This is a genomic window from Pseudomonas yamanorum, assembly GCF_900105735.1.
In the GTDB taxonomy this organism is placed as follows: domain Bacteria; phylum Pseudomonadota; class Gammaproteobacteria; order Pseudomonadales; family Pseudomonadaceae; genus Aquipseudomonas; species Aquipseudomonas yamanorum.
In genome coordinates this window covers 7007761-7065431 of record NZ_LT629793.1, presented here as the reverse complement: position 1 = coordinate 7065431, position 57671 = coordinate 7007761, and the positions used below count along the sequence as shown (strand labels likewise).

At 56.2% G+C, this 57671-nt stretch carries 42 protein-coding genes and 7 pseudogenes (2 of these 49 only partly in view); 15 read left to right on the top strand and 34 right to left on the bottom strand.

The genetic code is table 11. From position 1 onward, the window contains the following. The 3 genes and pseudogenes from BLU46_RS32600 to BLU46_RS32590 all read right to left on the bottom strand — a co-directional run. Window positions 1–261: the 5' portion of a LysE family translocator gene (locus BLU46_RS32600; RefSeq protein ID WP_093209998.1), read on the bottom strand. Its footprint begins 369 nt before the window's first position; the window shows 261 of its 630 coding nt (coding positions 1–261); the start codon lies at window positions 259–261; its stop codon lies beyond the left edge, outside the window. Between the two features lie 266 nt (window positions 262–527). Next, a pseudogene (locus BLU46_RS32595) lies at window positions 528–1111 on the bottom strand (isochorismatase family protein). 168 nt (window positions 1112–1279) lie between these two features. Further along, window positions 1280–2212, bottom strand: a complete 933-nt coding sequence (locus tag BLU46_RS32590) for an IS5 family transposase (protein WP_093209995.1) — start codon at window positions 2210–2212, stop codon at window positions 1280–1282. A 518-nt stretch (window positions 2213–2730) separates the two neighbouring features. Between BLU46_RS32590 and BLU46_RS33415 the strand changes: the two genes are divergently transcribed. Both BLU46_RS33415 and BLU46_RS32580 read left to right on the top strand, forming a co-directional pair. Next, on the top strand, window positions 2731–3081 hold the full coding sequence (locus BLU46_RS33415) for a YceK/YidQ family lipoprotein (RefSeq protein WP_331717198.1): 351 nt from the start codon (window positions 2731–2733) through the stop codon (window positions 3079–3081). 536 nt (window positions 3082–3617) lie between these two features. After that, a pseudogene (locus tag BLU46_RS32580) lies at window positions 3618–3884 on the top strand (transposase); the annotation flags it as partial. Window positions 3885–4013: 129 nt separating this feature from the next. Here the strand turns inward: BLU46_RS32580 and BLU46_RS32575 are convergent. Together BLU46_RS32575 and BLU46_RS32570 are read right to left on the bottom strand one after the other, a co-directional pair. Then, on the bottom strand, window positions 4014–4226 hold the full coding sequence (locus tag BLU46_RS32575; protein ID WP_093209992.1) for a hypothetical protein: 213 nt from the start codon (window positions 4224–4226) through the stop codon (window positions 4014–4016). Window positions 4227–4283: 57 nt separating this feature from the next. Then, window positions 4284–4652, bottom strand: a complete 369-nt coding sequence (locus tag BLU46_RS32570; protein ID WP_093210232.1) for a histone-like nucleoid-structuring protein, MvaT/MvaU family — start codon at window positions 4650–4652, stop codon at window positions 4284–4286. A 693-nt stretch (window positions 4653–5345) separates the two neighbouring features. Between BLU46_RS32570 and BLU46_RS33695 the strand changes: the two genes are divergently transcribed. Continuing rightward, the gene (locus tag BLU46_RS33695) at window positions 5346–5594 is read left to right on the top strand and encodes a DUF7693 family protein (protein WP_456291199.1); all 249 of its coding nucleotides are present in this window, start codon (window positions 5346–5348) and stop codon (window positions 5592–5594) included. 267 nt (window positions 5595–5861) lie between these two features. Here the strand turns inward: BLU46_RS33695 and BLU46_RS32555 are convergent, their stop codons facing one another. The 5 genes from BLU46_RS32555 to BLU46_RS32540 all read right to left on the bottom strand — a co-directional run bounded on the left by BLU46_RS32555 (window position 5862) and on the right by BLU46_RS32540 (window position 11604). Beyond that, entirely contained in the window at window positions 5862–6284 is a 423-nt protein-coding gene (locus BLU46_RS32555) for a hypothetical protein (RefSeq protein ID WP_093209989.1), read from the bottom strand. Between the two features lie 160 nt (window positions 6285–6444). Further along, window positions 6445–9000 (bottom strand): fimbria/pilus outer membrane usher protein, encoded by a 2556-nt coding sequence (locus tag BLU46_RS32550; RefSeq protein WP_093209987.1) that lies wholly within the window; start codon window positions 8998–9000, stop codon window positions 6445–6447. Window positions 9001–9093: 93 nt separating this feature from the next. Then, window positions 9094–9786 carry a fimbrial biogenesis chaperone gene (locus tag BLU46_RS32545; RefSeq protein WP_231988850.1) on the bottom strand — a complete coding sequence of 231 codons (693 nt, stop codon included), beginning with the start codon at window positions 9784–9786 and terminating at the stop codon, window positions 9094–9096. A gap of 100 nt (window positions 9787–9886) precedes the next feature. Next, window positions 9887–10876: a fimbrial protein gene (locus BLU46_RS32970; RefSeq protein WP_157721325.1), complete on the bottom strand. Its 990-nt coding sequence runs from the start codon at window positions 10874–10876 to the stop codon at window positions 9887–9889. A 149-nt stretch (window positions 10877–11025) separates the two neighbouring features. Beyond that, the gene (locus tag BLU46_RS32540) at window positions 11026–11604 is read right to left on the bottom strand and encodes a fimbrial protein (RefSeq protein WP_093209983.1); all 579 of its coding nucleotides are present in this window, start codon (window positions 11602–11604) and stop codon (window positions 11026–11028) included. Between the two features lie 484 nt (window positions 11605–12088). Between BLU46_RS32540 and BLU46_RS32535 the strand changes: the two genes are divergently transcribed. From BLU46_RS32535 to BLU46_RS32520, 4 genes and pseudogenes are all read left to right on the top strand, one after another. Further along, window positions 12089–15790, top strand: a complete 3702-nt coding sequence (locus BLU46_RS32535; RefSeq protein WP_172834567.1) for an ATP-binding protein — start codon at window positions 12089–12091, stop codon at window positions 15788–15790. Then, window positions 15787–16410, top strand: a complete 624-nt coding sequence (locus tag BLU46_RS32530) for a response regulator transcription factor (RefSeq protein WP_093209978.1) — start codon at window positions 15787–15789, stop codon at window positions 16408–16410. Before BLU46_RS32535 ends, BLU46_RS32530 begins: the two co-directional genes overlap by 4 nt. A 672-nt stretch (window positions 16411–17082) precedes the next feature. Beyond that, window positions 17083–17346 (top strand): LysR substrate-binding domain-containing protein, encoded by a 264-nt coding sequence (locus BLU46_RS32525; protein WP_093209976.1) that lies wholly within the window; start codon window positions 17083–17085, stop codon window positions 17344–17346. A 113-nt stretch (window positions 17347–17459) separates the two neighbouring features. Beyond that, a pseudogene (locus BLU46_RS32520) lies at window positions 17460–17748 on the top strand (transposase); the annotation flags it as partial. Window positions 17749–18252: 504 nt separating this feature from the next. Here BLU46_RS32520 and BLU46_RS32515 read toward each other — a convergent pair. Further along, window positions 18253–19200 (bottom strand): site-specific integrase, encoded by a 948-nt coding sequence (locus BLU46_RS32515; RefSeq protein ID WP_093209974.1) that lies wholly within the window; start codon window positions 19198–19200, stop codon window positions 18253–18255. A gap of 182 nt (window positions 19201–19382) precedes the next feature. On the opposite strand from BLU46_RS32515, the pseudogene BLU46_RS32510 reads away from it, so the two are divergent. Together BLU46_RS32510 and BLU46_RS32505 are read left to right on the top strand one after the other, a co-directional pair. Continuing rightward, window positions 19383–20378: pseudogene (locus BLU46_RS32510) on the top strand (DNA-binding protein). 122 nt (window positions 20379–20500) lie between these two features. Beyond that, a pseudogene (locus BLU46_RS32505) lies at window positions 20501–20926 on the top strand (helix-turn-helix transcriptional regulator); the annotation flags it as partial. Here the strand turns inward: BLU46_RS32505 and BLU46_RS32500 are convergent. The 4 genes and pseudogenes from BLU46_RS32500 to BLU46_RS32485 all read right to left on the bottom strand — a co-directional run. Then, window positions 20923–21672, bottom strand: a complete 750-nt coding sequence (locus BLU46_RS32500) for an SDR family NAD(P)-dependent oxidoreductase (RefSeq protein WP_063030157.1) — start codon at window positions 21670–21672, stop codon at window positions 20923–20925. The pseudogene BLU46_RS32505 and the gene BLU46_RS32500 overlap by 4 nt on opposite strands. 224 nt (window positions 21673–21896) lie before the next feature. Further along, window positions 21897–23264 (bottom strand): glutamine synthetase family protein, encoded by a 1368-nt coding sequence (locus tag BLU46_RS32495; RefSeq protein ID WP_093209972.1) that lies wholly within the window; start codon window positions 23262–23264, stop codon window positions 21897–21899. A gap of 70 nt (window positions 23265–23334) precedes the next feature. Next, a complete protein-coding gene (locus BLU46_RS32490; protein ID WP_093209969.1) occupies window positions 23335–24735 on the bottom strand; it encodes an aspartate aminotransferase family protein in 1401 nt (466 codons plus the stop codon). 169 nt (window positions 24736–24904) lie between these two features. Beyond that, window positions 24905–25110 (bottom strand): annotated as a pseudogene (locus BLU46_RS32485) (SDR family oxidoreductase); the annotation flags it as partial. Between the two features lie 189 nt (window positions 25111–25299). Between BLU46_RS32485 and BLU46_RS32480 the strand changes: the two are divergent. Beyond that, window positions 25300–26205, top strand: a complete 906-nt coding sequence (locus BLU46_RS32480; protein ID WP_063030165.1) for a LysR family transcriptional regulator — start codon at window positions 25300–25302, stop codon at window positions 26203–26205. 86 nt (window positions 26206–26291) lie between these two features. On the opposite strand, the gene BLU46_RS32475 is transcribed toward BLU46_RS32480, so the two are convergent. From BLU46_RS32475 to BLU46_RS32460, 4 genes are read right to left on the bottom strand one after another with little or no spacing between them, the layout of a single operon-like run. Next, window positions 26292–27518: a phosphopentomutase gene (locus BLU46_RS32475; protein ID WP_093209967.1), complete on the bottom strand. Its 1227-nt coding sequence runs from the start codon at window positions 27516–27518 to the stop codon at window positions 26292–26294. Next, window positions 27515–28822 carry a thymidine phosphorylase gene (gene deoA, locus BLU46_RS32470; protein ID WP_093209965.1) on the bottom strand — a complete coding sequence of 436 codons (1308 nt, stop codon included), beginning with the start codon at window positions 28820–28822 and terminating at the stop codon, window positions 27515–27517. Before deoA ends, BLU46_RS32475 begins: the two co-directional genes overlap by 4 nt. A 10-nt stretch (window positions 28823–28832) precedes the next feature. Continuing rightward, on the bottom strand, window positions 28833–30098 hold the full coding sequence (locus BLU46_RS32465; protein WP_017480294.1) for a NupC/NupG family nucleoside CNT transporter: 1266 nt from the start codon (window positions 30096–30098) through the stop codon (window positions 28833–28835). A 54-nt stretch (window positions 30099–30152) separates the two neighbouring features. Continuing rightward, window positions 30153–30551 (bottom strand): cytidine deaminase, encoded by a 399-nt coding sequence (locus tag BLU46_RS32460; protein ID WP_231988848.1) that lies wholly within the window; start codon window positions 30549–30551, stop codon window positions 30153–30155. 283 nt (window positions 30552–30834) lie between these two features. Here BLU46_RS32460 and BLU46_RS32455 point away from each other — a divergent pair, with 283 nt between their 5' ends. Beyond that, on the top strand, window positions 30835–32037 hold the full coding sequence (locus BLU46_RS32455) for a M48 family metalloprotease (RefSeq protein ID WP_093209963.1): 1203 nt from the start codon (window positions 30835–30837) through the stop codon (window positions 32035–32037). Beyond that, window positions 32025–37481 (top strand): WGR domain-containing protein, encoded by a 5457-nt coding sequence (locus tag BLU46_RS32450; RefSeq protein ID WP_093209960.1) that lies wholly within the window; start codon window positions 32025–32027, stop codon window positions 37479–37481. The genes BLU46_RS32455 and BLU46_RS32450 overlap by 13 nt, the downstream gene beginning before the upstream one ends. Here the strand turns inward: BLU46_RS32450 and BLU46_RS32445 are convergent. The 5 genes from BLU46_RS32445 to BLU46_RS32425 form a co-directional block, all read right to left on the bottom strand. Beyond that, window positions 37464–38066 carry a dTMP kinase gene (locus BLU46_RS32445; protein ID WP_093209958.1) on the bottom strand — a complete coding sequence of 201 codons (603 nt, stop codon included), beginning with the start codon at window positions 38064–38066 and terminating at the stop codon, window positions 37464–37466. The genes BLU46_RS32450 and BLU46_RS32445 overlap by 18 nt on opposite strands. A gap of 32 nt (window positions 38067–38098) precedes the next feature. Beyond that, window positions 38099–40045, bottom strand: coding sequence for a hybrid sensor histidine kinase/response regulator (locus tag BLU46_RS32440; protein WP_093209956.1), 1947 nt, complete (start codon window positions 40043–40045; stop codon window positions 38099–38101). Between the two features lie 96 nt (window positions 40046–40141). Continuing rightward, complete coding sequence (locus BLU46_RS32435; RefSeq protein WP_093209954.1) at window positions 40142–41476, bottom strand: LLM class flavin-dependent oxidoreductase; 1335 nt, start codon at window positions 41474–41476, stop codon at window positions 40142–40144. A 23-nt stretch (window positions 41477–41499) separates the two neighbouring features. Continuing rightward, window positions 41500–42456, bottom strand: a complete 957-nt coding sequence (locus BLU46_RS32430; protein WP_063030181.1) for an ABC transporter substrate-binding protein — start codon at window positions 42454–42456, stop codon at window positions 41500–41502. Window positions 42457–42640: 184 nt separating this feature from the next. Continuing rightward, window positions 42641–43276: a hypothetical protein gene (locus BLU46_RS32425; RefSeq protein WP_093209952.1), complete on the bottom strand. Its 636-nt coding sequence runs from the start codon at window positions 43274–43276 to the stop codon at window positions 42641–42643. A gap of 384 nt (window positions 43277–43660) precedes the next feature. Here BLU46_RS32425 and BLU46_RS32420 point away from each other — a divergent pair, with 384 nt between their 5' ends. From BLU46_RS32420 to BLU46_RS32410, 3 genes are read left to right on the top strand one after another with little or no spacing between them, the layout of a single operon-like run. Next, window positions 43661–45205 carry an efflux transporter outer membrane subunit gene (locus tag BLU46_RS32420; protein WP_157721324.1) on the top strand — a complete coding sequence of 515 codons (1545 nt, stop codon included), beginning with the start codon at window positions 43661–43663 and terminating at the stop codon, window positions 45203–45205. 28 nt (window positions 45206–45233) lie between these two features. Further along, window positions 45234–46421, top strand: a complete 1188-nt coding sequence (locus tag BLU46_RS32415) for an efflux RND transporter periplasmic adaptor subunit (RefSeq protein WP_093209950.1) — start codon at window positions 45234–45236, stop codon at window positions 46419–46421. 9 nt (window positions 46422–46430) lie between these two features. Next, window positions 46431–49511 carry an efflux RND transporter permease subunit gene (locus BLU46_RS32410; protein ID WP_093209948.1) on the top strand — a complete coding sequence of 1027 codons (3081 nt, stop codon included), beginning with the start codon at window positions 46431–46433 and terminating at the stop codon, window positions 49509–49511. Here BLU46_RS32410 and BLU46_RS32405 read toward each other — a convergent pair. The 10 genes and pseudogenes from BLU46_RS32405 to BLU46_RS32370 all read right to left on the bottom strand — a co-directional run. After that, window positions 49498–50607, bottom strand: a complete 1110-nt coding sequence (locus tag BLU46_RS32405; protein ID WP_093209946.1) for a fimbrial protein — start codon at window positions 50605–50607, stop codon at window positions 49498–49500. The genes BLU46_RS32410 and BLU46_RS32405 overlap by 14 nt on opposite strands. Before the next feature lie 59 nt (window positions 50608–50666). Beyond that, window positions 50667–50864: a FimD/PapC C-terminal domain-containing protein gene (locus tag BLU46_RS33340; protein WP_231988911.1), complete on the bottom strand. Its 198-nt coding sequence runs from the start codon at window positions 50862–50864 to the stop codon at window positions 50667–50669. Between the two features lie 138 nt (window positions 50865–51002). Further along, a pseudogene (locus BLU46_RS32400) lies at window positions 51003–52657 on the bottom strand (fimbria/pilus outer membrane usher protein); the annotation flags it as partial. A gap of 8 nt (window positions 52658–52665) precedes the next feature. Next, window positions 52666–53223, bottom strand: a complete 558-nt coding sequence (locus tag BLU46_RS33335; RefSeq protein ID WP_231988847.1) for a FimD/PapC N-terminal domain-containing protein — start codon at window positions 53221–53223, stop codon at window positions 52666–52668. A gap of 48 nt (window positions 53224–53271) precedes the next feature. Beyond that, the gene (locus tag BLU46_RS32395; RefSeq protein WP_063030190.1) at window positions 53272–54009 is read right to left on the bottom strand and encodes a fimbrial biogenesis chaperone; all 738 of its coding nucleotides are present in this window, start codon (window positions 54007–54009) and stop codon (window positions 53272–53274) included. 66 nt (window positions 54010–54075) lie between these two features. Next, window positions 54076–54606: a fimbrial protein gene (locus BLU46_RS32390; protein ID WP_063030192.1), complete on the bottom strand. Its 531-nt coding sequence runs from the start codon at window positions 54604–54606 to the stop codon at window positions 54076–54078. Between the two features lie 275 nt (window positions 54607–54881). Continuing rightward, the gene (locus BLU46_RS32385; protein WP_093209944.1) at window positions 54882–55466 is read right to left on the bottom strand and encodes a fimbrial protein; all 585 of its coding nucleotides are present in this window, start codon (window positions 55464–55466) and stop codon (window positions 54882–54884) included. 209 nt (window positions 55467–55675) lie between these two features. Next, entirely contained in the window at window positions 55676–56155 is a 480-nt protein-coding gene (locus BLU46_RS32380; RefSeq protein WP_231988846.1) for a histidine kinase, read from the bottom strand. Between the two features lie 13 nt (window positions 56156–56168). Next, the gene (locus tag BLU46_RS32375) at window positions 56169–57383 is read right to left on the bottom strand and encodes an EAL domain-containing response regulator (RefSeq protein WP_093209941.1); all 1215 of its coding nucleotides are present in this window, start codon (window positions 57381–57383) and stop codon (window positions 56169–56171) included. A 167-nt stretch (window positions 57384–57550) separates the two neighbouring features. Then, window positions 57551–57671: the final stretch of an ATP-binding protein gene (locus BLU46_RS32370; RefSeq protein ID WP_093209939.1), read on the bottom strand. 2030 nt of this gene lie beyond the right edge of the window; the window shows 121 of its 2151 coding nt (coding positions 2031–2151); its start codon lies off the right edge, out of view — the gene reads right to left on this strand; it ends in the stop codon at window positions 57551–57553.

Here is a 57671-nt window from a genome sequence, read left to right as displayed (position 1 = left end):
GGCCAGGTACAACAGATAGACCGCCCCACCCCACTTCACCAGCGAAAACAACTGCTCGGAGGCATGCAGTAATGCCCCCAAGCCACAGCCCACCGCACCAATCAAAATCACATCGGAAAGCGCCGCACCGGCAATACCGCAGCCCGCAATACGCATGCCGTGTGAAGCACCGTTATTTAGTGCTAACAGCATCGACGGCCCCGGCGTCATCATTACTGCGCTGACTGTCACGATGTAGAGGAATAGCGTGGTTGCATCCATCGAAGAACTCCAGGCAGATGCGTTTCTAGAGCATAAATAGGCAGTTGAGAGTTTATCTCAGGCATGGGTTAAACAATATTCTGGTGCGCCGTGTATGAACCGCTCCCAACAGACGAACCCAAGGCCCAATCTGTAGGTTTTGGAGGCAGTTGGCAACCGCTATGCGTCAGTTTCCCCTCTACGAGACTTTCAGCACGGGCGTATGGAATCGACTTAAAGCCCGGAAAACTCTCTACGGGAATTGTGCCGGACCGATGAAAGCTATCTTAGCTACCGAAAGATTCCATGAGCACCTGAACCAGCTCGCCGCCCTCTGGTGTTGCCCAGCTGCCTGCCAGTTCGGCGATCAGTTGGTTGGTGGTCGTGAGGGTCACACCTCCTTTATCCATAGGCGCAAAGCGATGTCATCAGCCATGGCGGTAGGCGATGCGCCACCATCGGCGACCACTTGAACCTCGTAGCCATCTCGTACCAACGAGAGTGCCGGATAGACGGTGCAAACGTCGTTGGTCACACCTGCAATGATGAGCTTCTTACGACCTGTCGCCTTCACGGCAGCCGCGAAGTTTTCGTCGTCCATTGCGTTGACGATGCCCAGTCGCTTTATACGGCCAGCAAACTCCACAGGAAGAATCTCTTCCAGTTCGCTAAGCAGAGGGCCTTGGGCATATTCTTCCATGCTGGATGTCAGCACCACTGGCAGCTTGAGGATGCGTGCCGCTTTCGCCAGCATCAGCGCGTTGCGCTTCAGTTCTTCGAAAGGCATGGATTTGGCCCAGACCATGGTCCCGACCTTGTGATCGATCAACAGGAGGGCAGCATTGTCAGCACTGAAATTTTCGTACGTCATTGTGATTCTCCTAAGGATGCTCCGATTAACTTGTCGCGCAGCGATGGCAAGCCGTAATTTGCGAGGCGCGCAGCGCTATTCCCTGAAAACGGCCTAATGCAGTCTCCGGCAGGAGCGTTTTTCGCCTGGTTCTCCGTGTTAAGCGCGTAACTCGCCCATACCCATCAGTCACTTTCGAGCCATCCACAGGTTCGACAGGGCGAATAGCGTGGTCAGTTGGGCCGTGTTTTTCATCAGCCCACGAAAGCGTACTTTCACGTAACCAAACTGGCGCTTGATGACCCGAAACGGATGCTCAACCTTGGCGCGTGTCTGCGCTTTGGAATACTCGATCTTGCGCTTGGCTTTGTACAGCAGGATGCGTTTGTTCAGCTTGGAATACGTGCTGCGCCGAGCCGCGATTTGCCAGATCACGTCACGCTTCTCGACACCGGTGTATCCAGCGTCCGCATACACCGCGTTTTCTTCCCCATGGAGCAGTTCGGCGACTTGGCTGACATCGGCCATGTTGGCGGCGGTGCCATGAACGTGATGAACCAGTCCTGACTCAACGTCAGCGCCGATGTGCGCCTTCATACCAAAGAAATACTGGTTACCCTTCTTGGTCTGATGCATCTCGGGATCGCGCTCGCCGTCTTTGTTCTTGGTCGAGCTTGGGGCATGAATAATTGTAGCGTCGACGATGGTGCCCTCGCGCAACGACAGGCCTTTTTCCTGCAAATAGCCGTTGATGACCGCGAGGCTTGCAGAAGCCAGTTGATGCTTCTCCAGCAGGTGTCGGAAGTTCATGATCGTGGTGTCTTCTGGGATCGGAGCGCTCAGTGTCAGAAGCGCGAACTGACGCATGGGCGTGATTTCGTAGAGTGCCTCTTCCATGGCCGGATCACTCAGGGAAAACCAATTTTGCAGCAGGTGAATGCGCAGCATGGTCTCCAGTGGGTAGGGTTTTCTACCGCCACCGGCCTTAGGGTAGAAAGGTTCGATCAGCCCCAGTAGGCCTGTCCAGGGTTCGACCTGAACCATCTGGGAAAGAAAGCGCTCGCGGCGGGTTTCCTTGCGCTTACCGGCGTACTCGAAGTCGGAAAAGCTCATCTGGCTCATGGGCGGCTCGGATCAGGTGGTCAGGCGATTTTCGCATACCCGGGACTTGTTCGGAGAATCCCTAAAGCTATCAACAAAACTTATATAATCATTTGCAATTTTTGCACTCATTACATTGGCGGTGAGTAGAGTAGCGAGCCAAGGGGTAACGAAGTTCTCTTCCACTCTTTGGTCTGTTTTCTCCAATAAGCGCCTATCCGTCACCAAGACCGCTGAGGCTAAGATGGATGCAGTCGACAAAACCGAGACTTGTATCGGCTGACTTCCGCTACTGCTGGCGATGCTCCTCAGGCGATAAAGGATGAACTCTTGAATAGCATGAAAACTAGCCGTGTAGACAGTGAAAAGGCTTTTGCGATCTACCGTGCTGCCGCGCCGGTAGGCGCGTGAGAACGTCCTACATGCGGGGTATGTCCAAACGATGTTCTTAAGAGGTTGGTACCTCCATGGCTCGTAGGCATCGCCATGTTTTCCAACGGTGCAAGATTCTGCGTTAAGCTACCGACTCTGCTAAATAGATGGAGCTGCATATGATAAATATACATAGCGTGTCACTTGTAGCTATAGGTTTGTTACTTTCGGGGTGCGGAACGATAAATACAGTTTTTCGTGGGGATGATGTGGCCGGTCGCAATCTCAAGGAGTGGAAAACCCAATGTGATTCCATTCCGCGCGTTTACAGCGGGTTTTTTTACAATTTGTGTGTTCTAAATGGCCCCCCTATTATGGGGGGTAAGGACTCCGCAGCGCCTGGATTTGTTCCGTTGCAGATCGTAGATATCATACCTTCTGGTATACTTGACACGCTTGTCCTGCCATATACAATTTATCGTCAGAACACGAGTGCAAACATCGATATTCCTAACTAACGGCTAGGATACTGTCTTAGAAATAAAGTTTTCGCCTGATCGACTATGCTTATCGACAGCGATGGTGTCATCCCTGATGACGCTCCTGACAGACGTCCGTTTGCTGGATATCTCCATTGAGAGCGGCGGACAGCTAGAGATCTCAGTCCCCGAAGGGCAAGTCGCAATTCGTAATCCCAATCGACGGGGATGTGTATGTCGACGGTAAGCCATCAATTTGGCCGACCCTAGGTATCGGTTGATCTACCACAAGGACCTGATCGAACTCTCAAATTGGTCGCGAAAAACGGAAATGCTAAGGCAATTGTGTTTTCTGTCATCCCGCTGAATCAGCCGGTGCACTGGAAAGGGCCTCCGGCAATTGCCTCGTTTTACGGGCTTCGCTACCTGTACTGTGCGTTTGGAAGCTTGCAACACCATTGACTGCAACATGACTCATAATTGAGGCGAAATTCGTCCCCTTCATATTCGCTAGGGATTCTCCGAACAAGTCCCGGGTATGCGAAAATCGCCTGACCACCTGATCCGAGCCGCCCATGAGCCAGATGAGCTTTTCCGACTTCGAGTACGCCGGTAAGCGCAAGCAAACCCGCCGCGAGCGCTTTCTTTCCCAGATGGTTCAGGTCGAACCCTGGACAGGCCTACTGGGGCTGATCGAACCTTTCTACCCTAAGGCCGGTGGCGGTAGAAAACCCTACCCACTGGAGACCATGCTGCGCATTCACCTGCTGCAAAATTGGTTTTCCCTGAGTGATCCGGCCATGGAAGAGGCACTCTACGAAATCACGCCCATGCGTCGGTTCATGAAGCGCTAAGTGCTTGGTGTCCTCCTCCCACTCGCCGTACCAAGCGTCTGGTTTGTCAACATAGATACCAGGTCGGTCAGGGAATTGATCTCCGGTGATATCGACGATCAATCCATCGACTTCAAGCTAGGCATGTGAAGCACCGTCCTTCATCCCGCAAACGTAGAAGAATTCGCCGAGCCCTACGGTGTTCAAATAGTCGCCCATGAGTTCAGAAATGATTCCGCAGCATCCGCGTGGGAAACCTTGAATGTGCATGGTGACATTGCCGGTCTGTACGACTATCTCGACTGCCAACCTGAAGCTCGTTGCCAGCTCAAGCGCTGCTAAACGAAGCATTTCTTAACTCCCATAAAGAGGGGCCCCGAAGGGCCCTCAATTTGTACTCAAACTATTTTACTGAGCCAGCCAAGTCTCGACCTTGTCAGAACCGTACTGAGCCTTCCATTCTTTCAACACCTTGTGGTTGCCGCCCTTAGTCTCGACGACTTCGCCCGAGTGAGGATTCTTGTAAACCTTTAGAGCCCGAGCCTTACGGGAGCCTTTGATTTCAGCAGCTGCTGGAGCACGGCGGTTTGAAGAGTGCGGATCGATAATCGCGACAATATTGCGCAAGCTGTAACCATACTCACCCAGCAGATCACGAAATTTCGTTTCGAATTCAATCTCACGCTTCAGACCATCATCGTTTTTCAGTGTTTCAAGCTCTGCTAATTGGGCAGCAAGCTGTTGTTCAAGCGCACGGAATTCAGCGAGACGGGACATGTAACACCTCAGACATTTAGTGTTGGCAGTATAGTCAGCACTATGCAAAGTAGACAATCGAAGGTGTCCAAAACGCTTTGCGCCTGAGAGACTCACGCGTACAAAGATCATCAGCCATGTTCAATGCCTCGATTGGAACCGGCAGTCAGTCGACGATAAAGGTCGGCTAAGAGCCGAGTATCCAGCAGCGCGTGATGGGGAAGTTCCGAGAGCGTCACGTTGCCGATATCATCCGCTTCAAAATGCCTGAATAGTAGAATCAGGTTGGTTGGACGATTGGCAACGTTAGCTGACCAACGATGATTTACGTAGGCCAATTGGCAGAAGAGATCCCAGTTCCAGTCTGGAGCGTCCGATCAAATCTCGAGCAGGCCTTCAAGGTCGCTCAGGAAAGCAAGCAGTGATGCTTGAGCTTCGGAAAGAGTTTGCCCATGCAGTGACAGGTCAAGCTGTGGCAGGACGTTCTGGATCGCGAAGTCGCTGCAGTCTTTCGTCTGGTACGTGCCTGAGAGCTCGATGTAAAATTCGCGGCCTACTTCGGACACGAGTGCCAGCGAGATCAGCTTCGTATCTTTGTTCAGCTGGGTGAACTCGCCGTCCAGAAATAGCTTCTTCCCCTCCTCCCTGTGATTACCTAATTCAGGCCTGCCGGTGTACCTTTGGTAAAACGATCAAAGCCGGCTGGTTTCTTTTATGACTTTAACCGATTGCCCTGACGAGTCTATGCCTGCACTCACTGCAATGGAGGTTTGCCAAGTGCTGCGCGATGCCATTTTTGGGCGACGCGCGATGGTCAGATTATGCGCCCGGACATGGGGCGAGCTATATACCGGAATGCTCATGGTCGACATTGAGGCACTCCTATACGCATTCAATACGCCAAACAAGCCGTTTAGACATATACTTCCTAAGGATACAACTCAAGTTATAACCCACTATTGAAACATGCCGTAGGTACGAAGCAAGGTATTCCAAGCATCATAAGATTTTCTCTGGCGATCAACTGCTGCCGCGAAAATTCTATCGGAGAAAAACCCATTAATTATTAAACTTGACAAGTATACATTGGCAGCATCGAGTTCATTCATCAGGGCTTCACCCTCAAGAACAGTAGAATTAAAATTGAAATCTTTACACAAATTTAAAGTACACCTCACGCTCCCGCCCCACAACTTGATATTCGCACGAACCACTCACCAACCATAGAGTTTATGCTACAACTTTAACGTTAAATTTCTTTTTAGTCACCGCATCATCAAGCTCTTGCATTAAAGCGTTTAGCGTATTCATCTTTATAGCGTAAGGCGAAATAACCTTGCTCGAAAATATATCACTATATGTTGACGGCTCGCTGAAAAGTGGCACAAAATTACCATAAAAAACTGCATTCTTTACGAATCGACTATTTTTGCAGAACTCTGCTGCATCTAAACCGAACTCGAAAATTGCTAGACTATTAACCATCAACAAATCAAAGCGCGCATTAGAGAATGGCAATATTGCTGTGGCCTCTTTCATGGTGGCCATTCCTAGAACAGAGTAATATCCTAGACCATTGAGTGTTTTCTCGATAAACAGACGCTGGGAGTGATCTGCATCAACAATCATTACGCGAAAATTTTTGGTTATCATCAACCATACCTCACATAACCGAGGGACAATCTCTCTCAACCCACCTCCCAAAATAAGAATCAACTGAGAAGAGACTGAGGGCAAGAGCACTAAGATTCTGAAACTAAAACATTTGAAATATAATAAAAATACGCCAGCGAACTGGCGCAAAGGAGAAACTTTATTTACAGCTTAATGTTTGCGTCTGATAGTTTTCACCAGACTTCAGATCGGTAAGTGAGTAAGCTGCCATACAGCTCTGTTTACCCCATTTTACCTTCAACTCACCTTCGGGCTTCTCTAAAAGTACCAATGCTGTTTGTCTCGGATCGACAATGGCCAACTGCTGCCCCTCTTCGTTCTCTACAACTGCACCAAAAGGGACTTTAGATCCGCTGAGTGAGTTGAACACTGCCTCAAGGCGTATACCTGATTTCGCCTTGAATTTTGCTTTTGTTATAGAGCCGCGTCTTGGAATTATCTGCTGACTGGTTGTTTCCAACTCGATATCTGCGCCGAGATCACGAGTGTTCAAGTTCACCCAGTTGGTGCGGTAAGGCTGAGCATTCGGGATGATCGCGTATCCATTGCCGCCAGTTCTAACACCAGCATAATTGCCCACTTGTACTCCTGGTGTGTCTTCAACCTCGGCTAGCGCAAACGTCTCCCCAATAGGTTGACCAAAGTTAATGCCGCCACCATGCGCGACGACAGAACCACGGGCGCTCAACGTAACATTATCGTAACTAGACCCTTGACTATAACCGGCTCCAACGGTGGCGTACGGAGTCTTAGCAGTGATACTGGCCTCACCACTACTTTCGCCTGATGCAGTACGGCCCGCACCGACCAGGTAATTGACGTCGTCGCGACCAGCGACGTAACCACTGACATTGCCTCGCGTACCCGTTCCAGTCTTATCATGGGTCGCATTGAAACTGACGCGGGATGATCGTGCTTCATCACCCAAGGGAAACGATACACTCAAGGTAACTTGTGTATCCCGATCTTTACCGGAATTCTGGCCGTACCGATGAGAGTAGTTGTCTGCATAACGGCTGTGAGTAACGTTTAGGGAATAATTAAGTTTATCCCACGCACCACTGTAACCTGCTTGTAAAGTACGAGTTCGTCCGGAAAGATTCCAATAGTCTTGATCGGAGGCCGAGAGATATACGGTACCTTCGCGAAGACCAAGGCGCTGATTCACCGTCAAATTGAATTTCGAACGCGCCCGTCCGGTCGGACGGTCTCCAATGTCCAGGCTGTTACTATCCACGTGTTCGTCAAGTGTTCTATAGCCCTCTGTCGAATAACGGTAACCCGCCAAAGTGAAAGTAGTATTTGTGTCCGGAACCGTTTTACTGTAAAGGAAACGGATACTCTGACCTTTGTTATCGCCCTGCTTACTATCGCTTTGAGATTGTGTGGCATCAACAGAGAGAGCTCCTAACCGTGTATTAAAGCCCGCACCACCATTAACAGCACTGTAACCATCACTAGCCATCAGGCCGCCGAAAACCGTCACGTCATCTGTAAGACCGTAAACCAGATTCCCGGTACCAAACAAAGGCTGCTCATTCTCATCTCGAAACGAATCGTATTGTCCTACATCGAGGCTATAACGAAAATTTCCTTTCCGAGTCATTACTGGTAGCGATGCAAAGGTTTGAGTAAATGTACGAACTTGACCATCGGCCTCAGTAATGGAGATTTCTAGATCACCATTCGAACCACTTGGATAGATATCTGTAATCTCAAAAGGCCCTGCAGAAACGTAGGTGCTATAAATGACATAGCCATTTTGTTTGACCTCCACGCTCGCATTACTGTTAGCCACACCACGCACAACAGGAGCATATCCACGCTCACTCTCAGGCAGCATCGCTTGATCTGAACCTAGCGAGACGCCTCGGAAACGGACACTGTCAAAAATATCAGCGTCGGAATATGTTTCGCCCAGCGTTAGTTGACTCTTCAAACTGGTGATATCGCGCTGAGCATAGTTCCGGTTACTAGAAAATTCACCGCTGCGGTTACTGTTATCTGTATACGTTGACTCGTTACGCAAACGCCATGGCCCTACGTTGATGCCATTTCGCATATTCAAACTTAATGAATCTGTTGTCCCGCTATCGGTATTGCGACGCCCCGTGTTCAAGCTGTAGTTACTGAACGCGGCTGAAACTCCTTCATCCCAAAGTTCCGGATTAATGTAGCCACGAGATGATCGCGTCATGCTCGCCTGGGGAACATTGATGTGCAGCCGGAGTAAATTTTGCTCGTACTCAATATTCGCCTCAGGAATTACGCTCTTCAAATCAATGCAAGCGCTTTGCGACATTTCAGGGTCAAGTTTTCCTGACTCCTTCAAGCTGTCCATGTCGATCCCAAAATTTTTCAGCATCTCGTAGGTCAGACAAGGGCGCACCTCTCCATCTGATGAGCGCTCGAACGTAATATCTTGACGAGCAATCAATGATCGATTGGCATAGACGTCAAGTCGATATGTACCGGGCATGACACTATTACCCTCAATAAACTGCTTGAGGTCTTCTGGCTCGCCAAGCCCGTGCACAAATGCCATATTATATGCTAATAACGGGAAGTCTTTTTTTACTTCGCTCTCTGCAAATGCCTGGCCGGAAAACCCAAGAGTGATGGCGAGAGATAGCCGAGATAATCTCCAATGGGGGATACTCCGATTAACATTGGATGATTGCGTTACTTTGCGCATGGTTATCAACCTGAATTCAGCTATTTTTGAGACAAGAAAGCCCCTTGGCACCGAGTATCAATCGGCGCTTTACTTGAGCTTACAGGGAAGATTTTATTTATTTATTAATGCAGCCGGGGTAGAGACATTTGGTTGCAACGACGCACCGAATGCTTGCTGCCCTCCCCAATCATTAATGCTTAAAAAGCTCAATGTTGTGCCGCCACCCGTGAACTCACCAGGAACTGGAAGAGAGGCCTTTTCACCCGGCGCAAACATGCGTCGATCACTGACCAAGGTTTTTACCGAACCGGAACCCAAGTAAATCTGCAGTGTTGAAACATGGTAGGCGCTAGGGTTATGCACACTAATGGACTTACCATCTTTTTCCAGCAGCCACTGCAGACTTGACGGTGCGTCTGCTACGCTACCCGTAAGATCAGACGGGCGATAGAACACTTTAATTCGTTGACGTACTGCAATTTGCAATGTGTTCGCTGCATCACTCTTCGCAGGAATTTCCTGTACGTTTAGCCATACCACTGACTCTCTATCTTGAGGCAGACCGCTGCCTTTGTAGAGCAGCCGCAGCAGTTGTTGACCTTTTGCACCAAGCTTTGTAAGCGGTGGTGTGACTGCAAATGGCACCGCTTTGTCTTCCGCCTTACCCCCATCCAACCAAGACTGTACGAGAATTGGCTGATCCGACTCATTGCGGACAGTGAGGTTTTCTTCTTTATTCTCAGCCTCGAAAACCAACCGAGTTTGACTCAACGAAATGCCAGCATGCGCTTGGGATGCAAGCACGAAAATACCAACCGTTAAGATTTTTATATATATTCGCATACTATAGCTACCCTCTTGAACACACATGCATCGCGGAAGTTAATAGATACCGCGATCAGAATCACTCCACAACAGTTTCAAACACTAGCTGTGTATCAATTTTACCAACTTCTATAGCCTCATCCACCCGAGCTTCCACCTCAGCGATAAATGTATGGATCAATCCGTCATCACTGATTGATGGATTATTGCTGGATAGCTTTATCCCCGACAATAAATTAATATCCCGTCCACTACTATCTTTCAGCCCAATTTGGATGCCTTTAGCACAGTCTGCGGCGTTACAATTCAATAGAGCCGTGCCATCTGCTCGTATATTCTCCGAGCTAAATTCCACACTCACAGCATTATTGAAGGAAACTGCATCCTCTCGACCACTACAGTCACCAAATGCAATCTCGAATTCTCTGGATGCCCCAGAACTACTTATCTGTCCAAAATCAACCGGTATGACGCTTGAGGATAGTGAACATCTCGTTCCAACCACTTCGCCACTAGGGAATGTCGCAAGATTTGAAACCAATCCGGTATACGAACTACCATTCGGCCCAAAGCCAAACATCAGCCTTGGATCGTGCAAATTAAGCTGAGTTACGCCGACAGGGATTTCAGCGACTTTTTTATAAACTAGCTGACGGGTATATCTCAGTGGATAGGACGTCTGTTCGAAATAAAAGTCCCCTAGCCCTGGGCCAATCGAGCCGAGCTGTGAATGATTATAGCTACAGCTCCCGTTCCCCCCCCACTTGCCTGAGGAAATTTTCACGCTATCAATAGTGGTGGAGCACCAATTTGGGTACCCAGGTGAAGGTTGTCCAGCTAAGTAGAAGCCTCCGCCCCCAGGTACTCCGCCCCCTAAGGCACAGCTTTCAATAGTAATATCGAAATCAACAGTACCAATTTCTGAGCCCAAAGGAGCGCCAGAAATATCATCGATAAAATTGTTAGTAATAGTTATTGGCCCGAACTGACAAGGATTCTCGCCTATATCAGCGAAGGCCTCAGAGCACATCGCGGTACTCGTAAGTACCGCAAGAGCAAGAAGCTTCATTAGAGTATCACCCAGATCTTAACGCTCTAAAATTTTACCTCGGACAGCAGGACATAACGTACTACCAAGGTGAGAAGAGCCGCCCCCCATTTATGTTCAAACCGTTGATTCACATAGATGGGAAGCGTTAAATGCTCGCCGTTATGGTGTTACTCGTAGGTCAGCAGAAACGGCAGGCTTGCGTTGGCAACACCAGCAGCTTCAGTTCCACCATTACTTACATATGTGGCACGCAAGGCAAAATCTGCAGTACCCTCACCGCTGCCGTCAACGGTTAGAGGTGCCTTAATTTCTTCTCCAGCGCCCAAATCGATAATTTTGTTGTTGGAATTGATGAGCGCAATACCAGCACCGGTCGCACCGCCAGATGCAAGGCTCAGAAGTCGGTTATCAGAAGCATCAAGACCGCTACCGCTCGCCGGATCGAAGCTCATTACCACCGAGGTTTTGCCTGTGGCCTCAGAGCATTCGAGCCCAAGGTCGATAGGAGTAAAGGACGCGCCCACACTGCCATCACCAGCAACTGTTCCCAGATCCGCGAACGACACATCACCCATGGCAACATCGATAACGCCTGCGCTACCACCTGAACCAGCAGAACCGCCAGGAGTTACGGTACAGGTCGAAGTGTTCAGGTTACCAGTGAAAGTCAGGGTACCGGTCTCAGCAAATGCATTGCTGGAAACAGCGGCGGCCATAGCGAGGGCGATAAGCGAAATCTGTTTCATGTGTGGGTCTCATAAAGATGAATTTGCCTGCGATCTGCAGGTAGGAATAAGATAAAGTCATACCCTTCATTCATCTGTAGGCCTCTAGGCGAACTGAGGAGGGATTCGACCACAAAGCTTGTAGGAAATGGACTACAAATAGATATCAATGGGTGGTGGACTCCAAGTCTTTCATCAGTGATCAACAATAGATAAAGCCAAGCACAGCGAGGGCTCGAAGCAAAGAGGGGCTTCGTGCAAGTCGTTTTAGCGCCTCATATTTCCGACCAACACGAGTTTGCTAATTTGCTAAGCGGCATCGATATGCTGGATAAAGCGTTCTCCATCGGCTCTACTATGCTGGAAAGCATCGGTCGACCATCAACGCGGTTATAGGCTGGACTTCGCGCTGATGTCTTCAGTACCCCTAGCGTTCAGCAGACACGTCACTGACGTAACTAGCCGGGACAGCGGTAAGTTAGGCGTAGTCTCAGGCTATCGCCGAATGGTTGCCATACCCTGCGAACCCAAAACCTATAGAAATGAGGATACGACCATCTATTTTTTCAGAGCCCTGAGCCTCATCCTCATTTTGCTTCATAGCTCTGTCCTGCTAGCCGAGCTCGATGCTCTTCGGTTGATCGTCCGAACGCCTGTAATACCTGCTGCTGCCGACCTCTCGCCAGCTACCCTAAACTGGCTCGAAAATCATAGGCGCATAAGGGTCGCGGTATGGGGCACAGACCCCTACCCTCCGTTCGACCTTCAGTACCAAGCTGATGGATTTGAAGGCATAAGTGCTGACTATTTAGGCGTCCTCTCACAAAGCTTAAATATCCCACTGGCTATATTCCGTTTTGCCAGCCAAGTGGAAGCAGAACAGGCTCTGCTCCAAGGTCAGGTCGAAATGCTGGCACTCTATACTGATGATGCACATACGAGATCGGATATCCTTACATCTCTTCCCTACTTTCTTAATCAGAGTGTAATTTTAAAACGTCCAAGCGATGTCTTAGACACCTCGGGTGATTTAGCTGGACGAAGATTGGGTATCGCTGCGGATGCTCAAGTCGTCGCTAGAGTTAAAATTCTGTACCCACATGCGCAGATCGTGCACTACAACACCCCGCAAAATGCGGTTGCAGCATTGGTATATGGTCAGGTTGATGTCCTCTGGAGCGATCTTGCCTCAGCCGAATACTTGATCAATCGAGCATATCTGAACAAAGCTACCGCCGGTTCTCTATCCCGAACTCCTTCATTTAACGCCAGCTTTGCAGTGAGCGCTGATAACCTTGCGTTACTGGACGGTATCAATCAAGTATTAGTTTCCCTACCTCTCGCACGGAGGATGCGCATCGCATCAAGGTGGAGAATGGGCGCTCAACATGTTGAAAGAGCAAATCCTTTGGCACTTACTCATCCTGAGAAAATCTGGCTCAATGCCAACAAACACGTCCGTGTTGTGGTGAATGGCACATATGCACCTATTACTTTTTTCGATGAAAAACTGGTACTTCATGGCTTAGGCGCAGATGTGCTAAGTCATATTCAGAAACGATCAGGGTTAATATTCACGGTGATACCAGCGGACAGTATCATCACCGCTGTAGATATGCTTAATAGCAACCAAGCGGATTTGATTGGAGCCTTGGCGGTGGGCGAGAATCGTAAAGAAACCATGTTGTTTAGCAGACCTTATTTAGCAAGCCCTTTCGTCATTGCTTCGAAGATAGATGATCCACCACTTTTATCGCTGGAGGATCTGAATGGAAAAAGCTTAGCGATCCCTGAAGGAAATCCACTCATACCGTGGCTGAGTATGGAGTTCCCAAAGATCAAGCTTGTGCGTACTGGCGACGCTGCGAACGGAATTGAGCTATTATCTACAGGCAAGGTAGATGGAACCGTTAATACTCAAATCAGCGCAGAGTATTTTATTGAAAATTTTTTTAAAGATAGCATGCGTATAAACTCTAATGTTGGGGCTCGGACGGCCCATATCGCCATGGCCACACGGCAAGATGAGCCACTATTATTGAGTATTATTAATAAAGCAATGATGGACATCCCCCCAGAGGAGCTTTCACGTATAGTTGAACGCTGGCGTACACGATCAAATCCAACACCGGCCAGTTCTTGGAGCAATTACCGGAGCTTTGTATACAATTCAGTCGGGATTACAGTCGCAATAGCTCTTCTGTTCATTGCTTGGAACGTCTATCTTCGCAAACAAATCAATCAAAGAAAAAAGGCGGAGTTAGCGCTAAGTGATCAACTTGAATTCACCCGAACCCTGGTGGATGGATCTCCCGTCGCACAGTACGTACGTGACAAACATGGGCGTCTTTTACAGTGCAACGACGCTTATCTGGACTTCTTAAAAACAGATCGCAAAGAAGTAATAGGCAAAACTTTAAATGAAAGCCCTATCATGACCTCCGAAATCACGGAGTCGTATCACTCATTATACAAGCAGACGCTCATTGACGGAAAACCAACTTTTGCAAACCTGGAAGTCTTTGTACAAGGACTTCCTTATCAAATTTACCACTGGACACTACCATTCCGAAACTCTGCCGGTGAACACGTTGGTATTATCGGAGGCTGGCTCGACATCACTGAACGAGAGCGCTTACTGCTGGATATAATTAAAGCTAAAGAAATAGCAGATGCGGCGAGCCGTTCAAAATCAGTTTTCCTAGCCAGTATGAGCCACGAAATCAGGACGCCCATGAATGCTATTACCGGTCTTCTTGAGTTATTACAATATCGAAGCGATGATAAAGAGCAAGCTAAGGAATATCTGCAAATCGCTCATGAGTCAGCACAATCACTTCTAGCTTTAGTCGGGGATATACTGGACTTATCAAAAATAGAGGCAGGAGCAATAACATCATCCCTTCAAGCAACCAATATAGCTGAACTGATTGAGTCCGTTTTTACTTTATTTGAGCAGAGCGCGAAGAAAAAAGGCCTTGAAATAATGCTAATTATTGAAGTGCAGGATCCTTACGTCCTTGTAGACTCGCTTATGCTCAAGCAAATTGTCTCTAACTTACTGAGTAACGCTATAAAATTCACGAAATCTGGTAATGTTGAACTGTCTATTTTTCAAGACATCAATATCTCTGACGCCCAGTCGAGACGTTACACCGTTGAGGTCACCGATACAGGGCCTGGTATGAGCGATGAGCAACAGGAGGCCATCTTCGAACCATTTGTCCAGGTGGGTAATCAAAGTATGGCAGATCGAGGCACAGGGCTTGGGCTTAGTATTTCGCAACGCTTAGCGGCATTAATGTCAAGCTCCATAGAGGTCGAAAGTGAACTCGGTGCGGGCTCAACGTTCGGGCTAAGCTTCAGCGCACGACTATCTAACAAGTCGGAGCTTTATGCGCCTGCAACGTTAAATGAACATCAGCTAGCTCGCCTGCATATTCTGATTGCTGATGACCATTCCGCAAACCGGCTGCTCCTCTCCAGACAGCTGGAGTTCTCGGGGCATACAGTTGATGCTGCCGAGGATGGTGAAATGGCTTTCTCATTATGGCGCAACGCCAAGACGCCATACGATCTTATTATCACAGACTGTAATATGCCTAGAATCGACGGCCTGGATTTTACTCGCATGCTGCGTAAAGTAGAAAGTAACCTTGCTGAATCTCGCATTCCTATTCTGGGACTGACCGCTAACGCACAGTCAGAGATGATTGTTGCTTGTAAAAAGGCTGGCATGACCGAATGTCTATTCAAACCAATTACACTTGAAGAAATAAATCGCCAGATCAGCCGGATCTTCGGTGATAGAACACAGGTATCGCAGTCTTCGGAAAACAGGTTAATTACAGCTGATACGGACTTTGAAAACAAAAATTTTACGAAAGATGATGCTTTTTTTGAGGAGCTCATTTATACCAATAGACTCGATGCCGAAAAAATATCAATTTATCTCGAAGAGCAAAATCTACCAGGCTTGGCCAGCCTCGCTCACCGTATCAAGGGCGCGGCCCAGTATGTCGATGCAAATGAGGTTGTAGATGCTTGCATAGCGATTGAAGCTAGCGCCAAATCAAAAAACACAGCCTATTTGGAAGACGAAGTATCAACCCTTACACGTGCGCTGCAACGACTAGAACAGCTTATTTACACACGCCTGAAGAGTCGGAACACGACATCAAATCTAGATAGCAAGGACAAGACATGAAAATTTTATTGGTAGACGATCACCCGGTGATACGCTGCGCCCTACGCTCTTTTCTTACACAAAATGGCTTTGATGTTTTAGGAGAGGCTAGTGACGGATTAACCGCACTTCAGATGATTCAAGAACTCGATCCAGATATTATAATACTCGATATTGACTTACCTAAACTTGACGGATTGGGGGTACTCAAAAAACTTTGGTTGCAATCCAAAGAATATCGCACCCTTATCCTAACCGGCGTGCAGAGTACTGAGATTGCCGTCCGCTGTATCCATGCAGGTGCTAGTGGCTACCTTCGGAAAGATAGTGACATGTCAGAACTATTAGCCGCTTGCATGGCGCTAAAAAGCAACAATACTTGGTTCTCAAAAGAAATCATGAATTCCGTTCGCAAGCAGGACTTCGCTTCAACAGAAAGGGAAATGATCAGTCAATTATCCCCTAGAGAACTAAACGTATTGCGAGCCTTAACAAGGGGCGAATCTAACATTAGCATAGCAACAAACCTACACATAAGCAGTAAAACTGTCAGCACATACCGAAGTAGGCTTCAGCAAAAACTTCAGGTTAACGGTATTCTAGACTTGGCCGACCTTGCAAAAAGAAACGGTCTTATTTAAATATTGTAACGGAGAATTTTTTGAATACAACAAATCCTCGAAGCCACCACTGGCATACAAAATATCGAAAATTGGCCCTTGATCTATCAGTACGAGAATCAACCCAGCTGAGATTCGATTCCTCCCGTACTCCGGGCAGACACGGGCAGTTGCATTTAAAGCGTTCAGCAGCCTCCATACAAATCAGGCAATTCATTTCGATCACCATTTTATTGTGCTAAATATTATTGGCCCAAGGAGTGCACTCCTGTCTAGGGCGCCAATCGCAACTTACTCTCATCTGTCTTATTTCCTGCATCTGGACAGGAGGCTTGAAGCCATTGGAGTTGTCTTACGATGCGTTATCCGCGTTGTCAAAGCATTCATGGAGGATGAATACACTGAAGAGGCCTAAGCACATATAGATAGCTTTTTCATGATCATCTCCTGCTAGTGAGTGAGTAATATAAGGCGCGAGAAACTCACACTGATCGTCGTGCTCGTTTTGCCTATTTGTCTAAGTCCGCCTTCAAGCGTGAGCCTGGGCGTCCTGCGCTTTTTGCACTACCTCTCCGGTACCGAAGAGCTCGTGCGCTACACCTGAGTATACCTTGCGCCCGACAGTCACGACTGCGCTTCTAAGCGCTTGCTCCAACTGAGCGCCGTAATCACGAGCACGATGGCAACACCAATATGATTGTGAAGCTCGGCGGGGGACGGTTCTCGATCAACAGTATCGGCATGATCCGTCGTTTGGCAGCCCTGGATATGGGAGTCATTGTGATGCCCGAGCAATTGGTGGCTGATGACGTAGCGGCGGGCCGGCTACGTCGGGTACTGCCCACCTGGCAGGGGGAGTCGGTGCCGGTTGATGCCATCACGCAAACCAGGCTTCTGCCCGCCAAGACCCAGCATTTCATCGAATTTTTGCATAAAAAACTAAGAAAGTCGGGTTAATTGAAAACGGCGGGAATGCAATGCGAAATTGCACTTCACTTGACAACCCGTTTGCATCCGACTTGATCAGTCATTTGCATTCGCATTGACCACCGATCGCATAGGATTTACCTGAACATCGAGGCCAAGGGACCTTACTTTCCGATAGCCTCGACGACTATGTCAGCGATACCAACCCCGGTGCGCGTAGTCGACGTCTTTGTCGATGAACTCGACTTGGTCGATCTGAGTTTTGAAGGTGCCATCCCAGCCTATACTGGCTGGCCTGCTTACCACCCCTCGGTCTTGTTGAAGATCTATGTCTACGGTTATCTCAACCGCATCCAGTCGAGCCGCCGTTTGGAGCGAGAAGCTCAACGCAGCGTCGAACTGATGTGGTTGGCCAGGCGTTTGATGCCGGACTCAACCAATGGATGGGGGAAACGCACTTCCTGACGCGAAAGCTGGCCGGGGTGAGTACGGAGATGAGCTTGAATGTGCTCCCCTACAACTTGAAACGGGTCATGAACATCATCGGTACCCATTACTTGCTGAAGGCGTTAACGGCCTAAAAACCGGCCTGTGTTTACGTGTCCCGATGATCTGGCGCGTTGCTGGGGGGGGCAGGAAGGGACATGGTGCCTTGGCCAGGCTACGAAGCCGGACAGCCGCCCAGCATCGAGACGGGATCTAGCGTTTTTACACACTCTGGGCCGTTCTCTGCCGGTCGTCACTACGGCGTGTGCTGGTCAGGTCGAATGCAAATGGGTGGTCACCAGCGGTGCAAACAGATGGTCAATTCGATGCACTTACACAACTTGGATGAGCGAGACGAATTCCAAGGTTTCTGCTGCGCTATTAACACCGACATGCTGACTAATGCCGTCCCGGTATCTCCCTGAGAATCACCATCCCGTAAGCGGTTTCTTACAGAAGATCCATTTTTGGCGCTGACGCTCTAATCGCAAGCCCTCCAAAGGAAGAGCCAGCATCTACGTAGCGCAGCGCTGACTTGATATCCTTCCAGCCCACGTAACTCATCAGTGATTTGATGTCCCAACCATTGGCGGACGCCCAGGTCGCAAATCCGCGTCGCATCGAGTGGCTGCTGTACATCTCTGCCGGGACACCCGCTTGCTTAAGAATGCGGCGGAGCAGCGGGATCAGGCTGTTCGGGTTGATAGCGCCGTCAGCGAGATTCCCCCAGCGATCCACCTTCCTGAACACTGGCCCGCGGGCAATGCCGGCCACGGTGATCCAGTTGATATAGGCCTGAACAGGGCAGAGCTTTTTGAGGGCGGGCGTTTGAAAGCTCGCGCCCAGATGCTGTCGATCGCCCTTCGTGTGCGGCAGGTAGAAGGTGATGCCGGCGCCAGGAGCCGCTTGAGTGTGCTCGACCTGCAGACGTGCCAATTCATCTCCCCGAAAACCTCGCCAGAATCCGATCAGTACCAAGGCGATGTCGCGTCGATGTTTCATCACGTTATGGAAGTCATGTCGCTCCGCTGCGTGCGCGGCTTCGCGCTCGAGCCAGGTCACCGCTTGTTCCAGATGAAGGAGATGGAGAGGGGCCGCTTGCTTCTCTTGGACCGGGTGCAAGGTGCGGATGCCTTTGATCATCTGCCGCACGGTGGGTGTCTTAGTCGGGTCAGGAAATCCTTGAGTGATATGCCACTGAGCCAGGGCAGCCAGGCGCTGCTTCAGGGTACTGATGGTGTGTTTATCCGCGTACTCGGCGAGGTAACGCACGATGCCATCGCCAGTCGCCGGCAGAAACCCACCCCAGATCACTTCGAAGTGCTCCACTGCCGCGCGGTAGCTGCGCCGGGTGTTTTCCCGGGTGCCGGCCTGCAGGTAGCGATCCGCTTTGTTCATCTCGGCCCTTCTCCGCGAAAACGTACCGTTCCCAGCGCTGAAAAAGACGAAAAGCAGCGCTATGATGTGATAAGTCTTGATTATTTTATCAGATGAATACTGCTTTAGATGTCTGTACTTTATGCAAATATAGGACGTAAATACGTGGTATGTACAACAGTACGAAAACGTAGGAGCAGAGCATGGCGCGAGGCGGCATCAACAAGGCGCTGGTTCAGAGGGCGCGGTTGACCATCTTGGCTCGGGGAGAAAACCCCAGCATCGATGCGGTACGGGTCGAGCTGGGCAATACCGGCTCGAAAACCACGATTCACCGCTACCTGAAAGAACTTGAAGGCGTGGAGCCCCACGGGGACGCACTGCCGCTCAGCGAGCAACTGGCCAATTTGGTAGGCCAGTTGGCCGATCAACTGAAAAAGGAAGCCCAGACCACTGTGGCCCAGGAGCGCGAGCAACTGGCACGCGAACGGCTCGACTATCAGAATCAGATCCGCCAGGCCGAAAATCGTATCCAGCAGCTGGAAGGTCAGGCCGCTGCTTCAGATGTACACCTCCAAGTTGCTCAACAAGAGTTGCAGAAGGCGCAGCAGCAACGCCAGCAAGCCGAGGTAGAGAACGCCCGCTTGCAGCAGGCCAACCTCGATCAAGCGGCACGTCTGCTGGATCGCGACGGGCAGATCCTTTCGCTGGAGGAAAAGCATCAGCACGCCCGCGATGCCCTGGAGCACTATCGCCAGGCCAGCAAGGAGCAGCGTGAGCAGGAACAACGCCGTCACGAGTCCCAGGTTCAACAGGTGCAACTGGAGATACGCCAGTTGCAGTAAACCCTGATCGTCAAGCAGGACGAACTGACCCGACTGAACCGCGACAATGAGCGGCTGCTCACCGAGGCACGACAACTGCAAAAGGATCAGCGAGCCCAGCAACAGATGCTGGAGCAAAAGCTCCAAACTCTGGAGTCCGCTCAGAGTGCACTGGCCACTGCTGAGCGGAAGGAGGACGCCGTGGAGCAACACTGCCAAACCCTGCAAGATGAGGTGGCGCGGCTTGGCGAGATTAATGCTTCCCAAGCGGAGTATGCGCAAAACCTACAGGAGCGCCTGGTTGAGGCCGTAGCACACCTGAAGCTACTCGGGCATTCGCTACCAGCTGACAGAGATGGTGCGAGTAGCTCTTGAACCATTACTGAAATGGCCGAATTTTGCGTTTTTGTGTGTGGAGTGGCGCTCCATGAAAATATAATTAGATCATGCTGTTACAGGTCAAATGTCCTAAATTTCCTTTATCTCGGCATGACCCCATGAACGAGCATTTGGCGCATCTGATGCTGGTCGAGGTGCTGCGTACCCACCTGGCGAACCTGGACAGCAGTGGCGTCGGTTGGTTTTACGGCTTGGCCGACCGTCACCTCAGCGTCGCCCTGAGCGCGATCCATGCTGACCCGGCCCATCGTTGGAGTGTCTTGGAACTGGCGCAGCTGGCAACCATGTCGCGTTCGGCGTTCGCATTGCGCTTCAAGCAGGTGGTCGGTGCTGCACCGATGGAGTACGTGACGCGCTGGCGCATGTTGCTGGCCAGCGACAGGCTGAAGAGCTCCGATGACTCCATTTCCACCATCGCGTTTTCATTGGGCTATGAGTCCGAGAGCGCCTTCAGCACGGCGTTCAAGCGCGTCATGTCGCAGTCGCCCCGTCACTATGTGCGCGAGCACACCGCCCAGGCTTAATGCAGGCCGCCGCCGACTATCAGGGTTTCACCGGTAATCCAGCTTGCATCCGACGACGCCAGGAACGCGACGGCGGGTGCAATGTCTTCGGGCTGACCGATGCGACCCAGCGGCGTAATGGCTTCGATCTTCTGGCGGAACGCGTCTTCGAAGAAACCGCTGGCATGCACGCCTTCGGTGACGACTAACCCAGGGTTGACCGAGTTGACACGGATATTCCTGGGGCCTAACTCATTGGCCAAGGTACGGGTAATAGCATCGACCGCCGCTTTGGACGCGGTGTACACCGTCGAGTTGGCCGGTGTGAACGAGGTAACGCTGGAACTGATGTTGACGATGCTGCCACCTGCCGAATTGAATACCTCAACCGCTGCCTGAGTACATTGAATCAGCCCCAGGACGTTGAGGTTGAATTGGCGGTGGAACTCCTCCTGCGTAATGTCAGCCAACGGGTTGGTCGAATAGACGCCGGCATTGTTGACCAGGATGTCGAGGTGGCCATGCTCATGCACAATGGTTTTGAACAGAGCCTTAAGGTCAGTGCTGTTGGAAACATCGGCCTGCACTGCGTAGGCCCTGGCGCCAGTCTGCAGAATCTGTTCGACCACGCGGTCGGCATCCTCACGACTGCTGGCGTAGTTAACGATCACGGTGGCGCCATCCTTGGCCAATTGCCTGGCAATCGCCGCGCCGATGCCTTTGGAGGCACCGGTCACCAGAGCGACTTTCTTGTGCAGCTTTTTCATGTTCACACCCTTCTGTTGCTGGCTGAAAATCAGTCAGTCCAGCTTAGGAGCAACGCCCAGGCGGGTTAATAGCCAGTCCTCCAAAAAAGCTTCGCGATCGTCCAGCCGTGATACGCGGTGACGCGGGCGTGATTTCCCTCAGTACGCAGTCCCATGTGTTCGTAAATACAGCTGAGTCGGTGCCGTCAGCGCTCCATTATCAGGTCATGCTGACGGGCCGACACTTATGCGTGCGTGAGGTACCAGCGCCAGTCCTGCTCCCCGACTTCGGCGTTGAATTTACGGAACTCGCGCCATTTGATCGCCAGATACACTTTAAGGAATTCGGCTCCCAGCGCCTCGTGTGCCCAAGCTGAATCTTGCAGGGCCTGCAACGCTGTTAGCCAGTCAGTAGGCAGGAAATCAGTTGCCTGTTCATACCCATTTCCTTCAATCGCCGCGCCGGGATCGCTTTGACGAGTGATGCCGTAGTGAATGCCCGCAAGTAATGCGGCAGCGGCAAGATACGGGTTGGCATCGGCCCCGCAAATGCGGTGTTCGATGTGCCGACTTATTGCGGGGCCTCCGGGGACGCGGAACGACACCGTGCGATTGTTTACTCCCCAACTTTTGGCCAACGGCGCGTAACTACCGGTCTGGAACCGGCGATAGGAATTGGCATGGGGGCAAAATATTGCCAGCGAGTCAAACAGGGTCGCCATCATCCCGCCAATTGAGTGACGCAACAGTGGCGTACCCTGTGGGTCTTCGCTCGCATACAGGTTATTACCCTCCTCGTCGGCCAGGCTGACGTGCAGGTGCATACCGCTGCCGGCCTGGTCGCTGAACGGCTTGGCCATGAAGCACGCTTGTAGTCCATGTTTGTTGGCTACACCTTTGACCAGGCGTTTGTAACGTACGCCTTCATCAATAGCCTGAAGCGCATCGAAACGATGCTCCAGCGTCAATTCGACTTGGCCTGGAGCGTACTCGGAGATGGCCGTACGTACCGGCAGCCCCTGTAGCGCGCACGCAGCGTAGAGGTCATCAAGAAAAGGTTGAAGCTGCTCCAACTCGTAAATGCCATAAACCTGCGGTGCCTGAGGGCGGACGCCATTGGTCTGCAACGCTGGCTGCGGCCGACCATTGGCATCGCGTTGTTGGTCCAGCAGGTAGAACTCTAATTCAACGGCCATTACCGGGTGGAATCCATCGGCTTTCAGCCGGTCAATGGCATGCACCAGTACGTGCCGCGGGTCGGCCGGTGCGGCGGGAATGCCTTGGGTCGGGTGCATGCTTACATGCACTTGGCCTGTGGGATGAGTGCGCCAAGGTTGCAAGGTCAGGCTTCCCGCTAACGGGTAGGTCCAGCAATCGGCATCAGCGACATCCCAGACCAAGCCCGTGTCTTCTACGTCTTCACCCTGCACGGTCAAGGCGAGAATGGAACTTGGCAGCGGCCGACCACTTTCGTAGATCGCCAATAGTTCGTTGCGATGCAACAGTTTGCCGCGTGGAACACCGTTTGCGTCGATAAGAAACAACTCGATGCTCAGTACTTCAGGGTGGGCGGCCAGATAATCTACGGCCTCTTTTTTATCAGCAAATTGCATGTCAAACCTCTTGGCGCTCATTCAAACGACTGGACAGTATTTAAGAACAATGGCGTTTTCAGGCGTGCAGTTATGAAGGGATAACCCGCGCTCCAGGTAGGGCAAGCAGCGTGGAAAGCGCGTTATCCAACTCACCGATCAGCCTGTCGATATCCGCATCACTTGTTTGCGGACAGCACAGGGTCATGTTGTGAAAAGGCGTGATCAGGATTCCGCGATTGATCAGATAAAGATGCAGCGCCATTTGAAGGCTGTCATGAAAAGCCGCCTCGGCTTGCGCGCCTGTTCTTGGCGAGGTAGCACAGAATTGAAACTCACAACGCGCGCCCAACTCTGTGACAGACCAGTTCAGTTGGTGCCGCTTGAACAACCCTCGAAATCCCTGGGCCAGCCTTGAGGCCAGGGGCAACATGTGCTCGTACGCAGACTCCGTCATGACCTCTTCGAGACTGACGCGCATGCAACGCATCGCCAGTGCGTTGGCGGACAGCGTCGTTCCCATGCCACTGTGGCCATGCCCGCCGCTCTCCTCGCTGATGGTCTTCTGGACGTCGCGCATGGCCGAGGCGACTGGCTCGCTAACGCCAAACACCGCGCAAGGCACGCCACCGGCAATGGGTTTACCCACCACGAAAAAGTCGGGTTTCAAATCCCACTGGCGAGTGCATCCACCGAGGCCGGTGGAAATAGTATGGGTCTCATCAATGACCAACAGGCTGCCATATTTAAGGGTCAGCTCCCGGCACTTTTGCATGAACCCCGGATCCGGCAGGACCATGCCAATGTTCGTCATTGCCGGCTCGCACATCAGCGCGCACACATCGCCCTGGGCTAACGCCGCCTCCAGTGCGGCGACATCGTTGAAGGGGATGGATCGACTGTATTGGCTCAAGTCGTAGGCTTGGCCCACAAGACCTGAACGGGGCACTGTTTTGCCATCGCGGTAGCGCACCATCACGTCATCCACGGTGCCGTGGTAGCAGCCATCGAACACCAGCAAGACGTTGCGCTGGGTGATAGCGCGCGCCCAGCGCAGCACATACCGGTTGGCGTCAGTCGCATTGGCGGTCACTTGCCAGTAAGGCAGCTCGAATCGCTGAGCCAGCAATTCGCCGCAGATCACCGCGTCTTCGCCCGGCAGCATCGTGGTCAAGCCATTATTCGCCTGCTCGGTTATGGCGCGGACAATAGGATCAGGTGAATGGCCAAACATCGTGCCGGTGTCGCCCAGGCAAAAGTCTATGTATTCATGCCCGTCAACGTCGGTGAAGCGCGCCCCTTTTGCACGCTGGACAAAGAGCGGCGAAGGCATCGACCAGTCGCTCATCCAGTGCATGGGCACACCGTTGAACAGATTCGCCTTGGCGCGCTCGGCCAGCGCCAGTGAAGTTGGGTTGTTTTCTATAAACCGGGCACGCTCGGAAGCGGTAAAAGCAGCAATCGCTGATTCACTAATTCCACTTTTCGACATGATCAATACCCTATGTTAATTACCAAATTAATTAAAAGTTCGTTGCTGAATGACAGCCGGATACGGCTCAAAGAACTCAACTGTTCTTTGATACATCGCGCTTTTATAAATCTTGGTTATAGCCCCCCGCCCAATATCGTGGATTGAGCGCGCTGGAGCGTATTCAAACTTAATAATCGCCGTGAGAGGCTTTGCTCTCGATCAGACAGTTCCCGCCATCCACCACGAGGACTTCCCCCGTGATGTAACTGGCGTCAGGCGATGCCAGAAATGCAACCGCCGCCGCTTCGCGGGGGCCACGCTGTTGACGGTAATCCCCTGCTTGGCGACTTCAAGCGCAAGCCCCATGTTCATGCCCACCATTGCGCCCGCTGCACCCGGCCTGCGCGCGATCGCCATACCAATACCCGCTTCACTTCCGGCACCACTGACAAGTGCCACCTGCCCCCTCAAATCAGTATTTAACATGGTGTACCCCACGTCTTAATTGGTAATAGGGGTGGAAATTAGGCGAATAAATCTGATAAATAAAGACGATCATTATCAGAAAATTTGACAACTGCTATGGCCTTTACTAGTGAGTCACTCAAAGTTTTCCTTGCGGTTGTCGACAGCGGCTCCTTTTCTGCCGCCGCACGCAAATTGGGCCGGGTACCCTCGGCCATTAACATGGCGGTGTCGCAGCTTGAAGCAGAGCTGGATTTATTGCTGTTTGATCGGTCAACCCGCAAAGCCATTCCTACGGCCGCCGCCAAAGCACTGGAGCCCCAGGCACGCCAGGTTGCCAGCCAGTTGAACCTGCTGGACGCCCATGCGCTCCAGCTTCATCAGGGGTTGGAGGAGCGCTTGGTCCTTGCGATGGCGCCGGAGTTGCAAACAGGCGTATGGAATCGTCCGCTGTCCATTATCGCCAGCGAGTTCCCCACGCTTGAAATCGAGATTCGCTCCGCGTCGCATCCGGAGGCGATGCGCATGCTCCATGACGGGCGTGTGCAATTGGCACTGGGATTTGAACGACCAGGGCTTGACGAGCGGGAGACGTTTCTTGAAGCGGGGAGCCAATTGTTGGTAGCCGTTGCCTCTCCTGATCATCCTGCGGCCGCCGGCAAGAAGCGCCCTTTGAGTGAAGAGCAGTTGGTCAACGTTCGGCAGATCATCGTTGCTACTGGAGGCCCTACAGACTCTGATCCACGTGTTGTGCTTTCACGGCGGATTTGGCACAGCGACAACTATCTGGCAACGCTGGACCTGGTGCAGCAAGGATTGGGCTGGGCTTATCTTCCACAACCGCTGGTACAACCCCTGATCACTTCGGGCGCATTGACGGAGGTGGTGTTTGACTACATGCCAAGTCAGATGCGGTTATGGGTCGATATCATCTGGGTAAAGAACCGCCCCTTGGGGCTGGCAGCAAGTCGCTACCTGAGCCTGATGCGCAAAATTGCCGAGGGCGAGCCTCGTCGTGTTTAAGGAGTAAAAAATACTGCCTGCGGTATGGCTCATTCATCAGATAGCCCGTGCGATTGAGAACGTCGCAGACCAGACTTGCGTGTTGGTCATGGGCTCCTTCTGAAAGAGGTCCCCCACTCCAACGGCCCCAACCCCAAATGCATCGCCACCGTCTGGCCAATATCAGCAAAGCTGTCACGCTCGCCCAACCACCCCGCCGCCACGCCCGCACCATAAGCCAATACAGGCACATGCTCGCGGGTGTGATCGCTGCCCGGACGAGAAGGATCACAACCGTGGTCGGCGCTGATGACCAGCAACGTTTGCGGGTCCATCAACGCCAATAACTCCGGCAGCCTGCGGTCGAACGCTTCCAGCGCGGCCGCATACCCGGCCAGGTCCCGGCGGTGGCCGTAGAGCATGTCGAAGTCGACGAAATTGGCAAACACCAGGCTGTTGTCTGGCGCTTCCGTGTAAGCCTTGAGCGTGGCATCGAACAGCGCGTCGTTGCCGTCGGCCTTGTACAACCGACTGATGCCGCGGTGCGCGAAAATGTCGCCGATCTTGCCCACCGCGTGCACGGTGCCGCCTGCGTCGCAGAGATGATCAAGCAATGTCGCCGATGGCGGCGGCACGGTGTAGTCGCGGCGATTGCCGGTGCGGCGAAACTCACGCGTGTGTTCCCCGGTGAACGGACGGGCAATGACCCTGCCAACGGTGTATTCATCACACAAAGTGCGGGCGATTTCACACACCCGGTACAACTCCTCGAGCCCGAAATGGCTTTCATGGGCCGCGATCTGCATCACGCTGTCGGCCGAGGTGTAGCAAATCGGCTGCTTGCTGCGGATGTGTGCCTCACCCAACTCGTCCAGCACCGTGGTACCCGAGGCATGGCAGTTGCCCAGGATGCCCGGCAAGCCTGCCCGTTCAATCAGGTCGGCCAGCAACTGTGGCGGAAAGGAGTTGACCGGCTTTTCGAAATAACCCCAGTCGAACAACACCGGCACGCCCATCATTTCCCAGTGCCCGGACGGTGTGTCTTTGCCAGACGATTGCTCCCGTGCGTGGCCGAAAGCACCGCTCGGTGCGGCGTCGCCCCAGTGGCCCGGCAACGGTCCGTCGCCACTGGCCGCCGCTGCAGCCCCCAATCCCAAGCGTCCCAGATTCGGCAGGGACAACGGCCCCCGGCGCAACGGCCCATCGGCTTCGCCACGGGCGCACGCCTCGGCGATATGGCGCAAGGTGTCGGCGCCTGAGTCACCAAAAAGGGCGGCGTCGGCACTGGCACCGATGCCCAACGAATCCAGCACCAACACGATGGCCTTGCTCATAGTATTTCCTGGATCAAATTGCGTTCAGCTAAACGCTCACCGCCTAATCGATAGGCTGCGCGCAAGGCGGATGCCCCCTGTTCGGCCTGCTCTGTATTGCGCGCGTGTACCCAGCCCAAGGGTCTTTGCGCGTTCACCTGTTCACCGACAAAGGCCAACTCGCTGAAGCCGACCGACAGGTCCAGCACATCGTCTGGATGGCTGCGCCCGCCGCCCAATGCCACCACCGCCAAGCCCACCGCCCGGGTGTCGATCTCGCTGACGCAGCCCTCCTCCTCGGCCCACACCGGTACCGACACGGCGGCCTTGGGTAAATGCGCATCGGGGTTGTGAGCAAAGCCCTGCGGGCCACCCAGGGCACTGACCATTTGCTCGAAGCGCTGCAAGGCTGCCCCGCTCTGCCAGGCCTGAAGCAATTGATCACGGGCCTGAGCCTCATCCCTCGCCAGGCCGGCCATCGTCAGTACCTCGGTAGCCAGGGCCAAGGTCACTGCCCACAGGCGTTCACTGCGCACCTCGCCCTTGAGCAGTGCTACGGCTTCGGCAACCTCCAGGGCATTGCCGGCACTGCGGGCCAGGGGCTGGTTCATATCGGTGATCAGGGCGCGGGTGTTGACCCCGGCACCGTTGGCCACGGCGACGATGCTGGCGGCCAGTTCGCGCGCCTGTTCGGGCTCGGCCATAAATGCACCGTTGCCGGTTTTTACATCCATGATCAATACGTCGAGGCCGGCGGCGAGTTTCTTGCCGAGGATCGATGCGGTGATCAGATCAATCGACTCGACCGACCCGGTCACATCGCGGATCACATATAAACGTTTGTCCGCGGGTGCAAGGTTGGCGGTCTGGCCGATGATGGCGCAACCGACTTCGGCCACCACCGTGCGCAAACGTTCAGGGCTGGGTTGGCAGTCGTAACCGGGGATGCTCTCGAGCTTGTCCAGGGTGCCGCCGGTGTGCCCCAGGCCACGCCCGGAAATCATCGGCACGTAACAGCCGCAGGCCGCCAGCAGAGGTGCCAGCAGCAAGCTGATCATGTCGCCGACGCCGCCGGTGGAATGCTTGTCCACGATCGGCCCCGGCAGATCCCAACTCAATACTTGGCCGGAGTCGCGCATCGCTTCGGTCAAGGCGATGCGCTCGGTCACATCCATACCCTTGATAAAAACCGCCATGGCGAACGCCGCGACCTGCCCATCGCTGAGGCTGCCGTCGGCAATGCCGGCGACAAACCGTTGAATGTCCATTGCGGCCAGGGCGTGCCCGTCGCGTTTACGGCGAATCACTTCTTGTGGCAACCACATACTGTGCTCCTTACAGCGAGATGAAAAAGCCGACAATCGCCGCACTCATCAGATTGGAAAGCGTGCCGCCGATCATGGCCCGCAGGCCCAGCCGCGCCAGTTCTTGGCGGCGTTGCGGGGCGATACCCGTCAGGCCGCCCAGCTGAATGGCAATCGAGGACAGATTGGCAAAGCCGCACAGGGCGAAGGTGACGATCACTTGGGTGTGGACCGACAACAGCGGCACACCGGCCTCGGCGGCTTTGGCCGGGGTCAGGTAGTTGGCCAGGTCGGCATAGGCGACGAACTCGTTGAGGACCAGCTTTTCACCGATAAAACCGCCGGCCATGACCGCCTCGTGCCACGGCACCCCCAGCAGAAAAGCGATGGGCGCCAGCACGTGCCCGAGCACCAGTTGCAGGGTCAACTGCGGGTAGCCAAACCAGTTGCCGGCCCAGCCCAGTAGCCCGTTGAACAGGGCGATCAGCGCGATAAACGCCAGCAGCATGGCACCGACGGACAGTGCCAGGCGCAAGCCAACCTGGGCTCCTTCGGCGGCGGCATCGATGATATTGGTGGGGCGATTCTCTGCCTGCCCCAGTTCCTCGATCACCTGTTCGGTGCGGGCTGATTCGGTTTCCGGCTCCATCAGCTTCGCCATCAACAGCGCACCGGGCGCCGACATGAAACACGCCGCGATCAGGTACTTGAGCTCCACCCCCAGCCCGGCGTAACCCAACAGCACCGAGCCGGCCACCGCCGCGAACCCGCCGACCATCACCGCGAATAACTCCGAGCGAGTCAGCTTGGCAATGAACGGCCGTACCACCAGCGGTACTTCCGACTGACCAATGAAAATCGCCGACGTCACCACCATCGACTCGATGCGGCTGGTGCCCAGCAACAGGCGCAGCGCACCGCCCACCAACCGGATGATCCAGCCCATCACGCCGATGTAATACAGCACCGAGATAAAGCTGCCGAAGAACACGATCATCGGCAATACTCGGATCGCGAATACAAACCCACCGCTGCCGAACACTTCAAACATGTGCGGCGAACTCAGGCCGCCAAACAGAAACTCGATGCCTTTGTTCGCGTAGAGCTGCAGCGAGGCCACCGCCCCCGATAGCGAGGCCAGCACCGTCTGGCCCCAAGGCACGTACAGCGCAAAAGCACCGATCAACACCTGGATCAGAAACGCTACCGAGACGGTGCGCCAGTTGATCGAGCGTCGTTGATGAGATAAAGCAATGGCAATGAGAATAAGGGTCGCTATTCCGACAAGACTGATCATGCAGGCGTCTCAACAATGGACCAAGCGGACGCAGGCCCGAAGGCCTGCCCAGGATTAGAAAGCGTCGAAGGCGCCCGGCAGCAATTGCGCCAGGGTCCAGGTACGCGTGGCGGCAGGGTCACTGCCCTGGCAAATCACCACCGCATCCTTGGCCATCAACTCCAGCATCACCTGGCGGCAGGCACCGCAAGGGCTTATCAGTGAAACGTTGGGTGCATAAACAGCCATCGCCTTGAAACTGCCCGGCGCATGGCCCTGGCTGATGGCGCTGAACAACGCGCTACGCTCGGCACAATTGGTCAGCCCGTAAGAGATGTTCTCCACGTTGCAACCCTGTACCACCTCACCGTCGGCAGTCAGCAATGCTGCGCCGACCGGGAAATGGGAGTAAGGCGAGTACGTGCTCTCGGCGGCACGCTTTGCCTGTTCCATCAAATGTTCTTCACTTGTCATGCACAGGGTCATCCCATCTTGTTGCGAGCACGGCCAGGGAGGTCGTGACGCTATTGTGGTGTTATTTAAATAACAATAGATGTGAATATTCAATCTTTTTCTGCGCGTATGCACAAAGGTCCCACCGTTAACGGCTTGAACACGCCAGCGCACACGGGCTGTGTACTTTCACAAGTAATTTCCCCAACCCCTAGGTATGCTCCGCGTTTATTGCCTATCACTGATACCGGGATGCCAGCCCAGGCGCAGCTTATGGAGCCGTATCCTCAAGGACGTTTGAACGATGAGTACCCCCGCGCTGGACATCAGCAGCCTGACGCCACTGCCTTACCACCAACAGGTGGTCGAGTACCTGAAAACCAGTGAACCTGCCGTGTGGAGCTGGGCCTCGTCCCTGGGTGTTCAGCAGGAACATGCCCAGGACGTACGCGCGCAATTGCTGCGAGACACCTATCGCCTGAGCCCCGAGACTCACCCGCAGGCCTATCAGGCTTGCGAGACGGCGTTGCAGTGCTTGCAGATCCAGGCACCCGCCACGCTCTACCAGGCCGGCGACGGCGTGATGAATGCGAGCCTGTATTACCTGGCCGGTGAGGTGCATGTGGTGTTCTACGGGCCGATTCTTGAACGGCTCGACGCCCAGGAGTTGCTGGCGTTGCTGGGGCATGAGCTGGCCCATTACCGTTTGTGGTCGGAGCACGATGGGGACTATCTCACCGCCGACCGCATTCTGAATCACGCGATGGCTGACGTGTATACGCCAGCCAGTCTGGAACAGACCGCACGTTTATATAGCCTGCACACCGAAATCTATGCCGACCGCGGTGCAGCCCTGGTGGCGAGTGGGCCGGAAGCGTCCATCACCTCGCTGGTGAAGATTCACACCGGGATTGTCAGCGTCGATGCGGCCAGCTATCTGCAGCAGGCCCGTGAACTGGATGGCAAGGATGCACAGCTGTCTCAGGGCGTATCGCATCCGGAGGCGTTTCTGCGTTCCCAGGCAGTAGACAGCTGGTGGCAGCAGCTCCCGGAGACGGACGCCTGGCTGCACCGCCGATTGCGCGGGCCGTTGTCGCTCAGTCGCCTGGATGTGACCGACCAGGTGGAGCTGACCGCCCTCACCCGCGGCTTTATCGCCAGCTTTATCAGTGCACCGGTGTTGCAGTCGGACGCTGTGCTCAATCAGGTGCGGGGGTTCTTTCCCGACTGGAAAGACAATGAAACGCCCCTGGACCTTGGCACGCTGAATGCCGAACGTATCGACGCGAGCATCCACGAATACCTGCACTTCATCATGCTCGACCTGAGCCTGGTGGACCGTGACCTGCGCGACGAAGCATTGCTGCATGCCGCGCGCACCGCGAAGAAACTCGGCAGCGCCGACGACTTTATCAGCGTGCTAAAACGCGATATCAAATTACCCAAACGTGAGCTCGACCCGATCGCTCGCGCGCTCAAAGCGGAGGTCGACACATGGACCCAATAACCCAACCCGTCACCTTCACTCAATTGCTGCAGAGCCACGATGGCGCTGCCGTGCCTATCGATGATGTGGTGTTCCTGGCGTTGCCGCTGCTGCGCCAGGTGGCGCAACTGCATGATCAGGGGCGTGTCGCCCAGCTCAGTTATCTCGACGTGCTGCAAGGGCCGGAGCGCACCCTGCAACTGCGTAACCCCGAAGGTGTACCGCCGCGTCTGGCGCTGGAAGCGATCAAGCAAGTGCAGCCCAATCCGGAGTCGGCGCTGAATATCGTCGGCACGGTACGCCTGACCCGGGATTCGGAAAGTGGCGTGGCCATTACCGACCTGCACGTGCAGGAAGACCCGCACCAGGCCATCGACCACCCGGTGTTCCTCACGGACTTGCACAGCTGGGAGCATCGTCTCGGGCATCACGACGAAATCACCGATATTTTCCAACTCGGGCAGTTGCTCGCGTGCCTGGCCTGCGGGTTGGACTTTGCCGATATCAACGATGTAAAGACCTTTGCCCGGCATCGGCGCAACCTGTTCCAGCTCAATGGCCGGCTCAACCCGGTGCTGGCCAACCTGATCGTCGAGATGACCGAACTCAACCGGCATGAGCGCGCCACCGATGTCAGTTCCCTGGCCCGGCGCCTGGAGTCCTGGCGCGAGCAGCCGGCCAGCCTGGATGTCGAGCGTGTGCTGGCCCAGGCCGAAGGCCCGGCGTCGCGGCGCACCGTGGTGCTGGAGCACCTGCGCAACCGGCTGTTCGACCTGTCGCGGCGCAATCGCCTGCTGCACTTCCGGCCGACCCAGGCCAACGTCAACCTGACCGTGGCCAGCGTGCCGCTGGTGATGCGGATCGAAAGCATCCGACCTGAATCGCTGTGCACCTGGCAGCCTACCTTCGGTGGTTTCTCCGAGCAGGTGTTGAGCGGCAAGCCGGTTGGCCTGCAGCAATGGCTGCGGTTTGAAGACCAGACCTGGCTGCAGGCGTCCCTGGAACGCATCATCCAGGAAACCCGCCGCGATCGTGCCGAGTTCGGCTTCAGCAACCTGCGCCTGGTGGTCGCGTTCATGCGCTGGCACAACCTCAAGGACACGCCGGAAGAACGCATCGTCACCCCGCTGCTGTGGCTGCCGGTGGAGCTGAGCCGCAAAAAAGGTGTGCGCGACCAGTTCATGTTGCAGTGCGATGAGACCGAGGCCGAATTCAACCCGGTACTGCGTCATCAGTTGCGCCAGCTCTACGATATCCAGTTGCCGGAAACCGTCGACCTGCAAAAAACCTCGCTTGAAGAAATCCACGCGGATATTGCGCGCCAGATCAAGCTGACCGAGCCCGGCGTGGAGTTGCGCCTGCAAAGCAAACCGCAAATCGAACTGATCCACCAGAAGGCAGTGCAGCACCTGCAGCACTTCCAGCGGCGCCGCGCCCGTCAGCGCTCGGCCATGCCGTTGGTGAAGCCGGATTTCAGCTACGACCGCGAAGACTACCGCCCGTTGGGCCTGCAACTGTTCCAGCAAAAAGTCCTGCCCAGCGTGTTGCCGCTGCGCATGGCGGTCGGTGGCAAACCTTCGCTGCGCGACCAGCATCCACAAATGGTCGCCCGCAGCACTGAAAACAGCACCTACGCTTTGCCCGAGAATCAGGGGCATCGCTACGCCTGGGACATCGACCTGACCCAGGTCACCCTGGCCAACTTCAACTATCGCAAGATGTCGCTGGTGCGCGATTACGCGCAGTTGATCGACGAGCCGGCGCAGAACGAAGCGTTTGACCGGATGTTCTCCATTGAGCCCCGGGAGGTCGAAGTCCAGGCACCGGACCCGATCCCGCTGCCGGAACAATGGAACGTGGTGGCCGGCGATGCGACGCAGAATGCCGCCGTCAGCCTGGCCCGTACCGGGCGCAATTTCATCATTCAGGGGCCGCCGGGTACCGGCAAGTCCCAGACCATCACCAACCTGATCGCCGACTATGCCGGTCGCGGCCTGCGGGTGCTGTTCGTGTGCGAAAAGCGCGCGGCACTGGATGTGGTGTTCCATCGCCTGCAACAGAGTGAACTGGGTGAGTTGTGCTGCCTGATTCACGACTCCCAGACCGACAAAAAGGCCTTCGTGGGCAACCTGCGCGAATGCTATGAGCGCTGGATAGCCGGCGATGCCCAGTCGTCGCAGTTGCAAGCCCGACGCAGCGCCACACTGGCCACCCTGGGCCAACAGCTGGGTCTGATCGAGCGCTTTGAACAGGCCATGACCGAGGTGCCGGAAACGCTGGCCTGCTCGGTGCGCGAACTGGTGCGGCATCTGATCGACCTGCCGCCTGTGGCTGCCAAGCTGCCGCCCGAAGTTCTGGAACGCTTGCCCGAATGGCGTCACTGGCAGGCGCAAAGTGAACTGACTGGCCGCCTGTATCAGGCGATCAACGAGCGCTTCGGCCTCGACAGTTTTGCGCGTCACCCTTTCAGCCATCTGGCCTCAAGCCTCATTACCCACGAACATGCCTATGGCCAGCTCAAGGCATTCCTGGATGAAGCCGGTGGGCTGATGGACAGCGTCGAGCCGTTTCTGGAGTCATCCTCCAGCCTGCTGTCCAGTGACACGCGTCTCGCGGATGCGCGGGTGCTGACCCAGGCAGCCGAGCAATTGACCGGCGCCAACCTGGCATCGCACCTCGACCTGTTGGAATCGGGCTCACCCGGTTCCCAGGCGTTGCAGGCCGAACAAGCCGCTCTGCAAACGCTGACCGTGCAACAACACAACGCCGCTGAAACCACCCGCCATTGGCGCGACAAACTCGCGCCCCAGGACACCCAGGCCGCACAGGATCTGGTGCAGCGCCTGGAAGGCTCGTTGCTGCGTTGGCTGCAACCGGCCTGGTGGCGGCTGCGCGGCGAGTTGCAACGGCGCTACGACTTCAGCCAGCACGCGGTGCGCCCCAGCTACCGCAGCGTGCTCGATAACCTGGCCGGCGAACACCGCGCCACCGCCGAGTTGCAGGCCGAGCAGCAGCGCCTGCAAAGTCACTACGGCATCCAGGACATCGACCAGTTCGTGCAAAACCTGCAAGCCCTGCTCCAGCAACTGAGCACATCACCGTTATTGCGCCAGTGGGTCGAAGGCCTGCGTGGTAACCCAAACGCCCTGCCGGGTGTACGCCAGGAAGCCAGCCTGCGCCAGCCGGTTGCACGCCTGGCCGAGCTGGTTGCACAGCACTGCGTGTTTGAACCGGCACCGAGCCTGGGCGAGTTGGCCGAATACTTGCGCGACCTGCGTGAAGAACTCGAGGAACTGCCCGACACCCTGCCCCTGCTCAATGAGCTGCACCAGGCCGACCCCGTCTGCCTGTTGGCCGTGCAACAGCACGCCTTGGCGCAAAAGGCGCTGGATGGGTTGATTGCCCAGGAAAACCTGACCCGCCTGTATCGTGCCAACCCGCAACTGGCGCGCTTCGATGGCCCGGCCTTGAGCCTGGCCGCGCGGCAGGTCAGCCAGGCTGAAAGCAGCCTGCTCAAACACAACGCCCATGTGCTCAGCGCCACGCTGCACCAGCGTTTCCTGGAACACGTGAAGCAATCGGCGATGTCGGTGACTCAGCTGGACGCCCAGGCCCGTGAGTTCAAGAAAGCCTATGCCAAGGGCCGCCGTGAACTGGAACACGAGCTGGGCAAGACCATGCGTTATCGCTCCATCCGTGAAATGGCGAGTGGTGACAGTGGCCGCGTGATCAACGACCTCAAGCCTATCTGGCTGATGAGCCCGCTGTCGGTGTCCGACACGCTGCCGCTGACCCCGGACCTGTTCGACGTGGTGATTTTCGACGAAGCCAGCCAGATCCCCAGCGAAGAAGCCGTGCCGGCCTTGAGTCGTGCGCAACAGGTGATCGTGGTGGGTGACGAGATGCAATTGCCACCCACCAACTTCTTCTCCAGCGCCGGCGAACAGGACGATAACGAACTGATTGCCATGGAGGACGGCGAGCAGATCGCAATCAACCTCGATGCCGACAGCCTGCTGAGCCAGGCCGCGCGTAATTTACCGGCGACTCTGCTGGCTTGGCACTACCGCAGCCGCCATGAAGCGTTGATCAGCTTCTCCAACGCGGCGTTCTATGAAGGCCGGCTGATCACCATTCCCGACCGGCGTATCGAGCGCCCGGCCCTGGCCCAAGCGGCCCTGGACTCCATGGATGCCCAAGCGGTGATTCAGGGCGCCGATACGCTGCTCGACAGCCCGATCAGCTTTCTGAAGATGAGCGATGGCGTCTACCTGAGCCGCAGCAACTTGGCCGAAGCACGCTACATCGCCAACCTGGTGCGTGAACTGCTGCAACGCGAGACCGGCCTGAGCCTGGGCATCGTGGCCTTCTCCGAGGCCCAGCAAGGCGCCATCGAGCAGGCCCTGGAGGACCTGGCCGCCAGTGACTCGGCCTTTGCCACCCGCCTTGAACAAGAGTATGTGCGTGAAGACGCCGGGCAGTTCAACGGCCTGTTCGTCAAGAACCTGGAGAACGTCCAGGGGGATGAACGCGACGTGATCATCCTGAGCATCTGCTACGCACCAGGACCGAACGGCAAGATGCTGATGAACTTCGGCCCGATCAACCAGCGCGGCGGGGAAAAACGCCTGAACGTGATCTTCAGCCGTGCGCGCAAGCGCATGGCGATCGTCTCCAGCATCGAAGCGGATGCCATCACCAACACCCACAACGACGGTGCCGCAGCATTGCGCGGGTTCCTGCAATTCGCCCAGGCCAGCGCCAACGGCGACGCGCCGCGATCCCAGGGCATCCTTGCCAACCTCAATCCAGGCGCCAAGCAATCCTTTGCGGTCAGCCTGCCCAAGGACAGCCTGCGCAGCGCCCTCGCCGCCGCGTTACGCAAACGCGGGCATACGGTGCAGGAATACGTCGGTCGTTCGCAGTTCCGCTGCGACCTGGCGATCAGTGACGCCAGCGGTGAACACTTCAGCCTCGGCGTGTTGCTGGACGGCGATACGGCGGCCGCGACTGACGTGCGTGAGCGTTATATCTTCCGCCCGACCGTGCTGCGCAGTTTCGGCTGGAAGATTATCGACGTGCTCAGCCATGACTGGCTGCGGGCCCCGGAAGAGGTGCTGAGTCAGATTGAAGCGCTGCTACGGGGTGAAGAGGCGCCTGCGCTGCCAGAACCTGAACAGGAAGTGGAACCCGAAACCGTCGAGGTCGAGGCGTCGCCAGCCCCTGAAGCACAGACCCCGATGCGTGAGTTCACCTTTGGCGAAGGCAACTCCAACAAGTTCTGGCGTATCGGCGTCACGGAGGCGGACGTGGTGGTGAACTTCGGTCGCATCGGCACCAAGGGCCAGACCTTGATCAAGTCCCTCGACAGCCCCGAACGCGCAGTGCGCGAAGCGGAAAAGCTGATCGCGGAGAAACTGCGCAAAGGCTATCAAGAGCAGGCGGGGTCAATCACACCGGGATGATTCAAGGACGTTGTAAATCTCGGAAATGACCTGCTGTGTCGCGCCGTCAATGGTTCCTTCATTACGGCACAACACCCAGCCGTGATCCGCAACCGCTCGCTCGAACGCCTGGGTACAGGCGATGTGTTCTTCCAGCCTGTGGATCACGGTGCTGCTCAGCCCGCGCCGGCGTGCAGCGGCCCTTGCCCATGAAATATCGGGGTCGGTGACCACCCCGACATGCAGGTCCGGCACTTGCACGTTTCGATCACTGTTCAACTGCAGGATATCTGTCAACGGGACTCCCCGGCGAAATGCGGCATCCGACGGGTACCAGCGGTCAATCAAGACAATGCTGTCTGTCGGCTGTTGAGTCAGCACGTGTCGGGAAATCCAGGCACGGCTGTTGGCGAAGCGCTTACACACCTCCCACTCCAACTCCCGGCTGGGCGTTCTGGCGAGTTGGTTAACGAGGACCATTGTTTCACTTCGGTAGGGATCGCTTTTTCTCTCGCACAGCCGGATCACCTTTTTGTTGTCAGCCCTCAGTGCTTTCGTAACGGCTTCCAGCAGTGTGGTCTTGCCGGTGCCCTTGGGCCCGTCCATGGAAACAAAGAGTGGGCGGTCAGTGCTCTCATTCAACACGGCTTTTCGATCCGGGTGCGCAGGGTTTCGGCGATCACTTTCGCCAATGCCGATTGATCAAATGGCTTGGGCAAGCGCGTCAGTGTGGTTTTGAGGTTCAGGGATATCTCTGCAAATCCAGACGAAAGAATGATGGGAATCTTGGGGTACAGCGCCTCGATGTTGCCGGCCAGCTCAATCCCCGTCATATCCGGCATTGCCATGTCCGTAATGACCAAGTCAAAGCGCGTGCCTTGCGCCAGGAACGCCAACGCAGCGTGCCCGTCTGCCGCCGCCACAACATGATGGCCCAGATCTTCAAGCATGGCTCCCGTGCTGATCAGCACCAGCGGGTCGTCGTCTACCAGCAGAATCTCGAGGCTTTGCTGATGGGAGGCAGCTGGCGTGTTTGCAGTGGATGCCACCGCCGCAGACTGCGTGGTATCCATCACCGCCACCGGTAACCAAAGTTCTGCGGTTGTGCCCTCTCCTTCCTTGCTCTTCAGCACAAAGTGGCCCTGTGACTGTGCTGCCAGGCCATGAACCATCGAAAGGCCGAGCCCCGTGCCTTTTCCCGCGCCCTTGGTGGTGAAGAACGGCTCCATGGCCCGCTGCAAGGTCGCGTCATTCATTCCGGGGCCGGTGTCGATGACAGCGATGCAAATCAGCCTTTCCGAGTCATCCGGCCTGCCGGGAAACGAATCCTCCCTCGCCGAAATCAGAATCCTGCCCCGGCCTTCCATGGCGTCCCGGGCGTTGATCACCAGGTTCATGACGGCCATTTCCAGTTGGCTCATGTCGACCAGCACCGGCCGCAGGATCAGTGGGAACTGTGTGTCGACGCTGATGCCTGCGCCTAACATGCGGGACAGCAGGTCTGACATGTTTCTGATCAGATCACCCACATCCACTGGCTGCGGATCAAGCTCCTGGCGACGGGCAAAGGCCAGCATCCGCTGAGTCAGCGTCGCACCGCGCTGGGCGCCGGCGATGGCATTATTCAGTAATGAGTAGGTTCTGGAGTCCTGAGGGACACGCTTCTTGGCGAGTTCGAGGCTCCCCAGAATCACCATGAGGAGGTTGTTGAAGTCATGGGCGATACCGCCGGTGAGCTGCCCCAGAGACTCCATTTTCTGGGCCTGGAATAACGCCTCCCGGGTTTCCTTGATCTCCTGTTGAGCCTGAACGCTCTCGGTAACGTCCCGGGTAATTTTCGCGAAACCCACGAGCTCGCCCTGTTCATTCTTTATCGGGTCGATAACGACATGGGCCAGGAATCCCGTGCCGTCTTTGCGCAGGCGCCAACCCTGCCCTTCATACCGGCCTTCCCGGATAACCGTTTCAAGGGCGCGCTGCGGGACCTTGTTGTCTGCATCCTCACGCTGGAAAAACAGGGAGTAGTGTTTACCGATGACTTCTGCCGGTTCATATCCCTTGATGCGCTGGGCACCGGCGTTCCAGGTGGTGATCACGCCGTTGGGGTCGAGCATATAGAGCGCGTAGTCGGTAACGCCTTGCACCAGCAGGCTGAATTGCTGCTCGCTCTGACGCAGGGCCTGCTCCGCAGCCTTGCGCTCGGTCAGGTCCCGTGTGACTTTGGCGAAGCCAATCAGCGTGCCATCGTCGGCGCGTATCGGGTCGATAATGACCAGCGCCCACAGACGCGTGCCATCTTTCCTGATGCGCCAGCCTTCGCCCTCGAAGCGGCCTGACTGTTCGGCGCTTTTGAGCGCTCGGGCGGGCAAGTCCGAGGCCAGATCTTCCGGGGTGTAAAACAGCGAAAAATGCCTGCCCAGCACTTCACTCTGTTCGTACTGCTTGATCTTCTTCGCCCCCGAGTTCCAGCTACGAATCAACCCGTTCGTATCCAGCATGTAGATGGCGTAGTCGACTACTGCGTCGACGAGCAGTCGATACCGGTCGTCCTGATTGAACGACCCTTGTACGGGTTGGGATGGCATCAGGAAAGTCTCGGGACAAATGAGTGGCTTGAACCCTCAGTATGTCTAAAAAATTCCGCTGCCAACCAGTTTATTCATCTGAACGCCCTTTTTGAGTCAAACACCGCCGTTGCGAGCAAAGCGCGGAATCTGCAACCCCAGGCTTTCCCGCAGCGTCGTTCCTTCATACGCCGTGCGATACACGCCACGCGCCTGCAACAACGGGATGACCTCCTGGGTGAATCGGTTGAACTGCTCCGGATGGCCGATGTAGATGTTAAAACCATCCACCGCACGGGCTTCAAACCAGTCAGCCATTTTCCGCGCAACGGTCTCCGCCGACCCGACAAATGCCCCCGGGCGCAACTGCCGTCCAAACTCCACCGCCTGGCGCAACGTAAAGCCTTTGTCCCGGGCCTGGTCAGCAATCCGTTTGGCCGCCGTGAAAAAACTGCTGCGGGCAGCCTCCAGGCTTTCCTGCGGAAACGGAGCATCCAGGTCGTACTGGCTGAAATCATGCCAGCCAAAATTACGCCCAAACTCCTTCAGCGCCAGCTCAAAACTGTGATCGGCCTGATGGTAGTGCTGTTCGATTTCACGGGCATGCTCATCAGTGTCGCCCACGTAAATCTCGGCGCCGGGCATCACCAGCAATTGCTCCGGATCACGGCCATGTTGCAGCGCCCTGCCCTTGATATCCCGGTAGAACGCCTGGCCCTGCTCGATGCTGGCCGCGTGGGTGAAGATCACATCGGCGGTGGCGGCGCCGAGGTCGCGGCCTTGTTCCGAATCGCCGGCCTGGAAGATCACCGGTTGGCCTTGGGGTGAGCGCTGGATATTCAGCGGCCCGACTACCGAAAAGTGCTCACCTTTGTGGTTCAGGCTATGGAGTTTGCTCGGGTCGAGAAATTGGCCGGTGGCGCGGTCACGCACGAAAGCCTCTTCCTCATAGGAGTTCCACAGCCCCTGCACCACCTGGACGTGTTCGGCTGCCCGGCCATAGCGGGTGTCGTAGTCATAATGTTCGTCGCGACTGTAGTTGCCGGCGGTACCGGCGTCGCCACTGGTGACCACATTCCAGCCAGCGCGGCCTTTGCTGATCAGGTCGAGTGAGGCCAGGCGCCGCGCAACGTTATAGGGCGAGTTGTAAGAGGTGGTCAGCGTGCCGACCAAGCCCAGATGCCGGGTACTCACGGCCAGTGCCGACAACAATGTCAGCGGCTCCAGCCGATTCAGGTAGTGGGATGGCGAGCCCGGGGTGATGAATTGGCTGTCGACGATAAATATCAAGTCGAACAATGCCGCCTCGGCCTGGCGTGCGATGTCGATGTACCAGTCGACGTTGACGCTGGCATCGGCCGGCAGTTGAGGATCGAGCCATAGATTGTGGCGGCCGGGCCCGCCGCAGCCCATGGTCAGGGCGCCCAGTTTGAGCTGTCTTTTTTGGGTCATGTCTGACGTATTCCTTGAAGCGTTCAGGGCTGAATTTTGGCGACGGCAGGCTGCAAGGACGCCGCGAAGGAGTCGTCGAACAGCTTGGCTGCCGGGTAAGACTTGACCAGTCCCTGGCTTGCAAAAAAGTCCACGGTCTTTTGCGCCTCAACAGGCGATTGGGCCGTCACCGGTTCAACCGTCGTACGTGCCCGGGCAAACCAGGCGCGGGCAATGTCGGCATCTGCGCGGGTGCGCTTGGCCCAGGCATCGGCATAGGCGTCAGCGTTGGCCGGGCTTTGGCGAGTCCAATCGCGGGCTTTTTTCAGGCGTTGGAGAAAATCACTGATTTGCGCACGTTTGCCGTCGACGGCCTGGGTGCTGGCAGCGATGAAGCTCTGGGCCGGGATCAGCCCTTCAGCGGTCGCCAGTACTCGCGCACCTTGGCGTTCCTGTTGGGTGACGTAGGGTTCCCAGGTGGCGATGACGTCAACGGAACCGCCTTCCAGCGCGTGGGAGGCATCCAGCGCGCTGAGGTAACGCAATTCCAGGGAGTCTTTTGGCACGCCCGCTTTATCCAGGGCGGTCAGCAGCAGTTGCTGGCTCCAGGAGCCTTTCCAGATGGCGGCGCGCTTGCCTTTCAGATCCGCAAGGCTGTGGATCGAGGAGTCCTTTTTCACCAGGATGGCTACGCCCTCGAGGTTTTGCTGGCTGATGGCAATCACCTTGATCGGCGCACCCAGCGCACCCATGAACAGCACGGGCGCATCACCGAGCAAGCCGATATCGAGGCTGTTGGAATTGAGGGCTTCCGCCACCGGAGACCCGGCGGTGAACTGCTTCCATTCAAGGGTATAGGGCAGATCCTCCAGCACCCCCGCTGCTTCCATCACGGCCTGGGCGTTGTAGCTTTGGTCTCCGACCACCAGCGTTTGCGCGTTCGCGGTCAGGCACAGCAGTGTGGCGGCCAACCCGGCCGCCAGTTTTTTCAGGTAACGCACGTTCGTCTCCAGATGCCTTCTCAAGCATTTAAAGTCGATCCGCGCGTGCGGTCTCGGCAGTGTTTATAGGTAATCCAGCTTGCCTATACGATGAAGCCCTGGATGCTGCGTGTAAAATACTGATTACGCATAACCTAATTCGATAAAAATGCAAATAATGCATTTATCGGCGACAGTCGGGAAATCAGTCAGGCCGCCAGTGTTCGCCTTTTACGTTGCCGATTCCCTTGTAGCCACCGTACCCGTCAGGTACCCAGCCGCCACCGGCATTGTCGCCAGTGCCGATAAAGCCACCCTTGCCATCGGATTCAAGCCCACGGCCACGGTTTTTCCCCGTGCCGATGTACCCGCCACGGCCATCGGATTCGTAGCCACGCTTGCGGTTTTCCCCCGTCCCCTCATAGCCACCCTTGCCATCGGACCTCCAGCTACCGCCCAAGGCGGTGTCTTCACCGCGGAAATAGCCCTTGCCGTCAGACTTGTAGTCTTCGCCATAGGCGGCGCCGTGCCCCTTGTAGCCACCCGCGCCATCCGGGCTAAACCTTTTGCCCAGGTTGTTGCCGGTGCCGGTGAGGCCGCCGTCATCGGCCGGGACAAAGCCTCTTCCAATATTGGTGCCAGTGCCCTTCAGCGACCCGTCTTTTTGCAGTTCGTAGTCGCCGCCCAGATTTCCCCCGGTGCCCCTTAGCCCGCCGTGGCCATCGGCTTCGTAAACGTTACCGGCGTTAGTACCGGTGCCAATGAAACCTTCAGCCGCCTGGGTTGAGGCGCCAAGACCCAACAAAAGAACGGTGAGCAGAATGCGAGAAGCTTTTTTCATGGTGAATCGACGTCCCTTTCGAGGTTAAAACGCGTTTATCAAGCGGGCACTTTAACTTCATACAGGTCATTCGCGGTAAGCCTCTATGCTTGATACCACCTGCGCAGATAGTCCCGAACCTCACCGAACCCCGCCCGATAAAGATTCCCTCTATTGGCGGTTACCGCAATCTTGAATTAACGTTCAATCCACCTGACCAACGCGACGTTACCCCAGTCAACCCGCGTCCTTCATGGGCCGGCCTGATGCACCGCCACTCATTGCTCAACCAAACAGTTAACCCGCTGATTAATCAGAGTAAATATGAAAGAGCAGCCTCGGCAGCTTGCATCGGCACCGCAACCAGTGGCGCATATACGCGCCCTTTTTCGACAACCACACCTTATGGCTCCCTTGAGTCTGCTGTGCATCGCCCTCGCGGGTTGTACGGTCGGGCCGGATTTCACGCGGCCCGATGTGCCGGCGAATGCCGATTACTCACGAGAGAAACTCTCTGCCACCGCCAAGGCCGATATCGACGCCGGCGGCGCCGCACAGCGGCTGATTGCCGGGATGGATATTCCCGGGCAATGGTGGACGCTGTTCCGCTCCCCGGCATTGAACGCGCTGGTGGAAGAAGCGTTACGTGCCAACCCGGATGTCACCGCGGCCCAGGCGGCGTTGCGCCAGGCTAATGAACTGGTCTATGCCGACCAGGCGTCGCTCTTCCCTTCCGTCAGCGGCAATGTGCAGAAGGCCCGCGAGAAAGTCTCAGGCGTCACCTCGGGCATACCGGAGTCGCCGATTCTCACGGTGAGCTCGGCGTCGCTGAGTGTGTCCTATGCGCCGGACGTGTTCGGCGGTACGCGCCGGCAAATCGAATCCACCTCGGCCCAGGCCGAGTACGAGCGCTTCCAGCTGGAGGCGACGTATCTCACATTGACCTCCAACGTGGTCAATACGGCGGTCAGTCTGGCGTCGATACGCGATCAAGTCGCCGCCACCGAAGAAATCATCAGGATCCAGAGCGGCCAGCTCGACCTCCTGCAGGCGCAGCGCCGGCTGGGGGCCATCGGCGACACCGACGTGCTCACGCAGCAGACCGCACTGGCGCAAACCCGTGCCAGCCTGCCGCCCCTGCAAAAGCAATTGGCGCAGACTCGCAACCAGTTGATGGCCTACCTCGGCCGGTTTCCCAACCAGGACCGGGATGAGCGCTTCAACCTGGCCTCCCTGCACCTGCCGGAAGAACTGCCACTCAGCCTGCCTTCGGCCATCGTCGGCCAGCGGCCGGATGTGCGTTCTGCCCAGGCGCAACTGCATCAGGCCAGTGCGAACATTGGTGTCGCCGTGGCCAATCAGTTGCCCCAGTTCAGCATTACCGGGTCGGTGGGCTCCACGGTGGCCAGCGGGACTAAATTGTTTTCGGCGGGCAGTGGCGTCTGGAGCCTGGCCGGGTCGATCACCCAACCGATCTTTGATGCCGGCGCACTGGAACATCGTAAACGCGCCGCTGTGGCGGCCTATGACGAGTCGGCAGCGCGCTACCGTGGCACGGTGATTGGCGCGTTCCAGGACGTGGCCAACGCGCTGCGGGCGCTGGAGGCCGACGCCGACGCACTCAACCAGCAGGTGGTGGCCGAGCGCTCTGCCCAAGCCAACCTGGACCTGGTGCAGGCGCAGTTCAAGCTCGGTGCCGTGGCCTATATCAACCTGCTTACGGCCCAGCAAACCTACCAGAACACCGTGCTGGCCCGCGTCAAGGCCCAGGCTTCCCGTTACAGCGATACCACGGCGCTCTTCCAGGCATTGGGTGGCGGGTGGTGGAACCGAACCGATGTGGACCCTGCCACCAAGGGCCGGCCTGATCGCTTCGGCCTGCCGTCGTGGAACGAGATCATGCCGGCCAAAAACAAGGCAGTGCCTGCCGATTCGGCACGGTTCGACTGAACTGAAATCTGAAACAGCGAGAACACCCATGGCTGACGTCATTACTGCCTCTCCCCTGCCACCCGAGCCCGGCACACCGCGCAAGCGTCGACTGTGGCGGCCGATGCTCATCATGATCGTGGTGGTGCTGGTGATTGTGGCGATTATTGCCGGAGTGAAGTTCGTGCAGATTTCGGCGCTGATCGCCCAGTCGAAAATGCCCAGGCCCGCCTCCGTGGTCACGGCCATGAAGGTGCCGTTCAGCGATTGGCAACCGAATGTCAGCGCCGTAGGATCGATGAAGGCGGTCAGAGGGGTGGATGTGACCACTGAAGTGGGCGGCATCGTGCGCACCATCGGCTTTACGCCGGGGCAAGAGGTGGCGGCGCAAGCGCTGCTGGTGCAGTTGAATGCCGACTCGGACATCGCGCAACTGCATTCCCTGGAGGCTACGGCTGATCTGGCGGTGATCGTCCTCAAGCGTGACAAGGCGCAACTGGCGGTCAACGCCATCTCCCAGGCACAAGTGGACACTGACACCGCCGACCTGAAAGCCAAGCTCGCTGCCGCCGAACAACAGCGCGCGCTGGTGGCGAAAAAGACCATTCGTGCACCGTTTGCCGGGCGCATCGGGATCACCAGCGTCAACCCGGGCCAATACCTCAACCCCGGCGACAAGATCGCCACCCTGCAGACCTTCGATCCGATCTACATCGACTTCACGGTGCCCCAGACCCAACTGGAGGCAATCGCCATCGGCCAGGGGGTTTCAGTGACGGCCGACGGCCTGTCCAATCAAACCTTCACCGGCAAGGTCAGCACCATCGACACCCAGTTCGACTCGACCACGCGCAACGTCACGGTGGAAGCGACCGTCGACAACCCCAAACAAAGTCTCGTGCCCGGGATGTTTGCCCGCGCCGTGGTCAACTCCGGTGCGACGCAGCGCTACCTCACCGTTCCGCAGACATCGGTGACCTACAACCCCTACGGCACCACGGTGTTCATCGCCACATCGAGCAAGGACGACAAGGGTGAGGAAGTCCTGACGGCGCAACAAACCTTTATCAAGACCGGGCCAACCCGGGGCGATCAGGTGGCGATCCTGTCGGGCGTGAAGGAAGGCGACTTGCTGATCACCAGCGGCCAGATGAAGCTCAAGAATGGCTCGCCGGTGAAGGTCGATAACAGCGCTGCGCCGCTGAACGATCCTGCGCCGACTCCCCAAGAACACTAAAGGTGTCCCATGAAGCTTACCGATACCTTTATTCAGCGGCCGGTCTGGGCGATTGTGGTTTCGCTGTTCATCCTGATCCTGGGGCTGCGCTCGATCTTCGAATTGCCGGTGAACCAATGGCCGCGCACCGAAAATACGGTGGTCACCATCACCACCGCTTACTACGGCGCGGACGCGTCCACGGTGGCCGGCTTTATCACCCAGCCGCTTGAGTCGGCTATCGCCCAGGCCCAGGGCATCGACTACCTGTCTTCAACGAGCATCACCGGTGTCTCGACAATTACCGCCACACTGCGGTTGAACTACGACGCCAGCAAGGCACTTACCGAGATCAATACCCAGGTCAACTCGGTCAAGAACCAACTGCCGGCACAGTCCCAGGAGCCGGTGCTGACGGTGGCGGTCGGGCAGACCACTGACGCCATGTACCTGGGTTTCTACAGCGACACACTGGCCACCAATAACATCACCGATTACCTGGTGCGGGTGGTCAAGCCCAAGCTGGACTCGATCCAGGGCGTGCAAACCGCAGAAATCCTCGGCGGGCGCCAGTTCGCCCTGCGCGCCTGGATGGACCCGGACAAACTCGCCGCACATAACGTGACCGCCCAGGACGTGTCCACCGCCTTGGCTAACAACAACTACCTGTCTGCGGTCGGCTCCACCCGCGGGCAAACGGTGACGGTCGACCTGACGGCCGGAACCGATTTGCACACGGTGGATGAATTCAAGCGGCTGGTGATTAAACAGAAAGGCGATGCCCTGGTGTACCTGGAGGACGTGGCCACCGTCACCCTCGGCGCTGAAAGCTACGACAGCAGCGTGGCGTTTTCCGGCAAGCGTTCGGTGTTCATCGGCATCAAGACAGCGCCGACTGCAAACATCCTGACGGTGGCCGACAGCGTGCGTGAGGCCTTCCCCGAGCTGCAATCCCAATTGCCCACCGGGGTACGCGGCGAGATCGTGTATGACTCCACGGCGTTCATCAACACCTCGATCTATGAGGTGGTGAAGACCCTGGTCGAGGCCATGATCATTGTGTCGGTGGTGATCTACCTGTTCCTCGGCTCGTTCCGCGCGGTGATCGTGCCGCTGGTGGCGATCCCGCTGTCCCTGGTCGGGACCTTCTTCATCATGTACCTGCTGGGGTACTCGATTAACCTGCTGACCCTGCTCGCCCTGGTATTGGCGATCGGTCTGGTGGTGGACGACGCGATTATCGTGGTGGAAAACGTCGACCGGCATATCAAGGAGGAAGGCAAAGGCGTGCTCGAGGCTGCGCTGGTCGCAGCGCGGGAACTGGGTGGTCCGATCGTTGCGATGACCGTAGTGCTGATCGCCGCGTACGTGCCTATCGGGCTGCGCAGCGGACTTACCGGTGCGCTGTTCAAGGAGTTCTGCTTCTCGCTGGCGGGTGCCGTGACTGTATCGGCCGTGGTGGCGTTGACGCTTTCGCCGATGATGACTTCCCGGCTGTTCAAGACCGGGCAGGAAGAAGGTCGTTTCGCCCGCAAGCTCGATCAGTACTTTGACTGGTTGCGGGGTCGTTACCACCGCGTGCTCTCAGGGGGCCTGAACGTGTGGCCGGTGCTGGTGACGTTTGGCTTTGTGCTGTTCCTGCTGGTGGCCGCCAGCGGCATGACCGCCAAAAGCGAACTGTCGCCCACCGAGGACCAGGGGCTGGTGTTCATGCAGATCAAAGGCCCGCCCACCGCCTCGCCGCAGCAGATGGAGCGGATTGCCGACCAGGCGTTCCAGATTGCCAACAAAGAGCCTGAATACGCGCAGATGTTCCAGTTGACCGGGCTGCCCATCCTCAACCAGGGCCTGGGCGGTGTGCTGCTGAAAAACTGGGGCGACCGCTCGCGCTCCCAAGCTGAACTGATATTGGAACTCCAGCAGAAATGGAACCAGGTACCCGGCGCCACCATCGCGGCCTTCCCGCTGCCATCGCTGCCGGGCGCCCAAGGCTTGCCGGTACAGTTCGTGATCACCACCACCGACTCGGTGGAAAACCTCAACGAAGTCGCACAGGCCGTGGTGGCCGAGGCACAGAAACAACAGCTGTTCTATTTCTCCGACATGGACCTGAAACTCGACAAGCCACAAGCCAAGCTGGTGGTGGACCGGGAAAAAATCGCCGCACTGGGCATGACCCAGGCCGACGTCGGTGCGGCGCTGTCCGCTGCACTCGGTGGCAACTACGTGAACTACTTCTCCACTGCCGGGCGCTCGTACAAAGTCATTCCCCAGGTGTTGCAGGTTGACCGGCTCAACCCGGACCAGATTCTCGATTACTACATCCGCACCCCATCCGGCAGCATGATCCAGGCGCGCACCGTGGCGCACATCGAAACCTCAACCCAGCCGGAATCCATCAACCACTTCCAGCAACTCAACTCGGCGACCCTGTCGGGTGTGAGTGGCGTGGCCCAAGGCGAACTGCTGGCGAAATTGAACACCATCCTCACCAACGTCGCACCCTCGGGCTACACCTCGGACTTTTCCGGCGAGTCGCGCCAGTTCATGCAGGAGTCCGGCGGGTTCTTCGGCTTGCTGATGTTCTCGATCCTGATCGTGTACCTGGCCCTGGCGTTTCAGTTCGAGAGCTTCCGCGACCCGGTGGTGATCCTGTTCTCGGTGCCCCCTGCACTCTTCGGCGCGCTGGCGTTTATCACCATGGGGTTTGCCTCGATCAACGTGTACACCCAGGTGGGGCTGGTGACGTTGCTGGGGTTGATCACCAAGCACGGGATCCTGATCGTGCAGTTCGCCAATGAGCTGCAGCGCGCCGGTCACAGCAAGCGTGAGGCCATAGAAGAAGCTGCCGGCGTGCGTCTGCGGCCGATCCTGATGACCACTGCGGCCATGGTGCTGGGCGTGGTGCCGCTGGTGTGGGCCTCCGGTGCCGGAGCTGCGGGACGGCATGACATGGGCCTGGTGATCTTTGCCGGGTTGTCGATCGGTACCGTGCTGACGCTGTTCATGGTGCCGGCGATGTATATGTTTATTGGTTCAACGCACCATCAGGAGGTTGAACGGCCGGTCCCTGGCCAGGATGAGGAGCCAGGCGTGGTTACTGATAGATAATGGTGTAAGTCGCCACAGCGTTGGCTGAACCTGCTGTCACCGTGGCGGCCGTTTGCAAATAACGCGCGCTCAACGGGATGTTCAACGCCGTGGTGCCAGCGGCCAGCGGAAGGTTCAGCAACTGATTCTGGGACAGCGCCCAAGGCGCGCCTGAAGCATCAAGCACCTGTAGACCGACACCCGTCGCCGGGTCTGCACCCGCCGACAGGCTCAACACACCATGGGTGGCATCAATCGGTGTGTCGACCGGGTCCAACCGTAGGCTGAGGGTATTGGGCACGAGGGTGCCCGCACTGATGACCGCCGATTGCGAGCTTGTCGGGATCGAACTGGTGTTGCCGTAATAGCCTGGAAACCCCGGGCAACCCGTCAGGCTGATCATGAAGTTCACCGGCGTGCTGGCCGAACCTATCCCGCTGAACGACGCAATCTTGTTGGTGCCCATGGGTACGTTAACGTCCGAGGTCATGCAGGTCAGGGCGACGATGTTGATGCTGCCGGTCAGCCCCACTTTGTTGGCGACAGAGGTAGGGCTATTGGGAACAGAGAAATCCTGTTCCAGCGTACCCAGCGAACTGCCGCTGATGGTGCCCGTTCCCACTGGCCCGGTCTTTATCAGCACTATCCCGGTTGCTGGCGCAATCTTGAGGCCGGATATGAAACAGTCGGCGCTTCCCGACAATGCGCAGCCATTTGGAATCGCTGCCCTGACGGCAGCAGTTTGCACCGATGTTCCGTTAACCCAGGCGACACCAATGCCCGCTACGCCTGTTTGATAGACGAAGCTGGCGTAAGGTCCCGCGCTGTAACCGGTATTGGCCAACGTGCTCTTCAGCGTCAAAAGAGTGTTCAAGGTTGCCGCTCCACCGGTACTGAGACACTTGAAATCGGCGCCTGCACCGCTCTGATTGAAGTTCTGCTGAAAGAGCACTGTGCCCACTGGCGCATCCCTCGGCACACTGAGGGAGCTGATCTGCAATGCGGTCGTGCCTACAAACCCCTTGTTGCCATTGATGTAGACACAATTGATCGCTTGGGCCGACTGCGCAAGGCCACACAACAGCAGAGCGGCGATCAGGGAATAAAGCACCTTCATGGAATTACCTCTGCACGTATAGTTGACTGAAGACTGCATCGCTGCATTCGCCGCGTACCTCATGACCCAGCACTCAGGCACAGCGCGTTGCCCTTCAATATCTGACCCTGCTCTTTAAGGGCCGGCACTTTCAGCGTGCAGGTCTGACCGCTCTCTTTACCCCAATTGACCAGCAGGCTTTGTGTGCCGTCCTTGATACGTGCATACAGTTGCCCGCCCTGCCCTACAGTGCCTACCGGGTTACCTGCGTCATCCACTACGGTGGCACCGAACGGCAACGGACTCTGGTCCTTCAAGCGCACGTTCAACAACAAGGCCGTCCCGTGCACCGTGGCGAAGTCCACCGCTACCACGGCACCCGCCCGGGGGGCGATCTTCTGGCTGGTTTCGCTCAGCTCGACGTCCTGGGATATACCGTCTGGGTCGATTGCGATCTCGTTCAACTGATACGGCTGCAAATAGTTGATCACCGCCGAACCGTTGCCATCGAGGCGAAGGCCTGGATAACCCACCACCTTCGCGCCGGCCGCACCAGGCGCGCTGATCACCGCCATGGTTTCACCGGTGTAAGGCGTCAACGTCACACCTTTTGGATGGACCACAATCGTGCCGCCACCACCCAGGGACAGGCTGCTGTAGCCATCGCCTTCGCTGAGGGAACCGTTGACCCGGGCTTTGGAGCCCAGGTATTGGCCGCTGACCGAGGTGTCGGTCGACTGGCTCGCGCCATCACGGTCTGCCGTCAGGCTGTAGCCGTATTGCTGATCTTCACCGGCACTGCCGCTCACGCTCGCCTGCTGGCTGTAGTTACCCTGGCTGTCGCGCGCCAAACGGCCCGAGAACTGCGGTGTATTGCTTGAGGACCCGAACCCGATCGGCATGCTCACGGTAAACAATTCAGTGGTTTGCATCTCGGCCAGGCCGGAGCGGCTGCGACTGAGGTTGAAGCCCAGGCTTACCCGCCCGATCTGTGTGCTGTAGCCCATCTGGTACTGGATATCCTGGCCCGGCTGGTTCCAGTAGTTCTCGGTAAACCCGCTCAACGATAAATGCCCCAGTTGGCCAGGCTTTGGTCGAGGGACAGGGTCAGGCGACTGCGCGGTTGGCCAAACTGGCTGGTGTCGGTACCGTTCTGTTCCGCATCCCTGAACAGCACGGCGTTGTTGAAATCGAAGTAACCGCTGGTGGAAAAACGATAAGCCGCCAGGGAGAAGTTGCTGCCGGTGCTTTGGACATTCTCACTGAAAGACACGCGCAGGCTCTGCCCCTGCTGGTCACCGGAGCGCAGTTCGGTCTGGGCATGGGTCACGTCAACCCCGAAGGCGCCGATGGGTGTGCCAAATGCAATACCGCCCAGCACCGACAGGTAACCATCGCTGGCCTGGCCACCGGTATAACCGGTCAGCGAGTTGGCCAGGCCGTACTGGTAAGTGCCTTGCAGCAGCTCAACCTGTTTACTGATGTAGTTATTGCGGGTTTCACCGGCTGTCACGCTGAAACGTGAGGTGCCAGGACGCAGCAACTGGTTGACCGAGGCGTAAGGCACGATGAAGCTTTGCTGGGTACCGTCGGCTTCCAGCACGTTCACTTGCAGGTCGCCGCCATAGCCGGTGGCATACAAGTCATCGATGACAAAGGCGCCGGGCGCCACCGTGGTCTGCAGCAAGACATTGCCGCCCTGGCTGATGGTGACCCGCGCGTTGGTGCGAGCGATACCGCGCACCACGGGCGCATAACCGCGCAGCGCATCCGGCAGCATGCGGTCATCGGTCGCCACCTCGACGCCACGGTAGGCCAGTGTGTCGAAGATCTCGCCGCTGGTGTTAGCTTCGCCTACCGTCAGCTGGCTTTTCAAGCCTGTCAGGTCGCGTTGGGCAAAGGTGTTGATTTCCTGGTATTTGCTGCCAGTCAGGCTGTCCCAATTGAACGAACCATTGTGCCGCAACCGCCAGTCACCCACGTTCAGCCCCGCGTTCAAGCCGAGATATGCAGAATCGTCAGTGCCTGAAAGGGTTTTGTTGTGGTTGGCGTTGAAGTCATAGCTGAGCATCCCTGCGGTCACCCCGCGGTCACCCCGCGGTCCCATAATTCTGGGCTGACGTACCCTCGGGCGTTACGCCGCAAGGCCGCCTGCGGAATGCTGAAGTCCAGTTGCTGCGTGTCGGTGGAAAACAGCGCCGTGGCACCGTCAATCAGCTCATTGATGACCGGGCACGGGTCAGTCGCCAGCTTGGCAGTTGCCGTCGGCGACAGGGCTTCTACGTTTACGCCCATCAGCTCCAGCATCCGGGTGTCGACACAGACCCTGGGGTTCCTGCCCTTGGCGTCGGACACGATACGGATATCCTGACGCATGCTCAGGTTCGAGTTCACCAGAATGTCGGCACGGTACGTACCCGACATCACCGGGTTCCCGCTCTGGAACAGCGTCAGGTCAATTCCGCTCGAGCCTGCCGGAAGAAAAGAGTTATCGAACTGCACGTCTTCAGCCATGGCGTAAGGCATCAACAATGCACTGACAATCAGTAAAGTTCGGCGACCCCAAACCGGCAAATCGCTGGCGTGGGCGCAAGCGATTTCCGTCCGGCGCGCGCGCAGAAGAGACAGCGTAGTCATAAATTACCCGGACGACGGAGGGTGAAAAACGATTAAGGCCTGATAGGCCTAAGGCATGAGGGATTCGTGGGTAGGAACCAGAGCGCCGTAATCATTGATGGCGCTGTATTCAACTTTGGCGCCGGGCGCCGGCATCGACTTCAGGCCGGGCAAGGCAAAGATATGGGTTTCACCGGGCGCAATCATCCCCGCCTCACTCAGTATTCGCTGGCCGCCGTTAACCAGCACCAGGTCACTTTGTGAAACGTAAAACGCCGTTGGGTTATAGGCCTGCAGCCCATAGGTACCATTGGGTTGCGCAACAACCTTCCACTGCAGCGCCTCGATGGCCGCTGACGGTGTGCCAGGTAAATTCGCTGGCCGATAAAACACTTTGATTCGCGAGCGAAAGGCCATTTGCAGCATGTTTTGATCGCTGGTGGCCTTGACCGGAATTTCCAGCACATTGAGCCAGAACACAGACTCCTTGTCTGAAGCCAGCGCAGTACCGGTAAACATCAGGCGCAGGCTCTGCCCCTTGTCAGCATCAACCCGGGAGACCGGTGGCGAAATCACAAATGGCGCTGAAGAATTGCTTGGGGTGGACGCGGGATCACCGCTATCAATCCACGACTGAACCAGTACGGGCTTGGTGCCGTTGTTGTTAATCTTGACGGTGACTTCCTTTTTATCCGCCGGAAAAATCACACGGGTGCCGGTGATGACGACCGAAGACATCGCCTGGGAACAACCAAGCAAGGTCGCCATCATTACGAAGTAACGACACCAGGCTTTTTTACGCTGCATATCATTCTCTCCCGACATCGTCGGCGCATCTTCCAAGCCCTGGAAGATGCGCTGACCGCGCAGCTTTTACTGATAGTTGATCGAGTAGGTAACCGAACCCACGACAGTACCGGCGGTGGTTGCCGCGCTGGCAACGTACTGAACGGCGTACGGCAGCACGGCAGTGGCGCCGGTCACAGCGGTACGTGCAGTGTTGGCGGTTTGGCTGGTATCACCGGCCTTGATCACAGCACCATTGGAGTCGAGCAACTGCAGTTGCACGCCAGTCGCATTACCGGTGTTGCGGATGTTCTGGGTGGTCGGGTCGACGCCCGCGCCGGCTTCAAATATCGCAGCGGCGGTCGCAATAGTGCCCTGGCAGCCGCTCAGGTTAATGGTGAAGTTGGTGGCACCAACAGTCGCCCCCGCGCTTGCCAGCGACGCAATCGAGAACGTCGGAAGCGTTACGGTGCCCACATTGCTCGTGCCATTGACCGACGTGGTGCAGGTTTGAGCCGTCAGTTGGCCACTGAAGTTGATAGTGCCATCGGAGGCTTGTGCAGCAGACATCACGAATGCGGAAGTCGCCGCTGCAAGAACGAGGTAAGTACGGTTCATAAGTTGCCTCAAAATCATTAGTTGGATAAATGCCTGGCAGGCCACTCGCAATTGCAATATGGCGGTGCGTTGTGCACAGAGTGAATGATGTTTCTTTTGGTGAAACCCTTCAAATTGAAAGGTCCTGCAACAGCCTCGGAAATTTCCTACCAGAGTTAAGACTCTTCCGAAGGCTTGAACTTTCAATTCGTATAAGTGCAGCCAAACGGCTCTTTGGTTGAAATGGATATATCAAAGACTTGATCAGCGGTATCGCTCTCAAGTCCTTGTGGGTTTTAGTTATAGGCGATGGAATAGGTAACCGAGCCCACGACGCTGCCCGGCGCAATAACATCGTTGGCGATGTACTGGACGCCGTAAGTCATCACGCCACCGTTGCTGGCGAGATTGGTAATGGCCGGGGTACGCGGTTGTCCCGGGTCACCGGCCTTGATCACATCGCCGCCGGAATCAAGCAACTGGAGCTGCACGCCGGTGGCACCACCGGTGTTAATAATGTTCCGGGTGGTGGGATCGACGCCTGGGCCGCTCTCAAAGTAAGTGGACGCCGTCTTGCCAATCACACTATTGCCCGTCAAACCTTGTACAAAGTCCTGGATGGAATTACCGGTGCCGCATGCACTCAACCCAATGGTGAACTGGGTTCTGCCGGCGGTAGCGCCTACGGCGCCGAGGGCCGTGATGCCCAGTGTCGGCAGCGTGACGGTGCCCATGTTGCTGCCACCGTTCACACTGACGGTACACGTCTGCCCAATCAGTTGGCCTTTGAAGTTAACGGTGCCATCGCCTGCCTGTGCAGCCGGTATCACGAAGGTCGACGTCAGCGCTGCGAGCGCGAAGATGCGGTATGTGCGCGTCATAAGTTGCCTCGAAAGGTTAAAACATCGTTGATCGAAATGCTCGGCGAACCGTTCACTGCTTCGCTGTGACTGCGCACCTTGCATGCAGTGAATAATGTTTTTTCCGGCCAACCCCTTCAACGTTAAAGGTCCCTTTGCAATTAGGGAAAATTCCGACTGAAGCAATGACATTTCCAGTACCGTTAGTATTTGTCGTGATACACCTGTAACTAAACAGACACCCGCTGCTTGCCGTAAACCTCATGCAACTCGACCTTGTCGATAAAGCCCATTACTTGCTTGATGGCCTCTCGGTCCGGCAGGCAAGGCAACTCAAAGCGCATCGACGATGATGACGACTCGATAGTGGAAAGCACCTGCAGCGTATTGCCCTGGTAAACCAGTAAATGTTTGATTGCCGGCGAACTTCGTACTAGCTGCTCAAGCACTTCGCCTGCGTTTTCCAGCACAACCTGATGAATAATCAGCAGGTCAAACGGGCATAACGCGTTATCCAGTATCACCAATAAATCCCGGAATGATGTCAGCGGGGCAACACGACTGTAGCCAAGTCCCGACAGGTTCTTTTCTATGCTGACTAACCTGGATTGTTCTTCGTCAACTAACAAGACACGCAACTTTGGATTCACCATGAAACACCCTTCTTGGCCCACGAGAAAACTGAACACCCAGTAAGCATTCAGCCGCATTGATGGCCTGTATTCAGACGTTGTTGATCGACGCGCGCTGCGAGTCCAGCCACAACAGCAGCCGATTGGCGCTCATAGGCCGCGCACAGAGATAACCTTGAGCGTGCACACAGCCCAGCTTGATCAATGACTGGCGCTGCTTTTCGGTTTCGACACCCTCCACCACCACCGACATGTTCAGCGCCTCACCCAGCGCGAGGGTGCTGCTGACAATGGCGCGATTGGCGGCGTTAGTATCGAGGTCCTGAACGAAACCGCCGTCGAGTTTTATCTCGGTAAAGGGCAGCTGGCACAGGCGCTCCAACGATGAGAACCCCACGCCAAAATCGTCGATGGACAATCCGGCGCCCATCATCCGCAAACGGATCAGGCTCTCCAGCACCGCCGGGGAAGTTTCGAGCAAACCGCTTTCGGTAATTTCAAAGGTCAGGCAGGACGCCGGTACCTGATAGCGTTCAATCAACAGATTAATGCCGGTGACCAATTGCGGATTGCTGAACTGCTCTGCCTGCAGATTGAATGCAAGGTTCAATTGGCGCCCGGTTGCCAGGACTTCCTGCCACACCATCAAGCCCTGTTCAAAGAGCGCGAAAAACAGATCGTCCATCAAATAGAAGCTGTTTAACAACGGCAAAAAGTCGCCAGGCGACAACAAGCCATAGCTTGGGTTGTCCCACCGAGCCAAGGCTTCCAGGCTGTCGACCGCACCAGTGACCAGATTGAATTTTGGTTGAAAAAACGCCTTGAACTCATTATCCAGAATCGCTCTTTTCAATTCGGACTGAGTAAACCACTTCAAATTGATCGAGTTGGAAACGTCGGTCCTGCGCACGGCAACCGACTCCAGGAAAGCACCGACCATCGGGCCCAACTCACTGGCGCGCACGGGCGTATCGACATACCCCAACACTTTCACGCCGTGCATCGACAGCATCCGGTCCAAGGCCCCGTGCAAGTTCGCCGGGTACACACTGCAAATGATCAGTGCCTTCAGGAAGCCGCCACGGCTGAGGTCCTCGATCACAGACAGGCCCTGGGTGCATTGCAGTTTCAAGCTGCACAACACGATATCCACCGGGCCCGTACGTGCCAGCATCTCCAGCGCGGCAGCCCCGTCAGCCACCGCCGCCACGTCTTCACAACCGAGATCCTGAAAAACGCGGGTGGCGATAAGTCGTTTGAAAGGCTGTTCTTCGATTACCAGAACGCGTATCGGTAGGAAAGACATGGCGGCTTTTACACAGGTGGTGGGGACAGGTAAATTATTGCGCCCCGCCCCCGCCGTGTATTTAGGATTGCTCCTAATGGCCTTTGGAAAAAACCTACACGCTCAATGGAAATTTCCTGCTCATTCGGAAATTTCCGAACCTCCATCCCATCGGGTGTGACCCCATTTCACACCAGGGCAATCAAGGCCGCTTTCAGTGAGATCATGGCTTGCTCCAAGGCCAGGGTGGCGGCAGTCAGTTGGGCAGGCGTCGCCTCTTCACAGGCCGCCTCCAACTGCGCACAACGA

Coding starts and splice junctions, on each gene's coding strand:
- BLU46_RS32590 (WP_093209995.1), bottom strand. CDS start 2,212: ATGAGCCAGATGAGCTTTTCCGACTTCGAGTACGCCGGTAAGCGCAAG.
- BLU46_RS33415 (WP_331717198.1), top strand. CDS start 2,731: ATGGAGCTGCATATGATAAATATACATAGCGTGTCACTTGTAGCTATA.
- BLU46_RS32575 (WP_093209992.1), bottom strand. CDS start 4,226: ATGCTTCGTTTAGCAGCGCTTGAGCTGGCAACGAGCTTCAGGTTGGCA.
- BLU46_RS32570 (WP_093210232.1), bottom strand. CDS start 4,652: ATGTCCCGTCTCGCTGAATTCCGTGCGCTTGAACAACAGCTTGCTGCC.
- BLU46_RS33695 (WP_456291199.1), top strand. CDS start 5,346: ATGACTTTAACCGATTGCCCTGACGAGTCTATGCCTGCACTCACTGCA.
- BLU46_RS32555 (WP_093209989.1), bottom strand. CDS start 6,284: ATGATAACCAAAAATTTTCGCGTAATGATTGTTGATGCAGATCACTCC.
- BLU46_RS32550 (WP_093209987.1), bottom strand. CDS start 9,000: ATGCGCAAAGTAACGCAATCATCCAATGTTAATCGGAGTATCCCCCAT.
- BLU46_RS32970 (WP_157721325.1), bottom strand. CDS start 10,876: ATGAAGCTTCTTGCTCTTGCGGTACTTACGAGTACCGCGATGTGCTCT.
- BLU46_RS32540 (WP_093209983.1), bottom strand. CDS start 11,604: ATGAAACAGATTTCGCTTATCGCCCTCGCTATGGCCGCCGCTGTTTCC.
- BLU46_RS32535 (WP_172834567.1), top strand. CDS start 12,089: ATGGTTGCCATACCCTGCGAACCCAAAACCTATAGAAATGAGGATACG.
- BLU46_RS32530 (WP_093209978.1), top strand. CDS start 15,787: ATGAAAATTTTATTGGTAGACGATCACCCGGTGATACGCTGCGCCCTA.
- BLU46_RS32525 (WP_093209976.1), top strand. CDS start 17,083: ATGATTGTGAAGCTCGGCGGGGGACGGTTCTCGATCAACAGTATCGGC.
- BLU46_RS32515 (WP_093209974.1), bottom strand. CDS start 19,200: ATGAACAAAGCGGATCGCTACCTGCAGGCCGGCACCCGGGAAAACACC.
- BLU46_RS32500 (WP_063030157.1), bottom strand. CDS start 21,672: ATGAAAAAGCTGCACAAGAAAGTCGCTCTGGTGACCGGTGCCTCCAAA.
- BLU46_RS32495 (WP_093209972.1), bottom strand. CDS start 23,264: ATGCAATTTGCTGATAAAAAAGAGGCCGTAGATTATCTGGCCGCCCAC.
- BLU46_RS32490 (WP_093209969.1), bottom strand. CDS start 24,735: ATGTCGAAAAGTGGAATTAGTGAATCAGCGATTGCTGCTTTTACCGCT.
- BLU46_RS32480 (WP_063030165.1), top strand. CDS start 25,300: ATGGCCTTTACTAGTGAGTCACTCAAAGTTTTCCTTGCGGTTGTCGAC.
- BLU46_RS32475 (WP_093209967.1), bottom strand. CDS start 27,518: ATGAGCAAGGCCATCGTGTTGGTGCTGGATTCGTTGGGCATCGGTGCC.
- deoA (WP_093209965.1), bottom strand. CDS start 28,822: ATGTGGTTGCCACAAGAAGTGATTCGCCGTAAACGCGACGGGCACGCC.
- BLU46_RS32465 (WP_017480294.1), bottom strand. CDS start 30,098: ATGATCAGTCTTGTCGGAATAGCGACCCTTATTCTCATTGCCATTGCT.
- BLU46_RS32460 (WP_231988848.1), bottom strand. CDS start 30,551: ATGACAAGTGAAGAACATTTGATGGAACAGGCAAAGCGTGCCGCCGAG.
- BLU46_RS32455 (WP_093209963.1), top strand. CDS start 30,835: ATGAGTACCCCCGCGCTGGACATCAGCAGCCTGACGCCACTGCCTTAC.
- BLU46_RS32450 (WP_093209960.1), top strand. CDS start 32,025: ATGGACCCAATAACCCAACCCGTCACCTTCACTCAATTGCTGCAGAGC.
- BLU46_RS32445 (WP_093209958.1), bottom strand. CDS start 38,066: ATGGACGGGCCCAAGGGCACCGGCAAGACCACACTGCTGGAAGCCGTT.
- BLU46_RS32440 (WP_093209956.1), bottom strand. CDS start 40,045: ATGCCATCCCAACCCGTACAAGGGTCGTTCAATCAGGACGACCGGTAT.
- BLU46_RS32435 (WP_093209954.1), bottom strand. CDS start 41,476: ATGACCCAAAAAAGACAGCTCAAACTGGGCGCCCTGACCATGGGCTGC.
- BLU46_RS32425 (WP_093209952.1), bottom strand. CDS start 43,276: ATGAAAAAAGCTTCTCGCATTCTGCTCACCGTTCTTTTGTTGGGTCTT.
- BLU46_RS32420 (WP_157721324.1), top strand. CDS start 43,661: ATGGCTCCCTTGAGTCTGCTGTGCATCGCCCTCGCGGGTTGTACGGTC.
- BLU46_RS32415 (WP_093209950.1), top strand. CDS start 45,234: ATGGCTGACGTCATTACTGCCTCTCCCCTGCCACCCGAGCCCGGCACA.
- BLU46_RS32410 (WP_093209948.1), top strand. CDS start 46,431: ATGAAGCTTACCGATACCTTTATTCAGCGGCCGGTCTGGGCGATTGTG.
- BLU46_RS32405 (WP_093209946.1), bottom strand. CDS start 50,607: ATGAAGGTGCTTTATTCCCTGATCGCCGCTCTGCTGTTGTGTGGCCTT.
- BLU46_RS33335 (WP_231988847.1), bottom strand. CDS start 53,223: ATGACTACGCTGTCTCTTCTGCGCGCGCGCCGGACGGAAATCGCTTGC.
- BLU46_RS32395 (WP_063030190.1), bottom strand. CDS start 54,009: ATGCAGCGTAAAAAAGCCTGGTGTCGTTACTTCGTAATGATGGCGACC.
- BLU46_RS32390 (WP_063030192.1), bottom strand. CDS start 54,606: ATGAACCGTACTTACCTCGTTCTTGCAGCGGCGACTTCCGCATTCGTG.
- BLU46_RS32385 (WP_093209944.1), bottom strand. CDS start 55,466: ATGACGCGCACATACCGCATCTTCGCGCTCGCAGCGCTGACGTCGACC.
- BLU46_RS32380 (WP_231988846.1), bottom strand. CDS start 56,155: ATGCGGCTGAATGCTTACTGGGTGTTCAGTTTTCTCGTGGGCCAAGAA.
- BLU46_RS32375 (WP_093209941.1), bottom strand. CDS start 57,383: ATGTCTTTCCTACCGATACGCGTTCTGGTAATCGAAGAACAGCCTTTC.